Annotated in this window: 51 protein-coding genes and 1 tRNA gene (2 of these 52 cut by a window edge); 30 read left to right on the forward strand and 22 right to left on the reverse strand. The window is 45.6% G+C overall.

The features are described from left to right. On the reverse strand, positions 1-326 hold the 5' portion of the coding sequence (locus tag ACP2WE_RS07480) for a response regulator (RefSeq protein WP_425214930.1). 3628 nt of this gene lie to the left of the window's left edge; 326 of the gene's 3954 nt are visible here — the first part of the coding sequence; it begins with the start codon at positions 324-326; its stop codon lies off the left edge, out of view. A gap of 309 nt (positions 327-635) precedes the next feature. Here ACP2WE_RS07480 and ACP2WE_RS07485 point away from each other — a divergent pair, with 309 nt between their 5' ends. Further along, complete coding sequence (locus ACP2WE_RS07485; RefSeq protein WP_425214931.1) at positions 636-1667, forward strand: ABC transporter substrate-binding protein; 1032 nt, start codon at positions 636-638, stop codon at positions 1665-1667. A 17-nt stretch (positions 1668-1684) separates the two neighbouring features. After that, positions 1685-3961: an ATP-binding protein gene (locus ACP2WE_RS07490; RefSeq protein WP_425214932.1), complete on the forward strand. Its 2277-nt coding sequence runs from the start codon at positions 1685-1687 to the stop codon at positions 3959-3961. A gap of 53 nt (positions 3962-4014) precedes the next feature. Here ACP2WE_RS07490 and ACP2WE_RS07495 read toward each other — a convergent pair whose 3' ends face one another. Next, complete coding sequence (locus ACP2WE_RS07495) at positions 4015-4389, reverse strand: hypothetical protein (RefSeq protein ID WP_425214933.1); 375 nt, start codon at positions 4387-4389, stop codon at positions 4015-4017. Between the two features lie 254 nt (positions 4390-4643). Between ACP2WE_RS07495 and ACP2WE_RS07500 the strand changes: the two genes are divergently transcribed. From ACP2WE_RS07500 to ACP2WE_RS07515, 4 genes are all read left to right on the forward strand, one after another. Then, positions 4644-5366: a hypothetical protein gene (locus ACP2WE_RS07500; protein ID WP_425214934.1), complete on the forward strand. Its 723-nt coding sequence runs from the start codon at positions 4644-4646 to the stop codon at positions 5364-5366. Positions 5367-5533: 167 nt separating this feature from the next. After that, a tRNA-Gly gene (locus ACP2WE_RS07505) sits at positions 5534-5604 on the forward strand. A gap of 151 nt (positions 5605-5755) precedes the next feature. Continuing rightward, entirely contained in the window at positions 5756-6628 is an 873-nt protein-coding gene (locus tag ACP2WE_RS07510) for an MBL fold metallo-hydrolase (protein WP_425214935.1), read from the forward strand. A gap of 68 nt (positions 6629-6696) precedes the next feature. Beyond that, positions 6697-7500 (forward strand): ion transporter, encoded by an 804-nt coding sequence (locus ACP2WE_RS07515; RefSeq protein WP_425214936.1) that lies wholly within the window; start codon positions 6697-6699, stop codon positions 7498-7500. Here ACP2WE_RS07515 and ACP2WE_RS07520 read toward each other — a convergent pair. Beyond that, positions 7497-11195 carry a response regulator gene (locus tag ACP2WE_RS07520; protein ID WP_425214937.1) on the reverse strand — a complete coding sequence of 1233 codons (3699 nt, stop codon included), beginning with the start codon at positions 11193-11195 and terminating at the stop codon, positions 7497-7499. The two genes, ACP2WE_RS07515 and ACP2WE_RS07520, sit on opposite strands and share 4 nt — an antisense overlap. A 215-nt stretch (positions 11196-11410) precedes the next feature. Here ACP2WE_RS07520 and ACP2WE_RS07525 point away from each other — a divergent pair, with 215 nt between their 5' ends. Both ACP2WE_RS07525 and ACP2WE_RS07530 read left to right on the forward strand, forming a co-directional pair. After that, positions 11411-11590: a hypothetical protein gene (locus ACP2WE_RS07525; RefSeq protein WP_425214938.1), complete on the forward strand. Its 180-nt coding sequence runs from the start codon at positions 11411-11413 to the stop codon at positions 11588-11590. A gap of 24 nt (positions 11591-11614) precedes the next feature. Continuing rightward, positions 11615-11809 (forward strand): hypothetical protein, encoded by a 195-nt coding sequence (locus ACP2WE_RS07530; protein WP_425214939.1) that lies wholly within the window; start codon positions 11615-11617, stop codon positions 11807-11809. Between the two features lie 10 nt (positions 11810-11819). Here ACP2WE_RS07530 and ACP2WE_RS07535 read toward each other — a convergent pair whose 3' ends face one another. Continuing rightward, positions 11820-15479, reverse strand: a complete 3660-nt coding sequence (locus ACP2WE_RS07535) for a PAS domain S-box protein (RefSeq protein ID WP_425214940.1) — start codon at positions 15477-15479, stop codon at positions 11820-11822. A gap of 82 nt (positions 15480-15561) precedes the next feature. Next, the gene (locus tag ACP2WE_RS07540; protein WP_425214941.1) at positions 15562-16500 is read right to left on the reverse strand and encodes an NAD(+) kinase; all 939 of its coding nucleotides are present in this window, start codon (positions 16498-16500) and stop codon (positions 15562-15564) included. A 370-nt stretch (positions 16501-16870) separates the two neighbouring features. On the opposite strand from ACP2WE_RS07540, the gene ACP2WE_RS07545 reads away from it, so the two are divergent. The 4 genes from ACP2WE_RS07545 to ACP2WE_RS07560 all read left to right on the forward strand — a co-directional run bounded on the left by ACP2WE_RS07545 (position 16871) and on the right by ACP2WE_RS07560 (position 20228). Next, a complete protein-coding gene (locus ACP2WE_RS07545; protein ID WP_425214942.1) occupies positions 16871-17908 on the forward strand; it encodes a hypothetical protein in 1038 nt (345 codons plus the stop codon). A gap of 7 nt (positions 17909-17915) precedes the next feature. After that, positions 17916-18554 carry a Holliday junction branch migration protein RuvA gene (gene ruvA / locus ACP2WE_RS07550; RefSeq protein ID WP_425214943.1) on the forward strand — a complete coding sequence of 213 codons (639 nt, stop codon included), beginning with the start codon at positions 17916-17918 and terminating at the stop codon, positions 18552-18554. A 106-nt stretch (positions 18555-18660) separates the two neighbouring features. Next, the gene (locus tag ACP2WE_RS07555; RefSeq protein ID WP_425214944.1) at positions 18661-19203 is read left to right on the forward strand and encodes an OmpA family protein; all 543 of its coding nucleotides are present in this window, start codon (positions 18661-18663) and stop codon (positions 19201-19203) included. A gap of 95 nt (positions 19204-19298) precedes the next feature. After that, positions 19299-20228: a ribonuclease Z gene (locus ACP2WE_RS07560; protein ID WP_425214945.1), complete on the forward strand. Its 930-nt coding sequence runs from the start codon at positions 19299-19301 to the stop codon at positions 20226-20228. Between the two features lie 165 nt (positions 20229-20393). Here ACP2WE_RS07560 and ACP2WE_RS07565 read toward each other — a convergent pair whose 3' ends face one another. Both ACP2WE_RS07565 and ACP2WE_RS07570 read right to left on the reverse strand, forming a co-directional pair. Further along, positions 20394-20627 carry a hypothetical protein gene (locus ACP2WE_RS07565; protein ID WP_425214946.1) on the reverse strand — a complete coding sequence of 78 codons (234 nt, stop codon included), beginning with the start codon at positions 20625-20627 and terminating at the stop codon, positions 20394-20396. A 357-nt stretch (positions 20628-20984) separates the two neighbouring features. After that, positions 20985-21926: an alpha/beta hydrolase gene (locus tag ACP2WE_RS07570; RefSeq protein WP_425214947.1), complete on the reverse strand. Its 942-nt coding sequence runs from the start codon at positions 21924-21926 to the stop codon at positions 20985-20987. Positions 21927-21985: 59 nt separating this feature from the next. Between ACP2WE_RS07570 and rppA the strand changes: the two genes are divergently transcribed. Continuing rightward, positions 21986-22654: a two-component system response regulator RppA gene (rppA, locus tag ACP2WE_RS07575; protein WP_425214948.1), complete on the forward strand. Its 669-nt coding sequence runs from the start codon at positions 21986-21988 to the stop codon at positions 22652-22654. A 13-nt stretch (positions 22655-22667) separates the two neighbouring features. Here rppA and ACP2WE_RS07580 read toward each other — a convergent pair whose 3' ends face one another. Together ACP2WE_RS07580 and ACP2WE_RS07585 are read right to left on the reverse strand one after the other, a co-directional pair. Then, positions 22668-23522 carry a cyanophycinase gene (locus ACP2WE_RS07580; protein ID WP_425215067.1) on the reverse strand — a complete coding sequence of 285 codons (855 nt, stop codon included), beginning with the start codon at positions 23520-23522 and terminating at the stop codon, positions 22668-22670. Positions 23523-23819: 297 nt separating this feature from the next. Further along, entirely contained in the window at positions 23820-24044 is a 225-nt protein-coding gene (locus tag ACP2WE_RS07585) for a DUF4327 family protein (RefSeq protein ID WP_425214949.1), read from the reverse strand. A 560-nt stretch (positions 24045-24604) separates the two neighbouring features. Between ACP2WE_RS07585 and ACP2WE_RS07590 the strand changes: the two genes are divergently transcribed. After that, positions 24605-25102 (forward strand): HNH endonuclease, encoded by a 498-nt coding sequence (locus ACP2WE_RS07590; RefSeq protein ID WP_425214950.1) that lies wholly within the window; start codon positions 24605-24607, stop codon positions 25100-25102. A gap of 15 nt (positions 25103-25117) precedes the next feature. Here ACP2WE_RS07590 and ACP2WE_RS07595 read toward each other — a convergent pair whose 3' ends face one another. The 4 genes from ACP2WE_RS07595 to ACP2WE_RS07610 all read right to left on the reverse strand — a co-directional run bounded on the left by ACP2WE_RS07595 (position 25118) and on the right by ACP2WE_RS07610 (position 29263). After that, complete coding sequence (locus ACP2WE_RS07595) at positions 25118-25699, reverse strand: hypothetical protein (RefSeq protein ID WP_425214951.1); 582 nt, start codon at positions 25697-25699, stop codon at positions 25118-25120. A gap of 53 nt (positions 25700-25752) precedes the next feature. Further along, positions 25753-26484 (reverse strand): PP2C family protein-serine/threonine phosphatase, encoded by a 732-nt coding sequence (locus ACP2WE_RS07600; RefSeq protein ID WP_425214952.1) that lies wholly within the window; start codon positions 26482-26484, stop codon positions 25753-25755. A gap of 114 nt (positions 26485-26598) precedes the next feature. Further along, a complete protein-coding gene (locus ACP2WE_RS07605; RefSeq protein WP_425214953.1) occupies positions 26599-28326 on the reverse strand; it encodes an ABC1 kinase family protein in 1728 nt (575 codons plus the stop codon). A gap of 628 nt (positions 28327-28954) precedes the next feature. Beyond that, positions 28955-29263, reverse strand: coding sequence for a DUF6825 family protein (locus tag ACP2WE_RS07610; protein ID WP_425214954.1), 309 nt, complete (start codon positions 29261-29263; stop codon positions 28955-28957). 280 nt (positions 29264-29543) lie between these two features. On the opposite strand from ACP2WE_RS07610, the gene ACP2WE_RS07615 reads away from it, so the two are divergent. The 4 genes from ACP2WE_RS07615 to ACP2WE_RS07630 all read left to right on the forward strand — a co-directional run bounded on the left by ACP2WE_RS07615 (position 29544) and on the right by ACP2WE_RS07630 (position 32088). Further along, complete coding sequence (locus tag ACP2WE_RS07615) at positions 29544-30182, forward strand: ParA family protein (protein ID WP_425214955.1); 639 nt, start codon at positions 29544-29546, stop codon at positions 30180-30182. Between the two features lie 81 nt (positions 30183-30263). Next, positions 30264-31022: a hypothetical protein gene (locus tag ACP2WE_RS07620; protein ID WP_425214956.1), complete on the forward strand. Its 759-nt coding sequence runs from the start codon at positions 30264-30266 to the stop codon at positions 31020-31022. Between the two features lie 192 nt (positions 31023-31214). Continuing rightward, positions 31215-31586: a DUF3110 domain-containing protein gene (locus ACP2WE_RS07625; protein ID WP_425214957.1), complete on the forward strand. Its 372-nt coding sequence runs from the start codon at positions 31215-31217 to the stop codon at positions 31584-31586. Between the two features lie 25 nt (positions 31587-31611). After that, positions 31612-32088: an acyl-CoA thioesterase gene (locus ACP2WE_RS07630; RefSeq protein ID WP_425214958.1), complete on the forward strand. Its 477-nt coding sequence runs from the start codon at positions 31612-31614 to the stop codon at positions 32086-32088. Here the strand turns inward: ACP2WE_RS07630 and rph are convergent. After that, positions 32085-32810, reverse strand: coding sequence for a ribonuclease PH (gene rph / locus ACP2WE_RS07635; RefSeq protein WP_425214959.1), 726 nt, complete (start codon positions 32808-32810; stop codon positions 32085-32087). The two genes, ACP2WE_RS07630 and rph, sit on opposite strands and share 4 nt — an antisense overlap. Positions 32811-33060: 250 nt before the next feature. Here rph and ACP2WE_RS07640 point away from each other — a divergent pair, with 250 nt between their 5' ends. From ACP2WE_RS07640 to ACP2WE_RS07655, 4 genes are read left to right on the forward strand one after another with little or no spacing between them, the layout of a single operon-like run. Further along, positions 33061-33471, forward strand: a complete 411-nt coding sequence (locus ACP2WE_RS07640; RefSeq protein ID WP_425214960.1) for a hypothetical protein — start codon at positions 33061-33063, stop codon at positions 33469-33471. Beyond that, on the forward strand, positions 33455-33700 hold the full coding sequence (locus ACP2WE_RS07645; protein WP_425214961.1) for a hypothetical protein: 246 nt from the start codon (positions 33455-33457) through the stop codon (positions 33698-33700). The genes ACP2WE_RS07640 and ACP2WE_RS07645 overlap by 17 nt, the downstream gene beginning before the upstream one ends. Positions 33701-33703: 3 nt before the next feature. After that, positions 33704-33970: a type II toxin-antitoxin system RelE/ParE family toxin gene (locus ACP2WE_RS07650; RefSeq protein ID WP_425214962.1), complete on the forward strand. Its 267-nt coding sequence runs from the start codon at positions 33704-33706 to the stop codon at positions 33968-33970. Between the two features lie 2 nt (positions 33971-33972). Continuing rightward, positions 33973-37824, forward strand: a complete 3852-nt coding sequence (locus ACP2WE_RS07655) for a tetratricopeptide repeat protein (protein ID WP_425214963.1) — start codon at positions 33973-33975, stop codon at positions 37822-37824. 224 nt (positions 37825-38048) lie between these two features. Here ACP2WE_RS07655 and ACP2WE_RS07660 read toward each other — a convergent pair whose 3' ends face one another. Then, on the reverse strand, positions 38049-38381 hold the full coding sequence (locus ACP2WE_RS07660) for a DUF5615 family PIN-like protein (RefSeq protein ID WP_425214964.1): 333 nt from the start codon (positions 38379-38381) through the stop codon (positions 38049-38051). Next, positions 38378-38602 (reverse strand): DUF433 domain-containing protein, encoded by a 225-nt coding sequence (locus ACP2WE_RS07665; protein ID WP_425214965.1) that lies wholly within the window; start codon positions 38600-38602, stop codon positions 38378-38380. Before ACP2WE_RS07665 ends, ACP2WE_RS07660 begins: the two co-directional genes overlap by 4 nt. 154 nt (positions 38603-38756) lie before the next feature. Between ACP2WE_RS07665 and ACP2WE_RS07670 the strand changes: the two genes are divergently transcribed. Together ACP2WE_RS07670 and cysK are read left to right on the forward strand one after the other, a co-directional pair. Further along, positions 38757-40244, forward strand: coding sequence for a phosphoglucomutase/phosphomannomutase family protein (locus ACP2WE_RS07670; protein ID WP_425214966.1), 1488 nt, complete (start codon positions 38757-38759; stop codon positions 40242-40244). Positions 40245-40565: 321 nt separating this feature from the next. Next, the gene (gene cysK / locus ACP2WE_RS07675; protein ID WP_425214967.1) at positions 40566-41519 is read left to right on the forward strand and encodes a cysteine synthase A; all 954 of its coding nucleotides are present in this window, start codon (positions 40566-40568) and stop codon (positions 41517-41519) included. On the opposite strand, the gene ACP2WE_RS07680 is transcribed toward cysK, so the two are convergent. The 3 genes from ACP2WE_RS07680 to ACP2WE_RS07690 form a co-directional block, all read right to left on the reverse strand. After that, positions 41516-42280, reverse strand: a complete 765-nt coding sequence (locus ACP2WE_RS07680) for an HAD family hydrolase (protein ID WP_425214968.1) — start codon at positions 42278-42280, stop codon at positions 41516-41518. The two genes, cysK and ACP2WE_RS07680, sit on opposite strands and share 4 nt — an antisense overlap. Before the next feature lie 110 nt (positions 42281-42390). After that, positions 42391-45801 (reverse strand): CHAT domain-containing protein, encoded by a 3411-nt coding sequence (locus ACP2WE_RS07685; RefSeq protein ID WP_425214969.1) that lies wholly within the window; start codon positions 45799-45801, stop codon positions 42391-42393. A gap of 41 nt (positions 45802-45842) precedes the next feature. Then, positions 45843-47585 (reverse strand): succinate dehydrogenase/fumarate reductase flavoprotein subunit, encoded by a 1743-nt coding sequence (locus ACP2WE_RS07690; RefSeq protein WP_425214970.1) that lies wholly within the window; start codon positions 47583-47585, stop codon positions 45843-45845. A gap of 289 nt (positions 47586-47874) precedes the next feature. Between ACP2WE_RS07690 and ureE the strand changes: the two genes are divergently transcribed. Continuing rightward, on the forward strand, positions 47875-48390 hold the full coding sequence (ureE, locus tag ACP2WE_RS07695) for an urease accessory protein UreE (protein WP_425215068.1): 516 nt from the start codon (positions 47875-47877) through the stop codon (positions 48388-48390). Next, a complete protein-coding gene (locus tag ACP2WE_RS07700; RefSeq protein WP_425214971.1) occupies positions 48323-49108 on the forward strand; it encodes an urease accessory protein UreF in 786 nt (261 codons plus the stop codon). Before ureE ends, ACP2WE_RS07700 begins: the two co-directional genes overlap by 68 nt. Before the next feature lie 16 nt (positions 49109-49124). Here ACP2WE_RS07700 and ACP2WE_RS07705 read toward each other — a convergent pair whose 3' ends face one another. The 3 genes from ACP2WE_RS07705 to atzF all read right to left on the reverse strand — a co-directional run bounded on the left by ACP2WE_RS07705 (position 49125) and on the right by atzF (position 52128). Then, positions 49125-49559: an allophanate hydrolase-related protein gene (locus ACP2WE_RS07705; protein ID WP_425214972.1), complete on the reverse strand. Its 435-nt coding sequence runs from the start codon at positions 49557-49559 to the stop codon at positions 49125-49127. A gap of 98 nt (positions 49560-49657) precedes the next feature. Then, the gene (locus ACP2WE_RS07710; RefSeq protein ID WP_425214973.1) at positions 49658-50638 is read right to left on the reverse strand and encodes a hypothetical protein; all 981 of its coding nucleotides are present in this window, start codon (positions 50636-50638) and stop codon (positions 49658-49660) included. Between the two features lie 104 nt (positions 50639-50742). Continuing rightward, a complete protein-coding gene (gene atzF, locus ACP2WE_RS07715) occupies positions 50743-52128 on the reverse strand; it encodes an allophanate hydrolase (protein ID WP_425214974.1) in 1386 nt (461 codons plus the stop codon). A gap of 396 nt (positions 52129-52524) precedes the next feature. Between atzF and ACP2WE_RS07720 the strand changes: the two genes are divergently transcribed. From ACP2WE_RS07720 to ACP2WE_RS07735, 4 genes are all read left to right on the forward strand, one after another. Further along, positions 52525-54453: an iron uptake porin gene (locus ACP2WE_RS07720; protein ID WP_425214975.1), complete on the forward strand. Its 1929-nt coding sequence runs from the start codon at positions 52525-52527 to the stop codon at positions 54451-54453. Positions 54454-54591: 138 nt separating this feature from the next. Further along, positions 54592-55806: a BMP family ABC transporter substrate-binding protein gene (locus ACP2WE_RS07725; protein ID WP_425214976.1), complete on the forward strand. Its 1215-nt coding sequence runs from the start codon at positions 54592-54594 to the stop codon at positions 55804-55806. A gap of 79 nt (positions 55807-55885) precedes the next feature. Beyond that, on the forward strand, positions 55886-56992 hold the full coding sequence (locus ACP2WE_RS07730; RefSeq protein ID WP_425214977.1) for an ABC transporter permease: 1107 nt from the start codon (positions 55886-55888) through the stop codon (positions 56990-56992). An 87-nt stretch (positions 56993-57079) separates the two neighbouring features. Beyond that, positions 57080-57671: the 5' portion of an ABC transporter permease gene (locus ACP2WE_RS07735; protein ID WP_425214978.1), read on the forward strand. Its footprint extends 338 nt past the window's final position; 592 of the gene's 930 nt are visible here — the first part of the coding sequence; the start codon lies at positions 57080-57082; its stop codon lies off the right edge, out of view.

Consider the following 57671-nt stretch of genomic DNA (forward strand, 5'->3'; position numbering starts at 1 on the left):
TTCGTGATGTAATCCACAGCACCCAAGTCAAGTCCAGTTAACTTATCCGCAGTATCTGTTAAAGCCGACATAAAGATGACAGGAATATCCTTGGTCTTCTCGTTTCCTTTAAGTCGGCGACACACTTCAAATCCGTCGATACCAGGCAACATGATATCCAGCAAGATCAGATCGGGAGCGTTGAGGTCGATCTGATCGATCGCATTGACTCCATCAACTTCAACCCTGATGCTATATCCTTCATTACTTAAAGCTCCGTAAAGAACTTCAAGATTAGCCGGGTTATCATCAACGATCAGAATGGTACTGGGGTTTGTATTCGTCACGATCAAATATGGGGGTAAATTTATTTTAAAAATCACTTCACAAGCGATCGTACTTGCTTGCTCTCGCGCCTAGTTAATCTTTCTCGATGGGCTATACCCAAGCGAGTTAGATTGGATTTCCCTTTGTTAGAAAATTTTCATATATCTGATTGAATTATGCTACCTTATAATTAATCGTTTGGGGTATACAAAATCTTTAATACTACCAATATAAAAAAGATAAAAGCTAGTTACAGCATTCTATTGCTAAAAACAGCTTGGATAAGCACTTTTTGATTTAATTTAAACTACTTGGTGAAGGGTGAGGGAATGAAGTTCTTACATTTAGAATTAAAAAACTTACATCGTAAAGTTTTAAGGACTTGGCAATTCGCAAAAATCAGACAATTGTTTTGGGGTGTAATGCTTGGCATACTTGCAGTTGTTCTAACAAGTTGCTTTACTCAAACATCCTCCCCACTTCGGATTGGCAGCAATCTCTGGACTGGCTATGAAACTCTTTACCTAGCCCGCAGTTTAGGCTATTACGAGGGTAAACCGATTCGATTGGTAGACTATCCTTCAGGAACAGAAGAGGTGAAAGCCTACCGCAATCGCGAAATTGAAGGAGCTGGTCTGTCAATCGATCAAGCGATCGTGCTGGCAGCAACGCAAGGAGATGTTCGGATTGTCTCGATCATGGACTACTCGAATGGAGGGGATGTGATTTTAGGGAAACCAGAGATTGCAAACATGGCTGCTTTAAAAGGGAAGCGTGTAGGCGTTGAATCTACGGCTTTAGGTGCGTTTTTTGTCGCTCGCGCCCTTGAAAAAAATGGAATGTCACCGAAGGATGTCAAGATTGTTTCTTTGGAACTTAACGAGCACGAACGTGCCTATAAAGATGGGAAGGTCGATGCGGTTGTAACTTTTGGGGCTCCAGTTGCCAAACTTAAAGAAGCAGGTGCGAAACTACTTTTCGATAGCAGTCAAATTCCTGGCGAGATCTTGGACACCTTGGTGGTGCGAGACGAGGCGATCGCGAAATCCTCTGATGCCATTCAAGCCCTAATTGATGGACGCTTTCGCGCTCTGGACTATTTCATGAAGAATCCCCAAGATGCGGCTGCTCGTATTGCCCCTCGTACCAAGGTAACGCCTGCCCAAATTCTTGAGGCATTTAAAGGTCTGCAACAACCCAATTTGCAAGAAAATCAAAAATTGCTCGATAAATCCGATCCTTCACTAATTAATGGAATGCAACGCTTGATTCAGATCATGGTGGAAAATAAATTGATTCCCAAAGCGATCGACCCCAAAGATATCTTAGAAGATCGTTTTGTCAAGAATGCCAAGCTCTGAAGCAAGTTCCTGTTGCTATGAAACGCTTTCCCTATCCCATTAGATTCTCGATTCCTGCCATTTTGGTTTTATGTGGCAGCTTATTTGGTATCGGTTTTTTTAGCCAAGAAACCAATCGAAACTTTCAAAAGACCGAAGAAAATGCGGGACATTACGTGCGGATTACTGGGAGCCAAACAGCAGGAATTTTAGATTATCTCTATCGAAGGGCAGATGTCGAACAGGCTGAGATCGTGATCAGCCAACTGGGTGGTGACCCTAACTTAGATTTAGTTTTGCTACTTGACAATCGCGATCGCGTGCTGATGTCCAATCGCTATGAGTTACGCGATCGCACTGCTAACGAAACCCCAGCCATGACTTACATTCAGCGGTTTGTCGATGTTCGGTCAAAAATGGCAGGGGATGTAGGTGTTTCCCAAGACAAACAAAAACTCATTGCCTCATACCCCGTCCTTTTGCAGGCTTTACCTGGAGAGATTCGTCCCTCAAGGGTTGGCATTCTATTTATCATGTACGATCTCACCCATGCCAAACAAGAAGCTTATAATAATTCGCTGTACGGATCGCTTGTTTTTGGGGGGGCACTGCTGGCATTTTGTTTGGGACTCTGGTATTTCTTTCACCGCACTCTGACCAAGCGAGTTTCTCGTTTAGTGAGTGCAAGTCACAGTTTGGCTGCTGGTCAATTAGATGTTAGAACTGGGTTGACTGGATCTGACGAACTCGCTTTGGTATCTGGTGCCTTCGATCGCATGGCGGCAGAGTTAAAAAGATCCTTTGAGGAACTAGAGCGGAGAGTTGAGGAGCGCACCGCCGAGTTAAAAGAAGCTAAAGAATTAGCAGACTCGGCTAACAATGCCAAAAGCGAGTTTCTCGCTAGTATGAGTCATGAGTTGCGAACGCCGCTTAATGGCATCTTAGGCTATGCCCAAATTTTATTGAGAACAGCTCAAACAGAACAGCAACGCGGACTAGAAGTGATCTATCACTGTGGTTCGCACCTATTAACCCTGATTAATGATGTTTTAGACATTGCCAAGATTGAAGCCCGTAAAATGGAACTCAATCTAAACCCTTGCCATCTTCCATCTTTATTGCAAGGCATCGTCGAAATTTGTAAGATTAGAGCCGATCAAAAAAGTCTCGAATTGATTTATCAACCACCTAAAAATCTCCCCAAAGGAATTGTTGCCGATGAAAAACGCTTGCGCCAAGTTTTGCTCAATCTGCTCGGAAATGCGATTAAATTTACAGATCGAGGGAAAGTGACTTTTTCTGTTGAAGTGGATGATAGCCACGAAGATTCAAGCCACAATCAGTCATCATCTTTTACAAAGATACTCTTTCAGATTAAAGATACAGGTGTTGGCATCAAGCCTAATGAATTAGAGGTGATTTTTCTACCATTTGAGCAGGTCGGATCTTCTCAGCATAAAACTGAAGGCACGGGATTGGGACTTGCGATCAGTCAAAAAATTGTTGAGATGATGGGGGGGAGTATTTATGTTAGCAGCGAATTTGGCAGTGGAAGTGTATTTAAATTTGAACTAGAATGCTCCCTAGCCAATGACTGGGCGAAAGCTAAGACCTTGACAAATTTTGGGAAAATTATTGGTTACTCTGGTCAGCAGCGAAAAATCTTAGTTGTAGATGACAGTTGGGAAAATCGTTCTGTTTTTGTCAGTCTCCTAGAGCCTTTGGGCTTTCAATTGGTTGAAGCAACCAATGGCGCAGAGGGACTAATCAAGGCACATGATGAAAATCCTGATTTAATTATCACCGATCTAAAAATGCCAGTGATGGATGGATGGCAATTTTTGTCAGAATTACGACAGTCAGATCTCCTGCAAGATTCGGTTGTGATTGTGACCTCAGCTAGTGTAATTAGTCACGAGCAAAAGCCAACTTTAGAAGAAGGTAGCAAGGATTTTTTATTAAAACCCATAAACGCAGAAGAGCTTTATCACGCGATCGCAAAGCATCTTGAGATTGACTGGATTTATGAGAAACCAGATGCGAAATCGCCCAAAGTTGAGAGCCAAATTGTTGAAGCGGTAATGGCTATTCCACCTGCTTCCGATCTACAGGTTCTTTTAAATTATGCGATGCAAGGCAAGATCGATAGCGTACAGCAAGAACTGGAGATGCTTGCTCAAAAGAATTTGTCTTATCATTCCTTTGTTGCACACATAAAGCTCTTGGTTGGGAGTTTTAAGATCGGACAGGTGCGTCAAGAGCTGCAAGAGGCAATTCGCCAATCGCAGAGCTTGAACCTCGATCGCGATAAATAGTCTCAGCCTTCTACCACAAGCGTCAAGGAACTCGCCCTTAGCAACGAACCAACCTATTCAACTACTTGAACGTCAATATCAATTGTGCCTGGTGGCGTTAGACGGACAAACTGTTTGTTCTGCTCTTGCAATGGTTCTCCACAATTTAAGCATTGAAACTGGCTGTTCTTGGCTGCCACTGCCGTAGCTCCACAGACAGGGCAATCTGCGGTGACAATACTTCGACGTACCCACCACTGCACGCCCAAAATCACAATTACGGGAGCGATCGTCACAAAACCAATCAAAACAAACACAGAGTTAACCAACCAACCTAGACCGAGCGAACTGAGTAACCAAACGATAAACAGTGTAGTAAGCCAAAACCTCAGACCAGAAAAATTGTTGTTGCCCTGATTTAAATTATTACCAAATGTATAAAATCTCATTGATTTATCGGTGATGAAACTGTTGACCTAATCATACCCTCGTTAATTAAAACTTAAGGTATGGTTTACCGTTACAAGTCTTTACAGTTTCAGGGCTAAGGCATTCAGGCAAATAGGCTTGAAAATCGCAGATTTGGGAACCTAGGGGCTGGGCAAAATCTCGTGCTAGTGGTCTAAGTCATCAAAAATTAGCGATCGCTTGGGCAAATTTTTTATCAAAATCTCAAATCAATGCTAAAGTTGCGTCTAAATTTATGTGGTTTACCTCGCAGCCGTCTATGCAAGCCAATCCTGTTAGCAAATCTCAGTCTTCACAATCTTCTTATCAGGCTTCTGTGCCAATATCTGTGTATCGGGAGCTTGCAGCAGAGTTACAAAGAACCCAAGCACAGCTATCGACCGTGCAGCTTCAAAACGAGCAGCTTAGCAAGCACAATCAGCTATTAATCAAAGAATTTGAGGCAATTACGCAATCAGCCCAAAGAATTCAATTGATTATGGCTCAATCTACGTCCTCCGCAACCAAGCTCTCAGAAGTTGTCGCCAATATCCGCTCGACCTCGCAGGCACAAACGATCGCACAGTCCCAAGCCCAGGCTCAAGCTGTAGCGCAAACCGTCGCCAGAAGTCTTGCTCAACCTCAAACACCGATTCAATCCCAGCCGTCAAATCAAAACTCGCATACAATGCAAGAAGTGGCTAATAGAAATGCTGCCTCTGCAATGCCAATGTTTGAGGTCGATGCTTTTACGCAATCTGAAGCAATTTTTACTTCTAACCTTAAGCCTAAAAAACAACCTAAAACCAGCACCCATCAAGAGATTGTTTCAGGGCTTGACAGACAGGATGCCTCACAAGCAGGCAGTATGAATGGTTGGTGGTTGGCTCTGACAATTGTTTTAATTGTGGGGACTTCTTTTGGGGCAGGCTATTTCCTCATGCGTCCCTTTATCAACAATAATGCTAGCGGTAAGTAGTGCTTGGCGATGAATATAGACCCATCGAAAAAAGCTAAAATGCTTTAGGGGAAACGATTTGATGCAGGAGAGGAGCCTAGGGGTGGAAATCCCTACCTCTCTAACGGCATAAAATAAAAGTGGTTTTTTGCACTGGATTAATCTTGTGCTAAACTCAAATACGCTACGCGGGTGTAGTTTAGTGGTAAAACTCCTGCCTTCCAAGCAGATGTTGAGGGTTCGATTCCCTCCACCCGCTTTATTTCTAGTTAAGAAGATTTTCAAAAAACAAATTACCATATATAGGGGTGGTGGACGGTGTGTGCCTACCCCTAGTATCTAGGACAACCCCAGGGGGATTACCCCTACAGGATTTGGTATAGATTTTTTGAGATATTACCTAAGAAGCCATGGCAAAACTAAGTCAAAAGCGATCGCAAAATGTCGAGGGTGATTTTTATGTAGACAGTACCTGCATCGATTGCGATACCTGCCGATGGATGGCACCAGAGATTTTCCACGCAGTAGATGGACAGTCAGCCGTACATCATCAACCCATCCAACCCGATCGAAGATTATTGGCAATGCAGGCGCTATTGGCTTGCCCCACTGCATCGATTGGAACGGTTGAGAAGCCCACAGACATTAAAGCAGCGCAAGAGAGCTTCCCCATTCCCATTGTTGAAAATATCTATCATTGTGGGTTTCACTCCGAAAAATCTTTTGGGGCAGCAAGTTATTTGATCCAACGATCAGAGGGAAATATCCTGATCGATTCGCCCCGCTTTAACCCACCTTTGGTAAACCAACTAGAAGCAATGGGTGGGATTCGCTATCTTTACCTGACGCATCGCGATGATGTCGCCGATCATCAAAAATTTCACGATCGTTTCGGGTGCGATCGCTTGCTCCATACCGACGAAATCACCTCTGGCACGAGTTCCGTTGAAATTCAGTTCTCTGGCATAGAACCCATACAACTAGCTCCCGATCTACTCATAATTCCGACACCTGGGCATACCAAAGGTCACACGGTTTTGTTGTACCGCGATCGATTTCTCTTTACAGGAGATCACTTGGCTTGGTCAAAAGATCTTAATCAGTTAATCGGATTTCGCAATGCCTGCTGGTACTCATGGGCAGAAACAACAAAATCTATGCGGATGTTAATGGACTATTCCTTTGAATGGATATTGCCAGGACATGGTCGTCGTTTTCATGCGGATCGCGACACCATGAAACGAGAGATGCAAAAATGTGTGACTTGGATGGAAGCTCATTAGAGGGTTCTCTATTGAAGAATTTCTCCATCTATTCAGAAATAATCCATTCAGACATAAGGACTAGATTCTTGCTGCGCGAAAAAATTGCCTACTACCTTGATGATTTAGAAAACCCCATTGGTGAAGCGATTACGATCGCGATCGCTTTGTTAGTACTTTTGTCCTCGGGTATCTTTGTGGCACAGACCTATGAGTTGCCCAATTCCCTCCGTAATGTGCTGGATATCATCGATAACGGCATCCTCGCGACCTTTACCTTGGAATATCTTTTACGATTTTGGTGTGCAGAAAAAAAATTAAAATATTTCTTTAGCCTTTACGCAATTATCGATCTGGTCGCCATTTTGCCCTTCTTTTTAGGCGTATCAGATATCAAATTTATTCGGATCTTGCGTTCGTTTCGGATTTTAAGATTGATTCGTTTACTGAGCAAAAAATCGCTACTGGGGAGATTTGTGAACGAGGATCGGCTAATTTTTACGCGAATTCTGTTCACCCTGTTTGCCATTATTTTTGTCTATTCAGGATTAATTTACCAAATTGAGCATACAAGCAATCCTAAGGGCTTTCATACCTTTTTAGATGCCTTTTATTTCTCTATTGTAACGATGACTACAGTCGGATTTGGGGATGTGATTCCCACTTCTCAGGCAGGAAGATTGTTAACCGTGTTGATGGTGTTGACAGGAATTGCCCTAATTCCCGTCCAACTTGGCGAACTATTTAAAAAGCTAGTCAAGACGAGCAATCAAGTAGAAACACCCTGTTTTGACTGTGGGTTGTCTACCCATGATGTTGATGCTAAATTTTGTAAGGTTTGTGGCGCAAAATTGATCCCCCCGTCTTGCCCGATTGATGCCGTAAAGAGCTAAAGTCTTGATTTGAGCGCCTGAGCGACTCTAGCATATTCCGCTTCGAGATTTTGTAGAATGGCATGCAGCGATTCCAAATTGCTATCAGAACTACTATTTGGCTTGTAGAAAGATTGTAATTCTTTACACAAATCAACAAGTTTTTTGGCGCCAAAAAGTGCGCTCCCCCCCTTTAGAGAGTGGTTTTCAAACCCGAATGTCTTCAGATCGTTTTCACTCAAAGCTACTTTCATTTTTGTCAGCGATTGCGCTGATTCTGTTAAATAAGAGCGAATGATTTCAGCCAGAGATGCCTCTCCAATAAAGCCTTCCAATTTATCCAGGGCATCCGCATCAATGACCGAAGGTAAATATGCGTCTGATGTTTCAGCGATCTCTTTCGCATCATCGGTCGTCGTCTCCATGACATCCATACTTTGATGCGAGCTTCGCGGAGCGCGTTGCAAAGCTGCTAGTAACTCTTGAACTTGCAGTGGCTTTGTCAGATAATCATTCATACCCGCAGATATGGCAGATTCGCGTGATTCTCTAAAAGCATTTGCCGAGAGCCCGATAATCCAAGGATTGCGATCGGTTAATTCACGAATGCGGTAACTAGCTGTCAACCCATCCATAACAGGCATTTGGATGTCCATAAATATGAGATCGTAGGGCTGCCTTTCTAGAGCGACTACTGCTTCCATTCCATTGCCTACCGCATCTCCTGTGTAACCTAATCGCTCTAACATGAGCAAAAGAATTTTCTGATTGACGGGATTGTCTTCAACGATCAAAATTTGGAGGGGATAGCGCTTGGCAAAGCTTGTATCTAAATGCAAAGCTTTCAAAGGGATTGGCAATTTGGAGGTATCCACAGCAAAGATGTTTAAAAAGGTTTGATAGAGTTTAGATTTGGAGATTGGTTTTGTCAAAGATGCCGCAAAACGAAGGGAACTTGGCGCTTCGGACTCCGTTAGAAAAGTCAGTAAAATCAGAGGTAACGAAGGAGAAATCCCCTGGATGTTTTTTGCAAGGTCAAGGCTATTACTTCCTAGCATATGTCTGTCAAGTATGACGGCATCAAAATAAGAAAATTCCATGCATTGCAATGCTTCTAAGGGTGAGGAAGCTATTTGCACGATCGTTCCCCACGATTGCGCGTACAGAGAGAGCGCTTGGCGGAGCGTGGCATTTGCATTAACGATCAGGATGCGTTTGTTCTTTAGCTCTGGCGCGATCGGTTCTGGTTCTGTGGCGATCGCCTGCACGCGAATAAAGAAACTGAATGTCGAGCCTTGTCCCACTTCGCTCATCACGCGAATCTCACCGCCCATAAGTTCGCAAAGCTGCTTGCAGATCGCAAGTCCCAGACCTGTGCCGCCATATCGGCGAGTAATGCTACTATCTGCCTGACTAAATGCTTGGAAAAGCTTACCGATCGCTTCGGGGGTAATACCCACACCCGTATCGCGCACAGAAAAGTGCAATTCGTGAATGTTTGAGTCTGGTGCGATCGCAGTAGATTTCACGATAATCGCAATTTCGCCTTTCTCTGTAAATTTGATCGCATTGCTGACCAAATTGACTAAAATCTGGCGTAGGCGGGTGGAGTCCCCAAGAATGCGTCGGGGCACATCAGAGTTGATTAAAGCCGAGAGTTCTAAAGATTTTTCTGCCGTGCGAGATGCCATGAGGTCGAGAACTTCATCAATACATTCCGATAGATCGAAAGGATGTTCTTCTAATTCAAGTCGTCCAGACTCTATTTGGGAGAAATCGAGAATCTTGTTGATCACCGACAACAACATTTCGCCGCCCTGTCGAATCGTTGCGACAAACTGCTTTTGCTGAGAAGATAGGGGGGTGTCAAGCAAGAGTCCCGTCATGCCAATGACAGCATTCATAGGAGTACGAAGCTCGTGACTCATGACTGCGAGAAATTCACTTTTAGCTCGGTTGGCAGCTTCTGCTAGTCTGGCAGATTCGAGTGCAGCTTCGGCTTGCTTGTGATCGGTGACGTCTTCTATTCCCACAACAAATTGGATGGGATTATCATGGATATCTCTTACAAGTCCAACCCGCACGATCGCATCGACGATCCTGCCATTTTTATGGATGTACTGTTTCTCAAGTTGACCGTTTGTAATTTCACCAGCCATTAACCGATCGAACAAAGTCATAGTTCTTTCGATAAAATCGGGGTGCGTCAGCTCGAACGAAGTCATTTTCAACATTTCTTTGGAAGAATAGCCAAAAATCCTGCAAACATCTTGATTTACAGTTAAATATTTTCCTTTTAGATCGAGGGTAGTAATACCAACAGGAGCATTATGGATGGTCAGGCGTAGCAATTCTTCACTCTGACGCAGCTTTGCTTCGGCTTGCTTGCGATCGCTAATATCACGTCCTTCAGGGATCAGTAAAATCACGTTTCCTGTCTCGTCCTTTAATGGACGTAGCGAGAAATCAATGGTTGCAACGATTCCACCTACCCCCAAAACATCTACTTCATAACGTACAAATTCACCCTGTGCAGCCCTTGCAACTGCTTGTTTGAGTTGGGTTTGCGCTGCTTCCGAAATCTTCCACCAATAGGTATCCCAAAAATTTTTACCGATGACATCGTTGCGGAGGAGCCCCCCAAAGTCTAAAAACGTTTGATTGGCTTCTATCAAAATTCCATCTAACGTTAATAACCCCGTGAACTGAAACGTATTATTAAAAATGGCGCGAAATTTGCGCTCGCTTGTTTCTAATTCGTCAGCTTGTTGAATCGCGATCGCCAATTGCACAGACAACTGCTGTAGCAGGCGCAGGTCAGTATCTTCCCAGACACGCGGAGCATCGCACTGGTGGACGACCAATAGCCCCCATAAATATTGAGAATTTGTCTTGGGAGTAGGTAGCAAGATGGGCACAACCAGATTGGCACGCACCTGAAAGCGTTCGAGCAGTGTTATGTGACACGCCGTCAAGTTTGCTGCATAGATATCTGAGGCAGCAAAGATCTTGCCCTGTCTGTATTCCCCACCTAGATTGCCGCGAAAGCAGTTATCGACGACATGCTCGTAAAGACAAGGCTGCCAAGGAGGGACGATCGCTTCTGCAACAACTTGTCCGCTCATATCGGCGTTAAATTTATAGACGACCGTGCGATCGGCATTTAGAAAGGCGCGAACTTCCTGCACGATCGCCTGATAAACATCATCTAGGTTAAGCGATTGCCGCACATTGAGGGCAATTTGGGCAATTAGAGACTCCTGGTGTTGTGCTTGGACTAGTTTGCGAGAGAGTGCAATCCGATCGAGTAGGCTACCCAGACTCTGAACCAACGAAACCTGCGTGATGTTGGCTTTTGCCAAATAGTCCATTGCACCCAACTTCATCGCGGACACGGCAAGTTGCTCGTCACCATGCCCCGTTATCAAAATTGCAGGGATTTGCAAGTCTGCGTTGTCTTTCCCCATGCACTCTAGAAACTCTAGCCCATCTCCATCGGGTAACTGAACATCAACCAGCACCACATCGGGGTTTTGCGATCGCCATAGGTCTATCCCTTCTTTTAAGGTTTCGGCTTCTAAAATGCTATAACTGCTGTTCTGATTCGATCGGAGATACCGACCGTAAGTCTTGCGATCGCTTTCAGAATCATCCACGATCAAAACCTTTATGGAAGGCAATTCAACCGCGATCGGATTAGAAGGGAGATTAGACATGCTTAGATAGGAAGTTAATAGAGAAAATTACCTAAAATCTTGCACTGTTGCCCAAATGCCAACAGCTTATGTTCTTAATTTTAAAACATCCATAGCTAACAAGTCAGGGTAACTGTATGTAATATCAATAATTATGAAATCAAGTATTTGGGCTGAATATCAAACCCACTCTAGTTAGTAGCCAGTTTCCAATTTATTCAGACAGGAGAAAGATTTTGCCACAAAGAAAACAAACAAAGGGAATTTGTACCTATTGCCATAAAGAATTGACCAAGGGCGTGGTTGGCAAACACTTAACTACTTGTCCACAACTCAAGGAAGCGATCGCGAAAGCCAAGCAAGGGAAGTTAGCAACTGAGACGCTTTACCATCTCAGGGTTCAGGATGCCTACTAAAGTGAGTTTTGGTTAGATTTAGAGATGCGTGGTTCTAAAAGCCTAAAGGATCTAGACAATTGTATAGAATGTCAGCTCGAAGAAGATACATCGGGATTGTTGTGCGATCGGCATACCAAAAATCATCCCCATGACAATTATGGTGAACCATTGCCCCTTGTCAATTCTCCGCGCATGGGTATGTGCGGCTATGATGGCTCTGCCAATCCCCCCGATTAGAATAGCCATATTATAGTGGCAAGGTTACCGTAAACGTACTCCCCACACCAATCTCGCTTTCTATGGAAATCTTGCCATGATGCGCCTCAACATACTGCTTGACAATCGATAGCCCTAAGCCAGTGCCCTCAGACTTTTCAGCGTTTTTAGCCCGATAGAATGGGTCAAAAATATGTTTTCGATCCGTTTCGGAAATACCGATGCCGCGATCGCGAACGCGAAAAATTACATAGGTTTGTTCTTTGGCTTTAGTCCGAGATTTTGCAGCTTTATGATTTGCTTGCGAAGGCGAGAGCGATGCAGGCTGACAATCGAGTTCCAAGATGACCGTGGTATTCTCAGGCGAATACTTTAAGGCATTCGATAAAAGGTTAGAGAGAATGGAATCTAGAATCCGTCTATCTAAATTAGCCTTTTGCAAATGACAGAGGTTATGATATTGAATCCTTTGCTGATTGCCGATACTCAATATCATTTCCGTGACAAGTTGGCGACAATACTTATCTACTTGCAGTGGTTGGGGATTTAATTCCAATTTACCGACTTCAGCACGATTGATCGTTAAGACATCGTTCATGATCGCAATAAGACGCTTTGTACTAGATTCGATATGATTTACATGTCTTTGAATGGACTCGTTTTCTAGGCGATTGTTCGTCAGTTTGAGCAAATGGGCTGCATTCGTAACCACAGCTAATGGAGTGCGAAACTCATGGGACATCATTGAAAAGAAACGAACCCTCAGAGCGCTTATTTCTTTTTCTCGCTCTAACTCTAAGCGCAATGCCTCTGCCTGCTTCCGTTCGGTGATATCTTGCGTAATTCCATAACTTTTTATAGATTTACCATCACTGTCTAAGACATGACGACCTTTCGTGTAAAGCCACTTGGAAGAACCATCTGGAAGAAGAATTTTGAAATCCATCTCAAATGAGGAATTGGTTTTCAAGGATTCCTCAGCTTTTTGAAATAATCGCGCACGATCTTCAGGATCCATTCGTTCTAAAATGAGATCGGAGTGTGGCACGAGATTCTCTGGCGAAAATCCCCAGAGTTGAAATAGTTGGTCTGACCAAGTAATTTCACCAGTAGCCGTATCGCATTCCCAATTACCCATGTGGGCAATGCGTTGAGCCTCAGCCAAAGCAGCTTCACTCTTAAGCAACTTTTCTTCAGCTTGTTTGCGATCGCTAATATTTCTAGCAATTCCCATCACCATGGATTCGCCCTTAAACTCAAATGTCATTCCAGCGACTTCAACGGGAAACTCTGAGCCATCCTTTCTAACATGAATCACCTCAAACACAAAATGTCTTCCATCTGGACTTGTTACAGATTTAGGACAGTTTGTATGGAAGTAGGGTGGAATGATGTCGCGAGGGGACTTTACTAATAATTCTTCTCTAGTATAGCCAAGGCTACGGCAGGCAGAATCATTCACCTCAAGAAACTTGATATCTGACCCTTGCGGATGTACAAAGACGGAATCTTCGATCGCATCGAAGAGTATACGGTATTTTTCTTCGCTTTCCTTAAGAGCTTGCTCTGCTTGCTTGCGAGCGCTAATATCGCGCACGATCACCAGGACTTCATCCTCACCATAGGGTGCAACGCGCACTTCTTCATAGACAAGCCTGCCAAACTTGGGGATCTGATGTTCGTAGATTTGAACTTCTCCTGTAGCGATCGCGCGATCGAAAATCTGTACCTGCTCAACTAGAATCTCTGGCGGTAAAACTTCGGAGATGTGCTTCCGAACGGGTAAATACTCGCATTCGTTGAGCGTAGAAGGGGCAGAAGGCATTATGCATTCTACACAGGTGCCATCACTCTTTAGTAGTAAAAGCAAATCAGGCAGTGTATTGAGAATGGCACGATTGCGAGCTTCGCTCTTGCGGAGCGCTTCTTCGATCTCTTTGCGCTTGCTGATATCATGGGCAAAAGCCATAATGGCAGGCTTGCCATTATAGTCGAATAGATTTGCTCTAATTTCTACAGGAAATTTTCTACCATCTTTACTAACGTGAATCGTTTCAAAAAAGGCTTGTTTTGTGGATAAGAGTCTCTCAATCACTTCGGCTCCAGGAAAGTGAGTCGCTTCTGGCGCCACAATATGCTTGGGTGACATTTGTAAAAGTTCTTCTCGGGTATAGCCTAAACATTCACACGCAGCCTCATTCACTTCAAGAAATACCTCTGCCCTATGTTTGGAGTTTAATCTATGCACAAATACGGCGTCATCTTTGCTATTAAATAGGACCTGATATCTTCTTTCACTTTCTCTTAAAGCTTCTTCGGCTTGTTTGCGGCTAATTGCCATGCCAATATACGAGGCGATCGCCTTAGCTAATTGGATCTCCTCATCAGAAAAGTTATAAGGGCGATCGTAATAAAAAGCGATTTCTCCTAAGGTGCGATCTTGGTGGATCAACGTGAAAACGCCAAGGCTTCTAAATCCCTCTGCTCGAATTGCTTCGCGTAGAGGCGCTAGTTCTGGTTTGAGTTCTATGTCTGGAATGATTCTTGGCGCAGTGTTTCGGGGGCTAAAATGTTTCATGAAAAAGCTTTCAGCAATTTTTTGGTAGCCCTTACTGATCCCATCGGCTAACTGATAACGAACATGACCTTGTTCGTCTTGCATTAAGATAGCAGAGCGATCGGATTGGAAGATCTTTCTGACTGAGGCGATCGCAACAGCGTACACTTGATCGAGCGTGGTAGCTTGGTTTAGATCGAATGCCATTTGATAGGTCATTTCAAGGCGCTCGAGGTGTCTTCTTAATTTTGCTTCTATCCGCCCTCGCTCCTCTAAAGCATTGACAAGTTGAGAATTCACGGTAAGAAAATCTTCTGTGTGTTGTCGAAATCTTGTTTCGATTACCTGATTGAGTCTGTGTAATTCCAGTTCTGTTTGCTTGCGATCGCTGATATCCTTGGCTATCCAAGTGACGGTGTCTTCTGATATAGGCGTAATCGTTGTAGAGAACCAAACCTCCTTACCTTGGATCGATAAAACATATTCGATGGTTTTGACCGTTTGCGCGGCAACGGTTTCACAAATTTCACTCAAAAAGTAGTCAGCAAGATGTTGTGGTAAGACTTCGTGTAGTGTTTTATTCGATTTTTGATGCAGGTGACTGTTCAGTTCAGAGTGAGCCGACAAAACCTCAAGATAACGTCCTTCCGTATTCATAACAAAAACAAAATCTTCCATCCCAGCGAACAGATTATAGATTTCTGCATCTGAGCTTCCGAGAGGCTTATTTTCCCGTTCCAAGGTCTGTTCTAAAACAATCACGAAACCAATCGAGGCTCCTCGATCGCTTTTAATCGGGGTTACATGAAAACAAATAGGAACTTCATTGCCGTTTCGAGCGATCGAAACAAGATCGTCTAAAGCCCAATCAACTCTCTGGCGTGCGGATTTTGCAAGCAGATTGGTTAAGCGTTTTCCTAACTTGCGATCGACAATTTTGAGGGATTCCTCTAAAGGTTTACCGATTCCTTCAGAACCTGATATTCCAGTCAAAATTTCAGCGACAGGATTCATCTGCGTAATCAATCCTTGCATATCGGTACAGATCAAGCCATTTGGAATGCTTGATAGTACGGTCTTGAGCATAAGTTCCTGCTCTTTTAATTGTCGTGTTGCACCTGACGATCTCTGCATCTTTGTCCTCTCCCTTTGCACTGTGTTTGATGTTTTGCGTTCAGTCTTTCCTCAATCTGGTTCGCTTAAATTTCCCTGCTTTTTAAGGTGCTTTCTCTTGGCGATGGTGATTTTGATAGCGTACTCTTGCCCCTGCCCATAGGAGCTTCTCTCGTAAGGCACGATAAAAAGAGTAATCTTCCCCCAGCACTATAAACTGTGCTTCGCAATCAGCCATCCGAATATCAACTTTTTGCCCAGGTAAAACCGAAGTTGCTAACACCCCATCCATCCATAGTTTCATGGTCAGATCGTCATTTCCCAAGGGCCAAACGCTTACCCTCAGCCTTGGCGGTAAAATGATCGTGCGACTCGAAAGACTAAGCGGACAGATTGGCGTGATCGCGATCGCATTCATGCTTGGGTGCAAAATTGGCCCGTTCGCCGCCACAATGTAAGATGTGGAGCCTGTAGGCGTAGCTATAAGTAAACCGTCCCCGTGATATTGATCGACTATCTCTCCATCTATCTCTAATTCTAACGATGCTGTCACCATGCGATCGGGTGATGCTGGCTTAACGCACATTTCATTGAGACATAAAAAAGGTCCGCAATTTTGTCCCGCCACATTTCCTAGGCTCGGCGCTACGGTTGCGACTTGGGCTTGCAGCATCATGCGTTTTTCGATCGCAAAGCGATCGGTCAGCAACCTTTGCCAAATTTCTTTAGTGTCTTGGCAATGCTCGCTAGGTTGGGTGAGAAATCCTAAGTGTCCACCTGTATTGATTGCCAAAATCGGGACTGATAGGGGTGCTAAATATCTTGAAGCTCCTAACGTGGAGCCATCTCCACCTAACACAACCGCCAGATCGATATCGTGCATTGACTCGATAAAAACTGGGTATGGATTATCATTAGCACCACTCGGCCCCATCAAAACTTTGCTACCTAGGCTTTCTAGTTCATCGCTACATCGCTCTGCCCAAGCTTTGCTAATCTCATTCCCTGCTTTATAAGCAACGATCGCTTTGTTAATTTCCACAGTGTTGAATTAAATAAAAATTTGCAATGGCTGATGAAACTTTTGCTTTTGGAGGAGCTTACGTCCACTTTTAATACACTGACTAAATCTTAGAGGTTTGTCTATACAATCCATCACTTACGATTTATGGCATCTTTTTCAGACGAATTGTTTCCCTCAAATGGTTTAAATCGATGATTTCAGTATCAATTGATACAGATCTTTGCTTTGAAACGTCTTTTTTTTATCTCGCTAGCCCAAACCCTTGAGGTGACTGAGATAAATAATTACATTTTGTCTATTTTTTTCAGAAAGTGTTAGCACAAAAATCAGATTTTAAGTTACTATTTGCCCATAGTTCGTTGTGTCGTTTTTAGGTTAAGGGCAAGTCATGAGCCAGTCTGAATTTGGCAATCTATCGGCATCAGAATCAGAATCTAAGCCAGACATTATCACTTCCACCTCTGAGCCAAAAATATTAGAGCAGCAAGCAGCCTTATTGGTTGAAGTTGAGCGATCTCAAGTTTCAGAGTCTTTGGTCGCTCAACATGACAGTTTAGAGCAAGAACTGAAAAGTTGTTATGCCCAAAACGAACAAATTCATGTATTGCTATACCAAGCCCAAGAACAACTCGTGCTATCGCAACAAGTAATTGAGTGTCAAGAGGCTTTGACTCAAACCTTACAAAAACGCATCGAACAACTCGAACACGATCTGGAAATCAAGTCGGCTTTGGTCGAACAAGCAAATTCAAACTGTGATGAATTGAAAGAACGACTAAAACGACAGCAGCATCGAAATTCCCAGTTAAAGGCTGCCTATGAGAAGCGACTAGACATTGAAGCAGAATCGCTCAAAGAAGAAATTCCGCTGATGGAGTCTTGGGCAGTGGCTAAGCTAGCTGAAGAGAAAATAAATCCCATCCCTACATCGCACAGCGACGAATCTCTTCAAAACGTCGTGCAAATCATGCCAGTTGCTCAAGAACCTATCCCCACGATCGCGGCAATTTCATCAAGTTCTCTTAAGCCAGAGCTAGCCAAGCCCGCAGTAACTAGAGCTACCAATCTTTCTACCCCCATTCCCTCCCTCCCTGAATTTGGGCTTTTAGATGAGCCTGTACATAGAAAAGAGCGTGAAAGAGCAGAGGTAAATACAACAGCATCTATCCAAGAAAATTTAGAGAGAGAAAATCAAGAGCGAGAAAACTTGGATCGGGCAAGCCTCAATCAACATGCCTATCAACCCAAACTCTTGTTATCACAGGTGTCTATGCCTAAGTTTATGCAAGTCCTCTCCGATGCGAGTGTAGAGCCACCAGATCAAGACCTTGAACCCACCTCGGCTACGATCGCCAACAAGCGCAATACGATTTCTTCTCTCGCTGCGGTTAAACTGCCTCAGTTTCCTCCCCTGAGACGACCATGAGGCGCTCATGATTGGTTATTTGCGTGGGGCGATCGCTGCATGTAGAGCGGCAGAGTCACCTCGTAAGGCTCCTGTCTGTTTTTGGCTCACCCTTGACGTTCAAGGTGTCGGCTACGATCTACAGGTAACGGCTAGCGCTGCTAGCAACTTGGCTACGGTCGGCGAAATTGTCCAAATCTTTACGCATTTACAGACCCGCGAAGACCAAATGGTTTTGTTTGGTTTTCCCACCTTAGCCGAACGCGATCTGTTTCGCCAGCTAATCGGCGTTACAGGAATCGGCACGCAGGTTGCCATGGCATTACTGAATAGCTTGGGTATTCAAGATTTGGTGAGAGCGATCGTCACAGGCAATACTCGCGTGCTCAGCCTCACACCAGGGGTAGGCAGCAAGACAGCAGAGCGACTGGCGCTTGAGTTAAAATCTAAGCTAGCGGATTGGCGAATTGCCCAAGTCGGTACGATTAGTTCAGCTGTGACCGTCGTCCAAGAAGAACTAGAGATGACATTACTTGCCTTAGGATACACCCCAACCGAGATTGGTGCGGCACTGAGGGCGATTTCTACCTCTTCAACATTGATTCAGTCACAGGACGTCGAACCTTGGCTTAAAGCCGCGATCGCATGGCTAAGCCAGCAGTCATAATTCATGTTTTTTTTGCAAAGAATGAATAGGGTTTACACGGAACAGCCTATGATTGCCTAGTAATTTGGCTGGCATTACAAGGGATTGCAGTACAGAGGTGTGAAAAATGGCAGAAAAAGCAGTTAGACCTATGGCTGAGGACAGCAGATCCATAAGCACTGAACGTCCATTGGTTACCTTTTTGCTACGTTCTCTGTTTTTGGGCATTGGAGGCATGGTTACCGCAGTTCTGGGCATAGCGATCGCCATGTGGCAACCAGCATGGATTTGGCAACCCTCATCCCCCAACTTTGGTTTTAAAAAGCAGCAATTTACCCTCACCGCTGATGCCCTGTTCGATCAGGGTAAAGCCGTAATTCGACCCGAGAGCGCTAAGCTGCTTGATGAAATTGCCGCCCAGTTACCGATGAGCGCAGGTAAAAGTGTGAGAATCATGGGGCATCTGGATGCGGGTAATAATGAAAATGGGGCTTTGGCATTATCGTATTTGCGTGCCGCCGCCGTAGAGTCTTACTTGATGCGCTTACGTGGTGAACAGACCTATCATTGGATTGCGATCGGCTTTGGCTCAAGTCGTCCTCTGACTCCAAATGACAGTAACAATAGCCGTAAAACCAATCGTCGCATTGAAATTGTTGTCGATGATTAATCAAGAATATCCGTTGTCAGTCACTCGTAAAGCGGCTACCAGCGTTCAGCTTTTCTATCCATTACTGACAACTGCCCCATAAACACTGACTATTTATGCAGATCACTTTTCTTGGTACTAGCTCTGGGGTTCCCACACGCAGCCGTAATGTCTCAAGCATTGCCCTGAGATTGCCCCAACGAGCAGAAGTATGGTTGTTTGACTGTGGCGAAGGTACACAGCATCAACTTTTGCGTAGTGATGTCAAAATTAGCCAGATCAGTAAAATTTTTATCACCCACATGCATGGGGATCATATTTTTGGCTTAAGCGGACTGCTAGCAAGCTGCGGCATGGCAGGCAATGTCAGTCGCATGGATATTTATGGGCCAACAGGACTTGCAGACTACCTTGATGCTTGCCTGCGCTACAGCGAGACGCGCCTAGCTTACACGCTCAAAGTCCATAAAATTAAGCCCGGTCTGGTATTTGCGGATGATGAATTTTCCGTGAGTTGCGCGCCGCTCAAACATCGCGTCACAGCCCACGGTTACAGAATTGAAGAAAAGGATCGCCCAGGTAAGTTTGATGTGCAAAAAGCGATCGCTTTAGGAATTCCCTCAGGCCCAATCTTTGGACAGCTTAAGCAGGGCAAGACGGTGACATTACCCGATGGTCGTCAGTTTGATGGCAAGGACTTTTGTGGAGAGCTACAGGCAGGGCGAAAGGTAGTTTATTGCACGGATACAATTTATTGTGACAGTGCCGTAGAACTCGCCAAGGGAGCCAATGTTCTGATCCATGAGGCTACGTTTGCTCATCAAGACTCCGATATGGCTTATCAGAGACTCCACTCCACAAGCACAATGGCAGCACAGGTCGCACTCAATGCTGGGGTAAATGACTTAATCATGACCCACTTTAGCCCCCGCTATGCCCCAGGCAATGCTTTACAGCTTGACGACTTACTTAAAGAAGCTCGCTCAATCTTTGCGAATACCCACTTAGCCCATGATTTTATGAGCTTTGAGGTCGATGCAAAATAATCCTTATAATCCTTGCATTTCTAGTCAGGAATCGGTAATTCTTTCAAGGCAATGCAATTCCCCTTTGGATTACGAACTGTCGAGGGGTAGGCATTGGGGCACTACCCCTACCAAAGTCGATCGCCCCTACAGATAAAGAATTAGGGCGAAGTTTTAGATGGGTAATTAGACTTTTTCTAAGACTTTGGTTTCGAGGTTTACAAACTGGCGATCGTACTCAAACTCATGTTCTGCTTCGATCGGCTCAGAATCAGATTGAGCTGAAACTCGAACATTTTGGGTCGATAATAATTTCCCCTTCATGGCAAGAACGATCGCGGTCGCAAAACAACTCAAACTAATTCCAGCAGAAATTAGAATGTAAAGATTCAAATTTGGATGATTTGAAAGCTCTAACATTGATAAATAAACTGGTTGGTAGATTTCTTGCATAGAAAAAAATTTGTAGAGCAATGATTATTGGTTTAGCACGATCCCCATTTTTCTACTACCCCCAAATGATAAAAGTTAAGCCTAATATGTTCGTTTGTTGCGATATACCATCAAATAATTAAGCAAATAAATAATAAAAATTCGCTGTTTACTAAGCTCAGAGTCACTTTCTTAGTCCTAAAGACTCTTGATAGTAAATACTCATATTTTTATTGAGAAAATGAATGCGATCCCCAATATAAATTAGGCATTTGAAATATTTTGGGTGAAATTATTTATATCATCATGCTGGAATTGTGACAAATTCCCATCGTTTTGCCTGACTTAACTACTGAAAAATTGCTGAATAGCCTGTAAATAGGAATGTTCTGGTTGATAAATTCTGGCATGTTCGGCATTCGGCACTAAGAATAGTTGTTTTCGAGTTGGGGCGAGTTCGTAGAGCTTCTGACTCATATTCGCTGGGATGCCACTATCTTTGAGTCCGTGAATTAGGAGAACGGGTAGTTTTAGCGATCGCATTTTCTCCACCGAATCAAAGCGCTGGTCGAGCAATAGATCGATTGGGATGACCTTCGCCCAAGTTGGTTGCTTAACCACATCTGCCATTGATGTGAAGGTACTCTGCAAAATTAGACCGCCCGCATCTGGTTTCTTAATCGCCAAATCCAAGGCGATCGCGCCACCCAACGACTCGCCATACATGATGATTTGCTGTGGGGGAACCGCACGAACCTGCGTCAAGTAATCCCATGCCACCTGACTATCTTGATAAAGCTGAAACTCACTGGGAAAATTGCCCTGACTCTGACCATAACCCCGATAGTCGATCGCAAGCACAGAAAAACCAAGTTGTCGCAGCCCCTCAATTCTTGCTAAGTTATGGCTAATATTGCCACCCGTACCGTGCAAATACAGGATCGTTTTGGGAGATTTGAGCGCAAGGGTCGGCTCTTTGGGCAAGGAAGGCGGTTCGCTCAAAGCTGGCGCAGGAAACCACCAGCCATGAATTTTTTCGTTAGAGCCTGCGATCGCAATCCAAACATCTTCATAGGGCAACCGATAATCGCGATCGCTTGGAAATCTAGCAATTTCAGGACTTGGGTTGTAAATAAGCTGGCGCTGTTGCATATACAGGAACGCACATGTGCCCGTGTAGGCAAGCGTTGCGACACCCAAGAGCGATGGGAGAATATTTTTCTTGCGTGCAAACCTCAGTAACATTTCTCGTTTCGGGGATTTTGTTATATTTTTGACACTACCCATAGGTTTTAACATGGTCAATGGCTGATGAATTAAGACGTATTTAAAACGGTAGAGATCCCATGCGCGTACTTTTGGTTGATGATGAAGTGGAGCTAGCCGAGCCATTGCAACGACTGCTAACCAACCAAGGCTATATTGTCGATATTGCCCACGAGGGGACTAGAGGACTAGAGCTAGCCCAAACAGGGGGATATGACCTATTGATTTTAGATTGGCTAATGCCAAAGTTATCGGGGGTTGAGATTTGCCGCCAGTTGCGCCAACAGGGAGACAGTACGCCAGTCTTATTTCTTACTGCCAAAGATACCCTAGACGATCGCGTTGAAGGGCTAGATAGTGGTGCAGATGATTATTTAGTGAAACCTTTTGAATTACGGGAGTTATTGGCAAGAGTCAGAGCATTGCTGCGGCGATCGCCCATCGTGGAAACCCGTCGCTTGATTTTTGCCGATCTAGAGCTAGATCGCGACAGCCAAGTTGTTTACCGTAAGGGTGAAGCGATCGCCCTGTCTGAAAAAGAATATCAATTGCTCGAATACTTTATGCGCCATGCCAATCAATTACTCAGCCACGATCAGATCTATCGACATCTTTGGCAAGATAGCTCAGATGCCCCAGTCAGTAATGCCCTCGTTGCACAAATTCGGCTATTGCGCCGCAAGATCGACACAGACGCTGCTTCTTCCCTGATTCATACCGTTTACGGCAAGGGCTATCGCTTCGGATAAAGCCAACTTAAAGTTAAATAACTGAATTCATCGCTGTGCGTTTGAGTAGGTGATATCTGCCACCTGCCCCAAGAATATGCACGCGCAAATTATGAATGGTTAAGGGTGCGGTATCGCTAACCCAAAGCTGGTTGCTATAGGACACTTCACCAGGATCGACCACCGTAACTGTGCCACGACCGATCACTTTCATGACATTATCCAGCTCAAAGATGGCGGCTGTGTCTTCGTCAATCCCTACACCCAACTTATCGGGATGGGCAGCGATCGCAGTCATCAGACGTGCCATGCGATTGCGATTGTGAAAATGCTGATCGACAATAATTTCGGGCAAAATCCCCAAGCCCGTGCTCATGTTGACCATTTCTTTATGGGGAGACTCACCACTGCCACCACCAGAGATCATGTGGTAGCCCATTGCGGCAGCACCAGCACTGGTTCCAGCTAAAACAATTGTGCCTTTGCGAAGTCTTTCTTGGATAGCAAATGCCATTGGGGTTTCAGCAATTAACCCGCATAGACGCAATTGATCGCCACCCGTCATAAAAAAGCCAGTAAAGCGATCGACTAACTCTTCGGCTTCTTCGGCAGTCTGCTTTGGACGTTCGCGAATATCTAGAACCTCGACAAATTCGGCACGGAGTTCAGTAAAGATCTGATGATAAATGCGACCGATAATGTCAGGCTCGCGCGAAGCACATGGGATGATCGCGATACGTGCTGACGATCCGCCAGAGTTTTCTACAAAGGCTTTTAGTATTTTGCGATCTTGGACTTTATCCTCACCACCACCAATCACCATTACCGCAGATTTGATTGCTTGAGACATGCCCCTTTCCAATGCCACTTCTTGCTCTAAGTTCAGCATACTAGCAGATTCATCGACAAACTGTTTCAAGCGTTCTATTTGCTTGAAGTCTTGTGTCGATTTTTGCTCTGGCTTACTCCTCAAGGCGGTGCGCTCCCTTCGATGCTGACAAAATTTGGTGAAAACTGCTTGGGGATTCCATTAAATCATTCTATCGATTTGATGACAATCCAAGTACTAGTTATACGTGATGACGACAACTAGAATCTGCAATGAGAAATACTTTCTCTATTAAAGTTTAAATCTTAAAAGCCCTAATCTCGCATTCTAAATCTGAAAATCAGATCGAAATCTAGTTTAGTCGCAGGACCAATCTTCTTGACTGACTAGATCGCAGATGCGATCGCGTAGTAAAAACTGGTTCATCTCTAGCTCTTGCTCGATCTGACACCATTCTCGATCTGGGTAAAATCGGCACAGTGCATGGATCGGTTGATGACGGTTGAGACTGCCACTCTCAACAAGGTGTCTAGCTTCATCACGGATAGCACCAATAGAATACTGAAGAGTCTGTACTATCATAAAAGGCCTCTACTTCTGTTTGAAGTTTAGTTGTCTGTTACTAAATATACAAATATTGCTTATTCTCGCACAAATTCCTCAGATCTGTTGGTGATATAACGGAGCTTCATAGAAATGTAAGCTTTTGACTGAAGTTCCCTATGAATTCTGTTAGAAAACTTGCCAAGTGGTCGATCAGTTAGTGTAGAATATCAAAGCTTTGGGGGTGTGGCGGAATGGTAGACGCTACGGACTTAAGCAAATTGAGCCTTAGCAAAGAAATTTGTTAAGTGGACGCTCTCAAACTCAGGGAAACCTAAATTTGCTTAGAATACAAGTAGACAAGGCAATCCTGAGCCAAGCCTAAAAGCCTTTAGCGATGCGCTAATAGCATAAGGAAGGTGCAGAGACTCGACGGGAGCTACCCTAACGTAAAGACGAGGGTAAAGAGAGAGTCCAATTCTTAAAGCCTCTGGCAGTGATGAAAGTCACAGAAGAATGAAAATCCGTTGACCGCAAGGTCGTGTGGGTTCAAGTCCCTCCACCCCCATTAAACCAATGCCAGCTTAATCAATTCTGAGATGGCGAAGCCAAGAAAGTACACTGAAGCTGATTTTATTGAGGCTGTCGCTGCATCAACTTCGATTTCTCAAGTTTTAGGTAAGTTGAGTTTACGCCCCACTGGTGGGAATTACCAAGTTACAAAAGATCGAATCAAGCACCTTAGTCTTGATACACAGCATTTTAAAGGACAAGGTTGGCTTAAAGGTTGTACCAATCATGCACATAAACAATGCTCTTTAACTGAAATTCTTGTTAAAGATTCTACATACCGCAATACCTATTCGCTGAAGTCCAGACTAATCAAAGAAGGAATTTTTAGTAGGAAATGTTCAAATTGCATGAACGATCAGTGGCTTAGTCTACCTATCCCTCTTGAGCTAGATCACATCAATGGAGATAGGACAGATAACCGAGTAGAAAATCTCAGATTACTTTGCCCAAACTGTCATGCCTTAACGGATACCTATAGAGGAAAGAATAAATCCTTAAAGCCTCCGATGAAGGAGAGGATATGATTTAGACCGCGAAAGTTAAAGAGTTTTAGCAAAGCGCTTTTGTAAGTCGTAAGCCTCTTTTTCCATTTTGTTACGCACGTAGATCTGTCCTGCTCGGCGAAATTCGATAAAGTAGCGATAGCCAAACCGATCGAAGCCGCCTAACTGCTCGCACTGGCGTGCGTGAACCATTTCATGCGCCAAGATTGTTAACTGAATTGGGTCGTCGGGCTTATAGGCATCGCGTAAATAGATCCGATCGCAGTAGGTTTGTGCGGCTGACTCTACGGAGCCAAAGCGCACGGCTCTACCACCCACCACCCACTGATCCATCATTGTGGCGTTGTAAACCACAGATACGCGATCGAGCAGATCGATAAAATAGCGGCGCAGATAGCGCTTTTGAGAATTACTTAAAGGATAGCTTTGACCGTTGCGCGATCGCATCGTTTTTGCCGCAGCTTGATAAGCGATTGAACCAGCCTGTCCCCAAGCTTCCTCGACAAAGGTATCTTTTGCCTCGAGGGACATAAAAATACTGCCATCGGAAAAGAACAAGGCGGCAATTAAGGTTGTCAAAATTATTAGCAAAAAGCCAATTCGGCGGAGGCGATTCATTGTTAATCAGATCCTCAACGAAAAAGCTACTCAGAATGTAGCAAAGATGAGATTTAATCGGATAGCTCGTTGGATATTATAACAACCGTAATATTGTCTCTGCCCCCTCTTAGTTTAGCCGCTTCAACCAAGGCTTTGGCTGCCTGCTGACAAGAGCGAATGGATTTAAGATGGTAGGCAATTCGATCGTCACTCAGCTCTTCGGTTAAGCCATCACTACAGATCAATAAGCGATCGCCTGGGTGAATATCGATTTGTGCGGCTTCGATCGGCTTCAGATCTTCTCTGCCCAAACATTGCAGTAACATATGCCGCCAAGGATGCGATCGGGCGTCATTTGGGTTTACAGCCCCAGTCTGAACCGCTCTGGCAATCCAAGTATGATCGTCGGTAATTTGCTCTAGCTTTGCGCCTCTGAGGCGATAAAGTCTCGAATCACCAATATGGCAGTACCAAGGTTGTGCCTCTTTAAAAATAACAATCACAACCGTAGTGCCCATATCACCGCGAATTGGGTGGGCATTTTGATCGGCAACGATCGCTAAATTTGCTTTAGAGATTGCCTGCTGTAATAACTGTTGGGGTGTCTCACCTTGATCCCAAGCAATTTCTAGATAAGCGCGAATTTCTTGGGTAGCAATGCGACTAGCTTCTTCACCGCCAGCGTGTCCTCCCATACCATCAGCCACTACGAAGAATCGTCCTTCAGGATCGATGTAGTACGAGTCTTGATTAGCGGATCGGACACAACCTGTGTCAGTTTCTCCTGCAAAAAGTCGCTTCATGTTGAGCAGTTGACTTGACTTAACTATTTGGTGATCTGAAATAGCTTATAGAAACATAGATCGAAAATAGGTATTTCAAAATATAAGCTTAAGAAATCAATGCAAAAAATATACCTAAAACATGCGTTCGACCCGATCCATGCGAATTAAGAGTCTGAAGAGGGCAATGATAAAAAATCCTGCGATCGCGGCGGCAAATCCAGCAACCCAACCCCAGCCATTTACCAACAGAATCGTAGCAGACAAAATCAATGTTGCGCTCAAAATCGCGTAAATTGCTCCAACTCCGACCGTACTGAGTCGCCGCAACATGCGATCGGTTTCTTGCGATCGCACCCTCAGCCGAATATCGCCCCGTTCTAATTTGGCAATTGTATCTTCGATTTTGCGAGGCAAGCTAATGGCAGAGTTACCCACTTGAGCAGCCTGTCGGCTCAACTCCCCTAAAAAAGTTGCCGACAAACTACCAGGATCTTTTGAACTTCCGTTTTCCATGAGATCTGTAGCAAAAGGTTTTGCTACCTCCATAAAGTTAAAATTGGGGTCGAGTCCTTTTCCCAAGCCTTCTAACGTGGAAAGCGCGCGCATGACAAAGGTAAATGTGGCTGGAAATCGAAATGGTTGATCGTAGGCGATTTCATAGAGATCGTCACTAATGGCAGCGATCGACTGAGTTTCAAAGGGTTTCCCCATGAAATTGTCGAGCATATACTGCACCGATCGCCTGACGGGACCAAGATCGCCAGATACTTCCAGTGCGCCCAACTCGACCAATGAGGCAATTACCTCGTCGGCATTTTTTTGAGCAATGCCAAAAAACGTCCGCAGTAATTTCGCTTTGGTAATCGGCTGAATTTGCCCCATCATACCAAAGTCGTAAAAAATTAAGTCTCCGCTGCTGGTAACTGCTAAGTTCCCAGGATGGGGATCGGCATGAAAGAACCCGTGATTGAGTAATTGTTGAAGATAGGACTCTGCGCCGATTTTGGCGATCGCTTTGCGCTCTATCCCTGCCGCTTCTAGGGCTTCATAGTTGCTGACTTTAATTCCTGGGGCATATTCTAAGGTAAGTACCCGTCGTGAGGTATAACGCCAGTAAACCCTAGGGACAATAATGCGACGATCGCTCTTGAAATTTCGCCGAAAGGTGTCCGCATTTCGCCCTTCATTCAGATAGTCAGCCTCTTCATAGAGAATGCGCCGACATTCTTCGTAAATGCCTACCCAGTCTCGCCCGCGCCCGTAACGCGGATGGGCTTGAAAATATTGAGCGATGCGGCGCAAAATGGCTAGATCGATCGCAAATAATTTGAGCAACCCAGGGCGTTGTACCTTGACCACTACTTCCTCGCCTGAGTGAAGTTGGGCTTTATGTACCTGTCCGAGGCTGGCGGCGGCGAGGGGAACCGTATCAAAAAAGTGATACATGTCCGCGATCGGTTTGCCAAGCTCTAGCTCTATGATGCGCCTAGCTTTTTCGTAGCTAAATGCGGGGACTTTATCTTGTAACTTTGATAGCTCCTCCACGGACTCAGTCGGCAAGATATCAGCGCGTGTAGACAAGAGCTGTCCCACCTTAATAAAGGTGGGACCTAGTTGTAACAGAGATTCCCGCAACCAAATTGCCCGACTGCGCGTTCGATGCTTAACTTTTCGCTCGGTCTTGCCGCCGATATAGCTCCACTTTTTATTATCCAGCCAGATCATCCACAAAAAAGTTAGAACGGTGCGCCAGATATCAATTGTGCGCGCTAATTGCGAGTAGTTATCTCGACTCCACCGATAGTTGGGCTCACGATGATTGGATACCCGATGTTTGGATTCTGAGGACAAAACAGGCACAGTTCCTACAAAGATGATGAAGCACCTACTAAAATTTGAAGTGCAACAAACCTTTACATTCTAACTTGATTCTTAGCGGTTCGTTGCAGATTCATTGCACTGAAGAGAATGCCAAGATTGGGAATGGTTGCAAACATCGGGATAATAGATAGCTAAGTCGATCCAAAAATCAGATTTTCAATTTCACCCGATCGCTAGCCAATTCACCTTACCAATTTACAAAGAGGATAGTCTTGAATATGCTCCTCGACAAAATAAATAACATTCCTAAAAAAAAGCTTGCCTTTTTAATTGTTTTATCCTTAGTCGGGGCAGGTTCCTTTGCAACTTTTTCGGAGCTAGATACAAACTTTTTTCTAAAGGGATATGGGCTCTTGCTCTCTCTGCAAGCAGGTTTTGCGCTAACGTACTTTGCTTATTCTCGCTCAAATCATCACAAAAAACCGCAGTAGCCCTACTGAAATAGCTAAGGAACTGCGGTGCTATGAAAACGAAGATTTGAAATGGACAAATCGTGGATCTCGCAATCCCAAATGAGTTGTAATTAATTTGTAGCGCAGGCATCTTGCCTGCAAGAACTAAAACCCGACCTACATTCATTCACAAACGATAAAGAATAGTGATAGAACTAAATTCTATTTTCTTCCCGATGTTGCTGTAGTTCTGATTTTAGCTGAGCGATTTCAGCCCGAAGATTATCAATGGTTTCCTGAAGATCCACTGGATCGCTACCGCCACTTTCACTGACAACATTGCCTTCCTGTTGTGCGGCTTTTTCGAGGACAGTCTCTGCAAAGTTTCGCATTTTTTCTCTTTGTTCGGCATCAAATTTGCCTAAAGCGCTGAGTGCGTCTGTCAGAGTATCTTCCACTTGATCGATTAAGGCTTCTGCCGTAGCTCTACCAATAAAAAATGCGCGCGTTAATGGGTTACTCATACGGGGTGTTTCTATGGTATTAGTTTCTGGATCGAGACTCTAGACCTATAAACTATAACAAGTTTGTTAAAGATCTTAGCCTAGAGCCAGCTATCTGGTCGGGGCAATGCCAAGATCTTGAAAGGATTGTCATACCATGTTCAAAAAAAGATGCAACGCATCTTTTTGAAAAGACCGCGCTCTGCGCGGAACCCAAAATCCGATCTGTCGCAAATTCAAGAGAAATTGGTATCACTATTTAGGGAGGATTAAGCCTCCTAAAGTTAGGAGAAACATCGAAATGGCATCTTCCCCCAAAATTGTTGTTGTCACAAATGGTAAAGGTGGTGTGGGAAAAACCACAACCGCGATCGCACTGTCAGGTATTTTTGCGGAGAAATATAAAGTTTTAGCTGTAGATGCCGATACCCAAGGCAGCCTGTCATGGTGGGTAAAGCGCAGCAGCAAAGGGGTTGGCTTCGATCTCACCCAAGAGTCAAATCCTGCCTTGTTGGGGAATTTAACAAAACTGAGTAGTTACGACTTAGTATTAGTAGATACCCCGCCTGCGCTCCACTCGGAAGCACTTGCCGCTGTAATTGCGATCGCTGACTATTTGGTCTTGCCAACGCCACCTGCTCCGATGGATTTAGCTGCGTTAATTGACACGGTTAAAACCACCGTAAAACCCGTGGGTGTTGCCCATCGTGTTTTGCTCACAAGGGTCGATCCGCGTAGCCTAAATGAAGCCCTCGAAGCGCAAAATACATTAATGGAAGTGGGCATTCCAGCTTGTCATGCTTTTGTGCGCTCTTATAAAGCTCACGAACGCGCTGCTTTAGACGGCTCCCTCGTGACGCAGTGGCGAGGCAAAAATGCCCGAGAAGCAGAGGCAGACTATCGACGTGTCGCTGATGAATTGCAGCGGGATTGGTTATGAGCAAAGCGATCGCCAACGCAATCCAGAAAATTTAATCAACCATAGGATCGCCTCAAGCGATCTGGCAGTAAAAGGAATAGCATGACTAAGAAACGTCTAACAGATTTATTACGCGAGGAAGCACAAAAATCTTCTGAGAATTCTGAGAATAATATTGAGTCGGATCTAGAACTAAACGCAAAATCAGGTGGAGCCTCTGATGCAAAGCCTGTAACTCAGAATGCTGAGGCATCAACTAAACCTATGTCTGCTCCCGCCAATGAAGCTGCTAAAGCTCCTCAAACAAAAGCGAACGAAGTAAAAGTTGCCGAAAAAGCAAACAACAGCGCAGAGCTAAAACAAATTGCTGAGTTGCAAGCCCAGTTAGAAAAAGCCAAAACGCAGGAAGCATCCCTCCAGCAGCAGGTGGCAGATCTCAAACAAGAATTGGCTGCGAGTCAGGCGAATGCTGAGAAGTTGCAAACCGCGATCGCACAGGCAACACAGGCGAAAACCGAAGCGGATCATGCTTTGAATGAAGTCAAAAAGGATAACCTCAGATTGGCTGAGGCAAATATTCAACTGACGGCTGAGGTCGATCTGCTCAAAGCGGGTAAACAAACCTCCTCAGCGCGATCGCACAGCCATAGTACGCAGGCTGCCTACTATTCCAGTGTAAAACCAGTACCTGAAAAGACGGCAACCGAAAAAGCTGCCAGTGAAAAGGCGGCAACCGAAAAAGCCAATCTTAGAACCCAAGACAACGATCGGGACAAAATTCGTCTGAGCAAATTGCTGCGCCGTCCAGTGGGCTCAAACGATATGAGCAAAGTAAATCAAAATATTGGCTGGTTTGATTGATTCCTCCCTAATTCTGTCGTAATTCTGTTCCAAACTGTCCAAAATATAGATAGGATACTTTGCTAGTCATTCTTAAGGATCGGCGTAATACCATTTTCAAAAAAGATGCAACGCATCTTTTTTGAAAAGACCGCGCTCGGCGCGGAACTCAAAAAACGATCTGTCGCAAATATTTAGGAAATTGTTACAACTATGCGATTGTGGGTGTTGATATTTAACACTGGCTCAGACACCGAGGGTATTTATACCTTACTGGTTGGTGGCAAAAATACTGTGGTGGCTTTTGCAGACGAAGATGATGCCATTCGTTATTCAGGTCTGCTGGAAGCCCAAGATTTTCTTTGCCCCACCGTAGAGCAAATTGACGAGCAAGAAATTGTGGAATTTTGCGAAGGGGCTGGCTACGAGCTGAGCGTTGTGCAATCAGGAGAATTAGCGATTCCCCCCGAGCAGAACGTTGAGAAAACTGACTGGAGTCCTGATGGTGACGAGGAAGAAAATGTCCCAGCAATCGAGGACTCCGCGATCGAGATGATGCGCCGCCGACTAGAAGGCTTACTTTAGAGGAAAAATAAGCAGAAAAACTTCTATGACTGATTTACCTCCCATATCCCCACTTCCCCAACTCGGAGCTGTCTATGATGGCTGGTTTAATTTCCCTGTCAGAGTTTATCCGCATCATACCGACTATGCTGGCGTGGTCTGGCATGGCAGCTATATCAATTGGATGGAATCGGCACGGGTTGAGTGCTTGCGTTCAGTTGGCATTCGTTTTGAAGACTTGGTGGCAGCGGGCGTTAATCTTCCCGTTGTGAATTTGTCCATTCGCTATCATCTCCCCGCCAAAATGGGAGACGATGTGATCGTGATGACCAAACTACAAAACCCTGAGAAATTGCGCCTAAATTGGGCCTATCAAATCCGCACAGAGAAGGATCTATGCGTTACTGCCCTTGTGACCTTAGTGGCAGTAGATATGGAAAAAAACAAGATTTTACGAACATTGCCGAGTTCGCTAGAAGGTGCGATCGCGCGTTTAGTAGGGAACGACATCACGCCCACCTAGGCTTTCTGAGCCACGAATAGTTCCTGAATTCCTTTCTGAGCCAGATCGAGCATCTGGTTGAGTTGATTGCGGCTGTAACTGCCAGATTCGGCTGTGCCTTGCACTTCGATTAACTGCATTTCGCCATTCATCACGACATTGAGATCGACACTCGCAGCCACATCTTCTTCGTAGTTGAGATCGAGAAAAGGTTTGTCGCCAATTAAGCCTACGGATACTGCCGCGATCGCTGTTTTGATCGGGGATTTCTCAATCGCGCCTTCTGCCAGTAAGCGATCGATTGCCGATTGTAATGCCACAAACCCTGCGGTAATCCCCCCCGTGCGCGTGCCTGCATCCGCTTGCAACACATCAACATCCACCGTAATCGTGTAGTTGGGAATTAAGTGAAAATCAATGCCAGCTCTCAGACTGCGCCCAATTAATCGTTGGATTTCTTGCGTCCGTCCTGATAGTTTGGTCAATTCCCTTGGTTGACGCGGTTTGGTAGAACCTGGCATTAAACGATATTCTGCGGTCAGCCAGCCTTGACCGCTATCTTGTAAAAATCTGGGCACTCCTGGTTCGATTGAAACTGTACAGATGAGTTGGGTATTGCCAAATTTGCCCAATACTGAGCCAGTTGGTAGCTGCGTAAAGCCTCGCTGAAAACTCACAGGACGAAGTCGATCTGCCTCGCGTCCATCGGGGCGCTGCCATACAGGGGTATCAGTATTCGTCATTAAAATCTATTTTGAAACAATCCACTGCATTCTACCGAATGGGCGGCTCATTATGGTGCGATTAATGCCAAGCAGTCAGTATCTCTATCTGGCGTTGTCTAGCAGTTTTAAGTGGCAGCGCCAAAATAGCACTATGGATAGGCATAGATCGCCGATCGCATATGTAATGATTATTTAACGAAAATTGGTCGGTAGGGGACAAGAAACTGGCTATGATAAGTGCAATACTTCCAGTTTTGGAGAAATATCAATGTTTTCTGATGAGGAGATTTCTAAACTTGCGGCGGAAATTGATGCAGAGTTACTTGAGTTACGATCGCAGCCCAATGACGCGACCTTAAAATTGGAGGATAAGCGATCGCAATTGGCTAAACAAAATCAGGCGATCGAACGTGCTACGGGTGAGCCAGCCGATAGTTTCTTGAAAAAGTTTTGGCGGGTAGCAAAAGCGGATCTTTGTGAGGAGGGAGGAAAGTTAAATGCCCAGTGGAAAAAGTGGGGCGATTTGGACAATAAAGACTTACTAACGACGTTTGGTTTGTTGTTTCCGTCGTTGGGGCTGGAAGGCAGTATTGCAGGGACAGTGGCGATCTCTGTTGCGGTAATTATCCTCAATATTGGGGTCAAGACATTTTGCGAGGAGTATGGCGATCGTGAATGAATTAACGATTACACTTGCGGAAGCCATCGAGATTGTCGAGCAACTACCTGTCGAGCAGCAAGATATGCTCGTCCAAATTGTTCTTAGTCGTCAAATTGAGCGGCGGCGTGATGAAATTGCTCAAAGCGGTCGTGAGGCGATCGCAGCATATCAGGCAGGAGAATTGAAAGCTTATACGGCGGCTGAGGCGATCGCGGAATTAAGTAATATCCTCGACTCCCCAGAATGATTTATGAGAAAGATTGTTTTCTCACCAAAATTTGGGCGTGCTTTACGGCGATATGTCAAACGCAATCCTGAGCTAAGAAATCGCATAGAAAATGTGATTCAGCAAATGGAATTAGATGTATTTGCAGCAAGTTTGGGGACTCATCCCCTTAAAGGAAAACTTGATGGATTTCAGGCTTGTTCTTGCGGTTATGACTGTCGGATTGTCTTTAGCGTTGACTCAGAGGCGATCGTTCTGATTGATATTGGCACTCATGATGAGGTGTATTGACTATGATTGAGTTAAATGTGCGGTTCGCGAGCCCCGATCGCAAAGCGATCAAGTTCGACGATCGCGAGACGGATGCTCTGGAGTTTGTAGCACCTGTGAACGATCGCGATCGCGCTGAGATGCGGTGGTATTTGGAGAGCTACGCGGCACATTACATGATGGATGTGGACGATCGCAGGGCGGAGAGGATTGAGGCGCAGTTGCCTGTGTGGGGTGCGGCGTTGTTTGAGGCGATTTTTGGCGATCGCGCTGCGGCGAGGATGTTTAATGATTTTCAGGATAGTGATGGGCGGGGCAAGATTTTAACGATTGGGGCAAGTCATCCGCTTATTTTGTCTTTGCCTTGGGAATTGTTGCGCGATCCGAGGGGGACATATTTGCTGCATGAAAATCCACGAATTGCGATTCGGCGTAAGTTTGCGGGTGTGGGTGGTGGACGCAGTGCAGCGCGGGTAAATCCTAAAGAACAATTGCGGGTGTTGATGGTGGTCAGTCGTCCTAGTGATGCGGGGTTTCTCGATCCGAGGGCAGAGGGGCTGGCATTGTTGGAGGCGATCGGTGATGTGAGCGATCGCGTAACCGTAGAATTTTTACGTCCTGCGACTTTGGATAAGTTAATCGAGCGTTTAGAGGACGATCGCTTGCCTGCGGTGGATATTGTGCATTTTGATGGACATGGGGCGTTCGATCCTGATGGCAGGTTGCATGAACGGGCGAAGATGAGCGATCCAGTGGCAGCGACTAAGGCGGATGCAACGGCGGCGGCGAATACGGGCTATTTGTTGTTTGAGGATGGTGAGGGCAAATCGGCGCTGATTACGGCGGAAACTTTGGGGGATATGCTGAATCGGCAAAGGGTGAGTGCAATTATTTTGTCGGCTTGTCAGTCAGCGGCGGTCGGTGGTGAGGATGCCTTGGGCAGTGTGGCGGCGCGATTGACACAGGCGGGGATGCCGTCGGTGTTGGCGATGCAATATTCGGTGTTGGCGGTGACGGCGCGGCAGTTGTTTGGGAAGTTTTATGGCTTTTTGCTGCGGGGTCAGGGTGTGGGTGAGGCGTTGGAAAATGCACGGCGGGATCTGTATCTAAATAAAGAACGGGGCGATCGCCCAAGGGGTAAGGATCGGGTGGTTTTGAAGGTGCAGGATTGGTTTTTACCTGCTTTGTATCAGGTGGGGAATGATGGGGCGTTGTTTATTGTGACCCCTCCCCAACCCCTCCCCGAAGCGGAGAGGGGCTTTTCAGACTCTTCTTCTTCTCCTTCTCCCCCTTCCCTGCGAGGGAAGGGGGCTGGGGGGTTAGGTCATAACCTCCGCGAAGTTCAAGAGGCGGGTTTTTGGGGTAGGTCGCGGGAGTTGTGGGCGATCGAGAGGGCGTATGTGCGGGGGACGCGGCGGATTACGATTTCGGGTTTTGGGGGGATGGGGAAAACCTATCTGGCTGAAGAGGCGGGGCGGTGGCTGTTGCGGACGGGGATGTTTGCGCGGGTGTGTTTTATCAGTTTTGCCGATTTTCAGGGTGTCGATCCTGTGAGTTATGCGGTGAGTGTGTTGGCGACGGTATTGGATACCAATCTGATCGATGGGGCGGCAGCGACTAGGGCGCTGATGGAAAAGCCTGTATTGGTGATTTTGGATAATTTGGAGACAATTAGATCCCCCCTACCCCTGCTCGACATCGCAAAGGAATGGTCGGAGGCGGGAAATAGTCGGGTATTGCTGACGACGAGGGCGGCGGATTTGCAGCATCCTGATTATAAGAATGTGGGGACTTTGAAGCATATTGCTTTGCCTCCATTGGGTGGTTTATCGGAGGGTGATGCGTTGGACTACTTCCAAAGTTTGATTAAGTTGCCACCAGCACCAGCACCACAGTCTGGGTTGCCTCCCCGTGAGGGTTTGTTGGAGTTGTTTAAATTGCTGGACTGTCATCCTTTGTCGTTGGGGTTGTTGGCGGGGCAACTGAAGCAAAGAAAAGCGCTAGATGTGTATCGGGAGTTAGCGCAGTTAGTGGCGGATACTCCCAATAATCCTTTGCTGGCTTCGCTGAATCTGTCGGTGAGTCGGCTCGATCCTCAAGCACAGGAATGGATTAAGCGGTTGGGAGTGTTTCAGGGTGGAGCAATGGAACTTTACCTACTTGCAATTACGGAAATTGCGGAAACGGAATGGAATGAACTCAGAACGCAGCTAGAGACAACAGGACTGATACGGGCAGAATCTTTGAGTCATGTGGGTGTGGGTGTTCCTTTTCTCAAGTTTCATCCGACCCTTGCCCCTGCGATGTGGTCACGGCTGACTGAACCCGAACAACAGCAAATTCTCAGCCGCCATCGGCAACGCTATTACGAATTGTCGAGTTATTTGTATGTTGAGGATTCAAAAAATAATCCCAAAGCAATAAGAGGCATAGCCCAATGGGAACTGCCGAACTTGCTGTATGCGGTGCGCGGCAGCATCAAAGCAGGTGAAGACTTTGCGGTGGAATTTGTGGAGAAAGTTAATAAGTTTCTGGGCAACTTCGGGTTGAATCAAGATCGAGAAAATTTAACGGAAATGGCGCAACACATGGGCGATGAGGTTGGCTCCCAATATTGGGTTCTGACGCGCAGTAATACAGGCGAACAGTTACGGAATGCAGGACGTTATGCCGAAGCAGAAGCGGTGTTTCAGGAGATTTTGGCAGGTATGGGCGCGACTCCTAGCTATGAGCGCTGTCTCACACTGAACAGACTCGGACGGTGCTACCACAGGTCAACGGGACAGCTAGAAAGGGCTGCGGCAACCTATCAACTTGCGTTAGAGATCGCGGAACTGCTAGAGCAAACTAACGAGGTGAAGCGACAGATAGGCAATTTACAGACAGACTTAGCGGATGTGTTGACAGATATGGGGCACTACGATCGCGCCCGTGAGTCCTACGAGGCATCGTTAGCGATTGATAAAGAAATCGGAGGCGATCGCCGAGGGGAAGCCGCTACAAAATTCCAACTGGGAACTTTGGCACTAGTTCAGAAAAACCTCACCGAAGCCGCTCAACGCTATCAAGAAGCACTGCAAATCTTTCAGCAACTCAAAGAACCCGTATCAGAAGCAGCCGTATGGCATCAGTTGGGCATGACCTTTGAAAAATCGCGCCAATGGGAAGCCGCAGAGCAATCCTATCGCCAGTCCGCCCAGATTAAGGAAGCGCAGGACAATTTGGCAGGGGCAGCAAGGACTTGGAATCAGTTAGCGATCGTGAGTGAATGTACAGGGAAACTGACGGAGGCAGAGGCATGGTATCGGAAGGCGATTTATGAGGGATTTATACCAACAGGCGATCGCATATCTGCTTCTAAAGTCCTCAGTAACCTTGCCGAACTACTCCGACAATTTCCGAATCGCCTCAACGAAGCCCAACAGTTCGCCGAAAAATCCCTAGCCATTGAGCAAACCCTCGATCCTGCGGCGGCTCGGATTTGGACGACTTACAACACTTTGGCACAGATTAGCGATCGACAAGGCAATCCAGCCAAAGCCAAGGAATATCGCCGCCTTTCTCGCACCGCCCGCGCCAACTTTGCAGGCACTGAGTACGAGCTACGCCAACACGCCCCGCTTATCGACGGTGTTGTGAGAGCAGTTCACGATGCCGAGATCAGACAGCAATTAGAACCAATTTTGGAAAACATGATCTCGAATGGCTGGCAAAATCTCATCGCCGCGATTCGGCAAATCCTCAACGGACAACGCGATGAAGATATTCTCTGCGAAAAATTGGACATGGAGGATTCTCAAATTGTCCTTGCCATCCTACGTGGCATCGCTGACCCTGAGACGTTAAGAGCATTTATGCCAAACATAGACGAGTAAACTCACAGATCCCCGACTTTTTGTATGACTGACACAATCGATCTGCGATCTCAAAGAAAAAGTCGGGGATCTCAATCCCTACATCTTCGTTTTCTGACAACCATCATTGCAGGGGTTAATTTTTCATGGCGATCGCAGAACCTGAGAGCAAAACCTAGCCAAGTCTGAGGATTATGGCTTAATGTCACAACTTTGACAAACCTTTACCAGAGGAAATCCAACAACTAACCTAAAACCAAAATACTCTCTGATTCACTATCAACAAACTCAGTAATAATCTCGAAATTATTCCTCAGAATATCAACGATTTTAGAAGTTGGACTGTTCCCAATGCGAAGATAGATAAACTTGGGAGGATGCCCATAAAGCAAACTGCGTTGATGAAAGTCTGAATCTTTGGAAACAATCACAAAGTTGTTTTCCTTAGCATATTTCCAGATCAAAGCATCATCAGTGTGTATCAACTCTAAAGTTTTAACATGTTCAGACTCAGGATACAAATTGCCAATCCTATAAACTATCCGATCTGACAAATTCTCATCCAGAAGCAGTTTCATAACGCCACGACAAACAACCTTTTTTCACGTTCAGCCGCAAAACTCAGACAAGCCTTAATATCCTGTGAAGTAAGCTCAGAAAAATCTTCCAAAACTTCAGCTTCTGTCATCCCCCCAGCTAGATACTCTAAAATATCGTAAACAGTGATCCGCATTCCTCTGATGCAAGGCTTACCGCTACGCTTTCCAGCTTCAATCGTGATGATGTTGTGGTAGTCCATATAGCAACATTTACCCTAAAAATTTGCCTACCATCATTGTAATGGTTAATTTTTCAGGGCGATCGCAGAACCTGAGAGCAAAACCTAGCCAAGTCTTAGGATTATGGCTTAATGTTTTAGTTAACGACAAATTCCCTATAAATGTGATTTAACCATGAGCGTGAAACCCCTTTTACAGCCACCGATTAAATTTGGTACAGATGGATGGCGGGGCATTATAGCGGATGATTTTACCTTCGATCGCCTGGCAACGGTTGCGCCGATCGCAGCGCAGGTACTAGCAGAAACCTTTGGGCAATCTGGTAGCAATACAATTGTTGTGGGTTACGATCGCCGATTTCTTTCGGAGCAATTTGCCAAACGCACAGCCGAAGTGGTTGCTGCCGCAGGTTTTGATGTAATGCTGGCGGACAGCTTTGCCCCCACCCCTGCATTTAGTTGGGCAGCCTACGACCAGAAAGCTCTGGGGGCTTTGGTGATTACGGCAAGTCATAACCCTGCTAGTTACTCGGGGTTAAAGATCAAGGGAGCATTTGGGGGATCAGTATCGCCTGAGTTTACGAGTTTGGTCGAGGCAAAGTTAGCTGTATTGGATAGTACTCACGAAGCTGACCCTAAACCGCAAGGAAAGATAACCCTATTTGATGCATGGCAGAGCTATTGCAAGGTATTGCGCTCTAAAGTCGATTTAGTTGCCATTAAACAAGCGATTTTATCAGGAGATCTTGCCGTATTTGTTGATGTCATGCATGGGGCTGCCGCAGGTGGCTTGACCAAAATTTTAGAAATTAAGACGAATTTTCTTGAAGAACTGAATGCGAATGCCGATCCGCTGTTTGGTGGTGGTGCGCCCGAACCCTTACCTCGCTATATTCCAGCTTTATTTAAACAAATTCGCGCCTATCATAAGGCAAACCCTGAGAAGCTCTCAGTGGGTTTTGTATTTGATGGCGATGCCGATCGCATTGCCGCCGTCGATCGCGAAGGAAATTTTCTCAGCTCTCAAGTCTTAATTCCTGTTTTGATCGATCATTTGGCGAAAAGTCGAGGTTGGCGCGGTGAGGTGATTAAAACCATTAGCGGCATGGACTTAATGCCCAAAGTCGCTGCTTTGCATGACTTACCTGTATTTGAAACTGCTGTGGGCTACAAATATATCGGCGAACGCATGATGTCTGGTGATGGCGGCGATACACCTGCGCTTTTAGGCGGCGAGGAATCAGGCGGAATCGGTTACGGCACGCATATTCCCGAACGCGATGCTTTGCTGTCGGCATTGTATTTGCTGGAAGCGATCGCGCAGTCCAAGCAAGACCTCAGCCAAATTTATCAACGCTTGCAACAGCAAACCAATTATTTTTCACATTACGATCGCATTGATAAGCATCTTGCCAGCCTCGCCGTAAAAGATCGGGTGGTAAAATCCTTAACCCAAGAGCCTCTCACCCTAGTGGACGGTCGTAAAGTGGTGGATGTTTTAGCGATCGATGGATTTAAGCTGCGCCTAGAGGATGGCAGTTGGCTGCTGATCCGTTTTAGCGGCACGGAGCCAGTGCTGCGACTCTATTGTGAAGCCGCTACCCCTGAGTTGGTAAGACAAACCTTGGCTTGGATTTCAGTCTGGGCAGATCGGTTTTCGTGATCCTCGATCGACTAATAGAGTTTAGAGCCTGTTTGAGAAGTCAGAATTCCGCCCCCTAGCCCCCAATTCTGGGTACGAGAGTTTTCGACCTTTTTTCTCGCCACAAAGCGACTTTTTAAAGTTTAGCGGGAGCAAATTTTTGAACTCTAAGAAATTAGCTGGCTTTATTCCAAAATTTTTGCCCAGAACTCACTTTATCGATCGCTTTTTTACCTTACTTACTGCAAATGCAAATTAAGCATTAACAACATCGGGACTGGGGCTAGCACTGCGATAGAATGAATAACCAATTCCCGTAAAAGTCAGCAACAAACTTAGTTTATGAAAATCGCCCACAACATTACAGAACTGATAGGTCATACTCCCCTTGTAGAGCTACAACGTATTCCTCAAGCTGAAGGTTGTGTGGCGCGGATTATTGTCAAACTAGAAGGAATGAATCCTGCCGCATCGGTCAAAGATCGGATCGGGGTAAATATGGTGAATGAAGCCGAAGAAAAGGGCTTGATTTTACCAGGGAAAACCACCTTGGTCGAACCGACTTCCGGGAATACAGGTATCGCTCTCGCCATGGTCGCTGCGGCCAAAGGCTATCGTCTCATTCTCACGATGCCAGAAACCATGAGTTTAGAACGCCGAGCTATGCTGCGAGCCTATGGTGCAGAGCTAGAACTCACGCCAGGTACTGAAGGGATGGGTGGTGCGATTCGGCGTGCCAACGAAATTGTTGCTTCTGAGCCGAATGCCTATATGTTGCAACAGTTTCGCAATCCTGCGAATCCTTCCATTCACCGTACGACGACTGCTGAGGAAATTTGGGCAGATACCGATGGACAAATAGACTTTTTGATTTCAGGCGTAGGAACGGGGGGCACGATTACAGGTGTTGCCGAACTGCTTAAAGAACGCAAGCCTAGTTTTAAAGCGATCGCCGTTGAACCCGCTAACAGCCAAGTACTTGCAGGCGGACGCCCAGGCCCTCATAAAATCCAAGGCATCGGCGCAGGCTTCGTTCCAGAAGTTCTCAAAAAAGAATTGATTGATGAGATTATCCCCGTTACCGACGAGCAAGCGATCTCCTTTGGTCGCAGACTCGCCAGAGAAGAAGGGCTACTATCGGGAATCTCCAGCGGAGCAGCACTCTATGCTTCCATCCAAATCGCCAAACGCCCAGAAAACAAGGGCAAAATGGTGGTGATGATTCAACCCAGCTTTGGCGAACGCTATCTCAGCACACCCATGTTCCAAGATCCCGAACTCGTGGCACTCAGCTAGATCGCTTCCACAACTAGTTCCGCAAATTCATAAAATCCTTCTACCTCTGCCTGTGTCATGACATGGGTGGGTAGGTATTGCATTTGGGGAGCGTAGTCGAGAACATTGGCTACGCCAATCGATCGCGGGAAAAATTTAGGATTAAACATCGACTCGTCATTGGGGCTATCGCCAAGGGTAACAACCTGCGATCGCGTGAGTTCTGGAAAATGTTTCTCCAATACTTGGATAATTCCCCCTGCCTTATCCTGTCCAATCGGTTTGATATGGCATTGAATCGTGCTGTAGGTGAAGCTCCATCCATTTTCTTCGCAGAAAGCAGCAATCGCTTGCAAATCCTGAGATGATAACCCATCGAGATCGAACGTCCAATCGGATAGTCGAAAGCGATTATCAGAGGATGGATTCAAATTTGGGAATTGTTGTTTGAGATTCTCGAAAATATTGGCGAGTTGTTGGCGATGGATCGTCAGATCGGGAATTGGCACGAGGGGTTCTGTTTTGCCGTCAGCAGTAAGATAGATACCACCATTCTCAGCGATCGCGCCCACCACGGGCAAATAGTTGACCAAGGCACTCACCCAACCCGCAGAACGACCTGTTACGAGTAAAACCTTAACTTGTTTTTCTGCAAGCTTTTGGAAGGCATCAAATAGAGATGACGTAAATTTGTGATGTCGTGTCAGCGTACCATCCACATCTGTGGCGATCAGGCGCACATCCGTAAAAGCTTGATAATCAATGGCTTGAATTTGTAACAATAACTTAGACCACCTCTATTTAGGCTTATGCCTCAAAGGAACACCACTTAAAAATATAATATCATTGTCCAGATTCTCACCCATTTTTTGGAAGTAAAGAACTTCATAAGCTATAAACCATTCCCAATTAAAATAAAGGCAGACCAATAGTAGGGATGCGAAAAATTAAGTGACTTGTTTCGCAATAGACTGAGTTGAGCTTGATGTAAGGCTTCCACCTTTGAGAACTTGCTTTGACGCAAATTCCCATAAAACAGATCCATGAGAGCCTGCGTCCCTCCATCAGAAACAGTCCAAAGCGAAGCGATCGCTGCTTTTGCTCCAGCCCTTTGCATTTGATAGCCAAAACCAAGGATTTCTTCTCCATTACCCAACTTGCCGCCGACGGCTGTCTGACAAGCACTCAGTACGACAAGATCGATATTCTCTAGTTTCCAGTTTTGCACTTCTCGCAGGCTAAAGCGATCGCCATTGCCCAGCAAAATAAAAGAATCCTCTGGTGTGCCCTGTACAAAGGCAGCATGGGTTGCCAGATGCATGATATTATGGCTTTTGAGCCGACTGAGAATGCTGTTGCGATCGAAGTCTTGATTCACAACACTAGTAACCTCGGAAAGACTAGAGGAAATCCCCTCAACCTCCCTTCCTGCAAAAGGTAATCCGCTAAAAGCAAATTTCCGTTCAGAGACTTCGAGCTTGACCTCCCCTCGGGTAAATGCTCCAGCAATCACACGCGGTATCGCAAAAGGTCGTGGCGCTAAATCGGTAAGGCTGGCAGATGTAACTTGATTGATGGCATAACGCTCGATCAGCCATTGGTTTCCATCATATAATGCAGCTAATGGAATGTAACGCATCTGACCATCAGGGGCATAGAGAATCGTTTGTGTTTGCTGAAGGTCTTGTGCTATAGGGGCAATCAGCCATTTGTAAAGCTTTTGCCCAGAGTCTTTTGCATCCAATGAAGTGGCATCTTGCAGATCGGAGCGAAACGCCGCGATCGCTTGTTCCATTTCCGTTTGTGTAACTTTCACAGAACGGTGGATTGGAGGAGTGTTGGGTAAAAACACGATCAACTCTAATCGATCTTCAAGTAGTAAGGGATAATAGAGCGCTACCTTTTGACTCGTTTGCTTTAGGCGATCTTGCAAATCTTGGTATACTTGCATTTGCAGGTTAAATGCAGGAGCATTCTGCTTGATTTGAGCAATTAACGTTGCTCGGTTGGCAGTTTTGTAATCACTCAAAAGTTGTCGTTCTTGGGGCAAAAGTTCAATGCCCTTTGCCGTTCGCTCGTTCCCTTTCACATCTTGCAGATAGTCTTGCAGTTCTTGAACCTTAAGCAGATCGAGTACTTGCAATGCTTCCATAACCCGCCCTTGTTGCAACAGTAAATTTGCAAGAGTGCGGTAGTCTTTGGCAATAATTTGTTTGTAAGCACCTCGATCTTCTCTAGTAAGTCCACGCAGGTTATTGCGAATACTTTCGCGCAGATTCACTGATTGCTTAAAAAAGGCGATCGCGAGTTCTTTTTCTCCAATTTGATCCCAAGTCGTCGCTACGCTTGCAATCATCATACTTTCTCTTTGTCGATCGCCAATGGAACGAGTGATATCCAATGCCTGTTCGTACAATGATAAGGCTCGATCGTATTGTTTTTGGAGTCGATAGGTACGCCCCAAATTATGCAGAGATATGCTCTCACTGGCGCGATCGCCCAAAGTCCGATTGATTTGTAAGGCTTGCTCTAAGGAATTCTGTGCTTGCGCGTAATTGCCTTTGTTACTGTAGGTTAGTCCGATATTGCTCAGACCGATTGATTCGTTACGGCGATCGCCTAGGGTTTGAGAAATTTTCAGCGCCTGCTGATAAAACTCTAGGGCTTTGTCGTATTGCTCTTCATTATCGTAGCTAGAGCCAATATTGTTGAGTGCGATCGCTTCTCCCGTTCGATCTCCTAGTTTTCTGAGGGTGGGTAAAATCTGCTGAAAAAACTCAATCGCTTTACTGTAGCGTCCGATCGCTGAATATAGGGAGCCAAGATTATTAAGGACAGTGCTGCGCGTGCTTTCTATGCGAATCTCATCGGTAATGCGGAGTGCTTGCTGATAGGCAGCGATCGCTTCGCTATATTGTCCGACTTCGCTATAAACCAAACCAATATTATTGAGCGTTCTGCTAATTTTGAGCGGATCGCCAATCGCTTGACTCAGTGCTAGAGATTGCTGAAAAGCCTCTAATGACTTGCTATAGTTTCCCAAGTTGAAATAGGCATTCCCAATTTGGTTGATCGTGCTAGATTGCGCAGAACGATCGCCTGTATTTTTGTGAATTGTCAGACTTTGCTCAAAAAATTCTAGCGCTTTAGCATATTCGCCTTTGCGGCTATACACTGTGCCAATGTTAGACAGCACCACCGCTTCGCCATTTAGATCGCTCGTCTTTTTTTTGAGTGCCAACGCCTGCTGAAAGATCTCAAAAGCTTTGGCATACTCACTCTTAGCAAGATAGATCCCTCCAATGTTGTTCAGGGTATTGGACTGCTCTTGATCTCGCCCTAATACTTGCTGAATCGCCAGCGCCTGCTGGTAAGATGCCAGTGCTAGATCGGGCTTGCCCTGATCGTCATAGACACTGCCTATATTGTTGAACGTAATCGCTAAACTGACGCGATCGCCTAGGGCTTCAAATTGTTTTGCCGTTTGTTGAAAAGTCTCTAAAGCTTTTTCATATAGCCCCTGATGATTGTAAATCGAGCCAATATTATTGAGCGTAATCGCGATACCTAAAGAATCATTGAGCTGGCGGCGCAGTTTTAGAGCCTGTTCGTAAACCCCAAGCGCTTTATCGTATTCTCCTAAGTTGCGATAGATTTCACCCATGCTAGTGAGCGCGGTCGCTTGGCTTGCAGGGTCTCCTAGTTCTTTTGCCAGTGTCAAGGATTGCTTAATTGCCTCGATTGCTTTAGGAAACTGCCCCGTGAGGCGATAGGCATTGGCAAGGCTAGCGACGATTTGTTGAAGGCTTTTCTTATCTGTTGCCAAGCTAGGAATTAACTTTTCATAAAGAGCGATCGCTTGAGGATGGTTGCCTAATGCTGAATGCACTCGCCCAATAGACATCGTAAGGGTGGGCACAGCAGCGGCAAACCCTAACTCTTGGACTAACTTAAGTGCTTGCTCGTAAGCAGGTAATGCATCGCGATATTGACCTATCTTCTCATGGGTTATGGCTACGCCCATCAGTGTGAGTGCGGTGTTGCTGCGATCTCCGATCTGTTGATAAATCCTCAAAGCAGCTTGGTATTTGGTCAGTGCGGCAGCATAGTCCTGTCGTTCGAAGAGTTGGGAACCCTGCTGATAGAGCTTTTTCGCCTCATTTTTAGATTCCGTTTGTCCTTGCGTTTGGGCGATCGCGGCGGGGGATATTGCGATCGCTTGGGGCGCTAATGTGGCAAGCACATAAAACGGTAGAAATGCGATCGGAAGTAAACTTTGAGGTACTTTTAAGCGCATAGCCATCTTTTTTCATCCATAAACTTCGGACTTGATATAACCCAAAATCAATACTTACGCTCTTGCGGGGTGAAGCGATCGCGATCCATAGCCTGTAAGCTCAAATTCACGGGACGAAAAGCTGTCTTCACCGTATTCTCTTCCAGATAACCAAGAGAATGTCTGAGGTAATTGCTATCATCGCGATTGGGATAATCGCTTCGTGAATGTGCGCCTCGGCTCTCTTGCCTTGACAAAGCGCTGGTCATGATAATTTCACCCACAGTCAGCAGGCTGCCTAGTTCCAAAGCTGCGGTGAGTTCCATATTAAAGACTTCGCCGCGATCGTCAAGATATAAATTTTGGGCATAGCAATGCTTGAGTTCTTGTAATTTCTCTAAACCTTCGGTGAGGCTGGTGCGATCGCGAAAGATACCACAATGCTCGGTAGTTAAATCCTGTAAGGCTTGACGCAGTTCGGCAATGCGCGTATTTCCTTGATGGGCAAGTAGATTTTTAGTTTTTACTTCAGCCTCATTGTGATAGAGTGCGGAGTCAAATTTGGGCATGGCGCGATCGCGCACATATTCAGCTACCTTTTCTCCCGAACGTTTCCCAAATACGACGCATTCCAACAGAGAATTCGCCCCGAGGCGGTTGGCACCATGCACAGACAGACAAGCACATTCCCCTGAAGCGAAAAAGCCTGCGATCGGCTGACTATCCAGTCCAATTACTTGACAATCAATATTGGTAGGAATGCCACCCATAGAGTAATGAACGGTGGGTCTGATCGGTAGCGGGCGATCGATGCAGTCAATGCCTAACATCCGCATTCCTTCTTCTCTAGCAAAGGGAATCCGACTAATAATCTTTTCTCTGCCTAGATGCCGCACATCTAAATGCACGTAGGCTCCACCATTGATACCGCGTCCTTCACGAATCTCTTGGGCAATATTGCGCGAGGTGATATCGCGGGGCGATAGTTCCATTTTATTTTTGCTGATCGCATAATTTCCCATAAAGCGTTCGCCGCGATCGTTAATCAAATAGGCTCCCTCTCCCCGCACGGCTTCAGAAATCAATACGCCAACAGGATATAGACCAGTGGGATGGAACTGTACAAATTCCATGTCTTGCAGTGGCAATCCCGCGATCGCGGTAAGACACAGGCCATCCCCGGTCGAAGAGAAGTCATTGGAAGTCGTGTTAAATACGCGCCCATAGCCACCTGTAGCAAATAGAACGGCTTTCGCTTTAAAGACTTCGATCGCTCCCGTTTCGAGGCAATAGGCAACCAGACCCTTGACCTCACCCTCTTCGTAAATCAGCCGCATCACGTACCATTCCTGATAGACCGTGGTACCAAGACGCAACAGGTTCATTACCAATTCGTGTAAAATCGCATGCCCCGTTTTATCCGCAGCGTAGCAGGCGCGACGATTTGTATGTCCGCCAAAAGCCCTTTGAGCGATGCGACCATCTTCAGCCCGCGAGAATAAAACCCCCAAATGCTCTAGGTCGATAATGACTTCTGCCGCTGATTTGGTGAGAATTTCGACGGCATCTTGATCCGCTAAATAATCAGATCCCTTCACCGTATCGAAGGCATGGGTGAGCCAGTCATCATGGGCATCAACATTTTTGAGTGCTGCGGCAATTCCTCCCTGTGCTGCCACAGAATGCGATCGAATGGGATGCACCTTGGAAACCAAGCCCACACTGAGACTGGGATTGGTCTGCGCGATCGCAACGGCTGCTCTCGATCCTGCCAGCCCACCACCAACAATAATTACGTCATGTTCTATCATGAGCATAATTATAGATGGCAGCGATCGAGAAACTAGAGCTACATTTATAATAACTTAATCTATGGTGATAGGCTGGCGTTTATCTGGCAAGAAATGGCTAGCTTTAGGGATTTGCAGGATTGACTGAGGGAAATAACAGAACCTATACTCGCACGCATATTTCAAGGGCTTTTAAGCAATGACCCATCAGGATCGCGATCGATCGGTTAATAGCTCAGTTACGAACTATCGCCATCCTAAGCCAATTAGCAGTAGGATCGATCTCAAGCAAACCGATACAGACCTTCCTATGCTAGTTTTGACCCAACGACTCTCAACTCAAAATGTAAATTTAGCAAAGCAGGAAGTCCTTCATACCCTGACTTTAGCGCTTGATGCGGAAGAACGCACGCGCAGCCGACATCGCTTCACAACCGTGGAAGGTGAAGAAGTCAACCTACAACTGCCCAGAGGTACGGTACTCCTTGATGGTGATTTGCTGCGTGGAGAAAACCATGAATCTATTGTTGTGAAAGTGATTGCTAAACCAGAGCCTGTAATCACAGCGACAGCCCATAACACCTTAGAGTTGCTGCGAGCTGCCTATCATTTGGGCAATCGTCACGTTCCCTTAGAGGTCACCACGGAATATCTCCGATTGTCACCTGATTCGGTTTTGCAAAACATGTTGGAACAGCTAGGACTGCATCTCAAAGAAGAGATTCTACCTTTCCAGCCTGAATCAGGAGCCTATGGAAATGGCTCTCATTCTAGCCACAGCCATTCACATCACGGGCATTCTCACGCGCACAATCATGATCGCTAAGAACTTTCAGCTTTTACGACTGTTACAGTTGGCAAGTCCCGCTCTCCCTATTGGTGCATACAGCTATTCTGAGGGTTTAGAAACCCTCTGCGATCGCGGCGCAATTCAAAATCAAGAGGATTTAAAACACTGGTTAGGACAAGAGCTACAGTATGGGGCAATTCGGATTGAAGCTGCGGTGATGCTAAGAGCCTATCGGGCAACCCAGAAAAAAGATGGAAATTCCCTCAAATATTGGAATAATTGGTTATCAGCCACCAGAGAAACTGAGGAATTACGCCTGCAAAGCTGGCAAATGGGACAATCTCTGCTCAAACTTGTTAGCGACATGAATGGAAATTCTGTTGAAGTTGCAGATTCTGACCTTACAAATCTAGTGGCTTCGCTTCCCAGTTTTAGAGGGAATTCTGAGGGACAGGGATGTAACCTCGCGATCGCTTATGGACTCACAGCAGCAATATGGCTAATTGATGAAAAGTTAGCGCTAATCGCGTATCTACATAGTTGGTTGGCAAATTTGGTGAGTGCGGGGGTAAAGCTGATTCCATTGGGACAAACCGTAGGACAACAAATCCTGTTTGATTTTAACGCCCAAATCGAGCGATCGCAGGATTCGTTGCTGATGCTTGCTGACGATGAAATGGAAAGCTGTAGCTGGGGACTTGCGATCTCTAGCATGACCCATGAAACCCAGTACAGTCGCTTATTCCGCAGTTAAATTCCAGAGCTGACTCCTAAGTCAGATCGGCGAGATAGGCACGCCATCCCCCATAACTAGAAATATCTCTGGCATTGGTGAGTCCATAAGGCTCGCAGATAAATCCTTTCACCGTTTCGTTGTCTTCCAAAAGCAATGTACCAATACCTAAAGGGGAGGGGATTTCAGCTACAAACGAACCAAAATCTGCCGCAGTCATTGCCCAAACTTCTATCTCAATTCTGCTACCCCGATCGATACGGGGATCGATGCGAACCAGTCCGGGTTTGGCTGGAACAGTTCCCGCCAAGGCAAACAGCTTGTAGATTGGTGCTGTATGTGTAGCTTTAACCAGTGTGGCATTACGACTCGTGAGTTGGTGATTGAGTGGTTGCCCTGTCAGATGTGCTCCCACTACGGCGACTTGGATTGCAACTGACCAATCTGGCGTACTGTTTGGAGAGTTTGTCATAAGAGAAAGAGGTAAAAGATAAAAATAAAGTTAAGGTTGAGCGTGAAGTTTGACTTCACTATATAGAAATCCGATATGAGATATAGGGCTCGAAGGCACTATAAATTTTGCATCTCGATTCGTACAGTCCCATTGTCGCTGATGATTTGAAGGTGATTAATGCCTCCAATTGGTTCATCTAAATTTCCACTCCTCACCATATCAAGCAATGTATGATTTGAAGAATTACCTATCGCCTCTGGAACTGGAAGTCCAAGTGCGGTCCAAGAACAGGCAATGATTGACTCACCACAAAGCATTTGATCTGTGCGTGATTCGACCGTTGAGCAATCTGCACTTACAACACCACATGCTGCCACCGTTGCATCAGCTATTGGGAGATAGACAAAGCCTCCACTCATTCCAGGTTCAGCTGGAATAGATGTGGTGAAGCAAGGCCATTTAAAGCGGCGATATCCTTGTGGATATACGCCTGTCACTGTCCCAACTCTGATGCTAAGACGACGGAAAATCTTAAGAATCTGACCTCGACCACCAGCATCTTCTGGCTGTGCGAGTTCACTTACATCCATCTTGTCAATTGAGACCATCTGAACGATATCTCCGACGCGAGGAATAACTGTGTGAAATGGCACGGACATGGGCTCAAATGGGGGAGGATCGATCTCCTGTGGAGCGACGATGCAAGCTGCTATATCCGTACTACTGTTGAAGGATGCAAATAATACATTGAGCAGTCCTACCGAGTTATCTCCCATCCATACCACTTTGAGATGTTCTGGGCTTAAGGATGGAGTTATAGTTCGCTGTGGTATGAATATTGCAGATGTGGCATGAGTCGGTGGTCGTTGAATTGGCGCGATGCCTTCTGTGAGAACATGGCGAGCTGTAATCACTATGGCTAGGTTTGAGTTCCCAGCGAGAACAAATCCAGTTCCTTGCAGACTAGCATTGAGATCGCGATCAAAAGCCAAGAAAGCCACCAATGTTGGTCGATACTGGTCAACTAACATCGGATTAGTGCCAGATAATTCTATCCAAGCTCGACCAAGGGGATCATCGGGTAATGGGTAGGACATTGCGATGCCTGATAATTATTTATTCGAGAATAGTTCTGGGTAATACCCCTTGATAGAATACCTTTGGGTAACACAATGTATATTTTATTTCGGATTGCTACACATCATAACAACGCATCACTAAATACCTGCTCGTAAACTGTTCCTATTTCACATAGACCTACATCTTTAAAGGGTGGGGCAATCAGCGTGATACCAAAGGGCAATCCATGATTAAATTCCTGCTTGCGAAATCCAGCGGGTAAAGCGATCGCGCATAAATCCAATAAATTCACGAAGTTCGTATAATATCCTAAATTACTGTTGAGTTGAATGGGCTCGGCTTCAACTTCGGCGATCTTGTAAATGGTTCCTGTGGTGGGAAGAAGAAGGATATCCATCTTTTCCCATTCTTTATGAGTCCTTTGTTTGAGGGCTTGGAGATTTTGCAACGTATCAAACACATCAACTGCGGAGAACTTCTCTGCGAGAGAGAGAATTTGCTTAATTACTGGAAGAACATCATCGGGATGACTGGCAACAAATTCTTTTAAGCCACTATATCGCTCTACAATCCATGCACCAGAATAGAGGGATTGAGCGACCTCTCGAAAAGGCGCAAAGTCAATTTCTACAGGCTGACCAGACAAAGATTCCAAGTTGCGAATACTTTGCTCAAACAACTGACTGGCTTCGCGATCGCCAAAAAATTCCAGTTGCTCTAACTTGGGCACACCAAAGCGAAATTCCTTCTTGGATAATGCCTTAGGGGATTCAATAGGAAAAGGACGAGAATAACTATCCTGTGAATCGAAGCCCTGTGTAATCTCAAAAATGCGTCGAGCATCTTCACAATTGAGCGAAAAAACAGAGACGCAATCCAGCGAACGACTGGCTGGAACCACGCCAAAAGTACTGAGCAATCCTTTGGTGGGCTTCAGTCCGACAATATTATTAAATGCCGCAGGAACCCGTCCCGAACCCGCCGTATCTGTTCCTAAGGCAAAGCTGACGAATCCCTTAGCCACTGCCACCGCCGAACCAGAACTAGACCCACCGCTGATATATTCCGAATTAAAGGCATTGCGACAGGCTCCCCAAGGCGATCGCGTTCCCACTAAACCAGTGGCAAACTGATCGAGACTTGTCTTCCCAATTAAGATTGCCCCAGCATCCAGCAACTTCTCAACAACCGTGGCATGTTGTGACGCCTGATAGGCATAAGCGGGACATCCTGCCGTAGTGGGTAAATTCGCCACATCAATATTGTCTTTAACCGCAAAAGGAATTCCATACAAGGGGAAAGCTTCCAATCCTCGAATCCGAACTCTTTCTTCAAGTTCTTCTAGCGATCGCAGAACGATCAAGCGATCGAGCAGTGTTATCCAAATTGGATTATCAGTACATTCTTCAATTCGTTGATAAATTTGGTGGATGACTTTAGTCGGTGTTAAGCTGCCGACTCGATAAGCATGGATGAGGTTCTCAATATTCAGACAAAGTTCAGTCATTAGGATTTTTGAGAGTTTATAACTCATTCTGGTTTATCACCCTTTATTAGAATTTCGCAATAAATCTTAGGAAATAACTAGAAATGCGATCGTAATTGGGTTCGATCTGTTTTGGAAATGGTTCCCCTCACTCGAATTTGAACATATAAAAGATGTAATCGGCTATACATTTACATGTGTATATCCTTGCTAAGGTTTGGTTAAGCTTTAACATCTCGCCTTCCTCCAAGCTGGTTATCTACTTACAAGTTAAGGTGTCCATCTAAATTAAGAGATTCTCTTTCATTTGGTTCTCGTCTTGCGTAAGTTCTCCTAACTTGGAGGTTGTTTTTGAGAAAAGAGAATGTAAAAAGTAAAAATAAAGTTGTAGAAACGTAGGAATTTGGTGTGTAGGAAATGAATAGAATCAATTCTAGCTATCGGTTAATCCAGAATGTTTCAGGTCTGGCATGTTTGAGCTTTTTAGCGTTTGCAGCTAGTGCTACTGCAGAGGTGAAGCCATCAGATTTGTCGCTCAACACGACATCTAAAGTTACAGTTCAGCCTGACGTAAGTCCTACCAACAAGGATTCTGTTATTGTTCAACCTACTACCGATGTGGTTAGCAACCCTAGTTCTAGTGCAAACTACCGTCGTGATTTGACTGCGCAAACCGTAACTACTCAGACAACAACAACTCAGACAACAGACGTATCGCAACTTCTACCTCAAGTCTCCACATTAGGCAAAGAAGGAGATGGCTCCAGAGCATCAGGCAAAATGGCACAGGTAACCTCTGTGTCGCAGCTTAGTGATGTCAAACCAACTGACTGGGCATTTACAGCACTTCAGTCCTTAGTAGAGCGCTATGGTTGCATTGCAGGTTATCCCGATCGCACCTATCGCGGTCAGAGGGCAATGTCTCGCTATGAGTTTGCTGCTGGTTTGAATGCTTGTCTAGACAAAATTAACGAAATTATCTCTGCTGGTCTTGCCGACAAAGTTAGTAAGGAAGACCTTGCCGCCCTTCAGAAACTCCAAGAAGAGTTTGCAGCTGAGTTAGCTACCCTTCGCGGTCGGGTTGATGCGCTTGAAGCCAAAACCGCTAAACTAGAAGCACAACAATTTTCTACCACCACAAAACTCAGTGGGTTGGTATTCTTTAACCTCACGGGTGCCTCAGGTGGCGATAACGTTAAAGTTGAGACGGGTACTCGAGTTGGTGGTGTTCCTGTTGTTGCAACAGCGACAAGACCTAATCTCACGTTTAGTGGTCTGGCTTGGCTCACCCTCAAGACGTCATTCACAGGAAATGATGTTCTAACTACACAACTTGCCATGGGTAATGGCAGTTCACCCTATAACAGCTACAACCAAAATAATTCTTTTGGTTTCTTTAATACCACTGGTGTACCATTTACCGACCAAACAGCTGGAGCTAACGCCAACCAAGTGGTTTTGCGCGAACTTTCTTATCAGTTCCCAGTGTTTGAGAAAGCCAGCCTAGTGGTTGGTGCAAGAGTCAATTTCTACAAGTATTTTGATAACAACCGCTTTACCCTTTTCTTGGATGGCGCTAGCAGTTTTAACTCGATTAATAGCCCTTTACTTACCAATGCCAAGCGTGGTGCGGGTGTTGTATTCATGACTCCCTTGGGGCAAAATTTTGACTTCAAAGTTGCTTACCTAGCTGAGGATAATGAATTCTTGCCAGCTCCTCGTTCAGCAGCAGATCCTAACCAAGGTCTGTTCGGTGGCAATAATGCTTTAACTGCTGAGATTGGTTTTAAACCCAGTGAAAACTTTACGCTCAGACTATTGTATAGCCGTACTAACTTGCAAGCTGTTTTTGGCTTAGTGGGTGGTTCTGGTGCTACACCATCTTTAGTAGGTATCGCTGATGATGGCTTGGGTGGCGCACTGAGTAATGGTCAATCTGATGTCTTTGTTGCTAACTTTGATTGGCTGGTAACGAAAGGATTTGGTCTATTTGGGCGCTATGGCATTAGTTCTACTAACCTCAATAAGGTAGCTAATGGTGGTTCAGCAGGAAGTGTAACCACGCAATCATTTCAGTTTGGTCTAGCTTTTCCCGATCTATTTAAAGAGGGTGCATTGGGAACCCTTTCTTTGGTAATGCCCTTTAACTTTACGAGTGGTAGAAATCTTTTGGTCGCTGGTGCTGGTGATGGTGGCGTACAGTACGATCTAGAAGCTGCCTACTCTTTACCGATTACTAAAAATATAACCCTCGTGCCTGCTGCTTACCTAATTCTCAACCCGAATAACTTCAGTAGTAATCCTTCAGTTTTTGTGGGTAACCTACGCATGCAGTTCAGTTTCTAATTCTGTTTGGATAGTGGTAGTGTTCTAAATATGTTGTTCTTACCTTTTGGCGAGAGTTGTATCTAAACTTAGGTAACAATATCTTGACAACACTACCTTCCTCTCGAGCTCATTAAAGAATAAATTTTGGAGGGCAACTTGGATAGAGATTCTTTATACATACACCGTCGTCAGCTAATTCGCGGGCTTCTAGCTACTTCTGCCTTTGGTTTGACATCTCAACTTTGGACAGGATGCGCACCAACTGAGCAAGCACCTGCTCCTGGGAAAGCAAGTCCAGGAACTACTCCAACTAGTGGTTCACCTAGTGCAACAAGTGCTTTGACGATTGGGTTTATTTATGTTGGTCCCAAGGATGACTTTGGCTATAACCAATCTCACTTTGATGGGAAAGAGGCAATTTCCAAGTTGCCCAGCGTCAAAACTGTAGATGAAGCAAGTGTACCTGAAACAGCCCAAGTTCAGGAAACGATGTTGAGTATGATTAACCAAAACGGGGTAAACGTACTCTTCCCTACTTCCTTTGGGTATTTCGATCCGCATATTCTTAAGGTGGCTGCCGATAATCCTAAAGTACAATTCTTCCATTGTGGCGGACAATATCAAGACGGTAAACATCCTAAGAATATTGGTAGTTACTATGGCTACATTGATGAAGCTGAGTACCTCGCGGGTATTGTGGCTGCGCTGACCTCTAAGTCAGGAAAATTGGGCTTTGTTGCTGCCAAACCAATTCCTCAGGTGTTGCGCAATATCAATAGTTATACTCTGGGCGCTCGTAGCGTGAATCCCAAGATCACCACACAGGTTATCTTTACGGGTGACTGGTCTTTACCTGTCAAAGAAGCTGAAGCTGCTAGTAGTATGATCGATCAGGGTATTGATGTTCTCACCTGTCACGTTGATAGTCCTAAGGTAGTGATCGAAACCGCAGAAAAACGCAAGATCTTTTGTACTGGATACCACGTCAATCAAGCAAAACTGGCTCCAAACGGCTATCTCACAGGCGCTGAATGGGATTGGGGTAACGTCTATGCCAAGTATGTCGAACAGTTCCAAGCTGGCAAGTCTGTGGCAGATGGTGGCATTCCCCACCTAGTTCGTGGTGGGTTGAAGGAGAAGTTCTGTAAGGTGTCAGCCTATGGTAGCGCTGTTAGTGCTGCTACCAAGAAAGAAGCCGATACTGCTTTGGCAAAATTTATGGATGGCAGTATGGTGATCTATGCTGGCGAAATTAAAGACAATACAGGGAAGGTGGTGATTTCTAAAGAGAAGCAGTTGAAACAAATCGATCCAGAACTAGAAAAGATGGATTGGCTAGTGGAAGGTGTAATTGGCAGTACTAAGGGCTAAGGCTTTGTTCGGTCAACTTATTCACGCAACTAACGTTATTTGAAAATCGCTATAGGGGCTTAATTCTAAGGGTTAAATCATGAGCAGTCTCCTTACTAACTGGCGGTCTTGGGCTGAGAAAATAGTGATTCCGATCGCGGCATTACTATTTTCTCTCTTCCTGTTTGGGTTATTTTGTCTAGCAAAAGGCTCGAATCCCTTTGCAGTTTATGGTGAAATTTACAAATCAGCCTTTGGTAGTTCCTTTTCATGGCAAGGCACTTTGGTGCGGGCAGCGCCACTGATGCTAACGGCTTTATGTACGGCATTGCCTGCCCGACTGGGTATGGTAATCATCGGCAATGAAGGCGCTCTGGTTATGGGTGGTATTGGTGCCATAATTGCAGGGCTTGCCCTAGGAACTTCTGTTCCTCCGATCGCTGTCCAAATTGGTATGGCGATGGGCGGAATTATCTTTGGTGGTTTGTGGATCATGGCTGTAGGGGCATTGCGGTACTATCGCGGTGTGAATGAAACGATCAGCAGTTTGTTGATGAACTACATTGCGATCGCCATTCTCAATACCTTGGTTGAGGGACCGATGCGCGATCCTGCTAGCTTGAATAAGCCTTCTACATTTCCGATTGCTGAAGCAAACTGGTTACTTTCTATCCCTGGTTCGAGGGTACATTACGGGCTAATTTATGGTCTAATTGCTTGCGTGCTTGCTTACTTCTTGATTCAGCGAACCACGTTTGGATTTGCCGTGCGCATGACAGGGGGTAACATTCGCGCCGCCAAGATTGCGGGACTGCCCGTCGGCAAGTTAACGCTGATTATTTGTTTTCTGGCAGGTTCCTGTGCTGGTCTTGCTGGGATGGTTGAGATTGCCGCGATTCACCATGCTGCAAATGCTTCCCTAAATGCCAACTATGGTTACAACGGCATTGCGGTTGCCTTTATTGCTCAGCAAAATCCTCTAGCAGCGTTTCTCGTATCGATTCTGATCGGAGGGATTTTGGCTAGTGGTAGCGGTCTGCAAAGATCGTTCAACCTACCCGATGCAACCGTATTGGTATTTCAGGGCATCGTATTTTTGGTGATTTTGTTTAGCGAGTCGCTCTATGGCAAGTTCGACATTTTTAAACAAAGAGAAGAGCCACCTGCTCCTGCTCCTCAGCCTCCACAGGCTGCTCCTGTTACTTGAGATCTAGTTGCAAGTTCCATTTAACATTTCTATCTAACATTTCTATCTAACATTAACCCTAATTAATTTATCTGGAGAAAGGAGTCAATGGCAGCAGAAGCAACAGCAGATTGGTTAGGCGTCCCTCTGGCAATTATCGGAGGAACCTTAAGAGGCAGTGCTCCATTTTTGTTTGTGAGCTTGGGTGAGTGTCTGACCGAAAAATCAGGAAAAATTAATCTAGGCTTAGAAGGAACGTTATTACTTGGTGCAATGACCGCCTATGCCGTTTCTTTCCTCACAGGAAATCCTTGGTTGGGAGTTTTGGCAGCAGGTCTTTCTGGCATTGGTTTGGGATTGATTCATGCTTGGCTGTCGCAGTTGCCAAGGGTAAATGACGTTGCTGTGGGCGTTGCCATGTTTATCTTTGGTAGTGGCATCGCTTCATTCTATGGCAAGCCCTTCATTAAACCCCAAGCACCTAAACTTCCTTTATTTGATTTTAGTGGCGGCAGCACTTATGCGCCGCTTCAGTCAGCGCTTCAAGTCAGTCCACTGTTGTTGATTGGCATTGCGATCGCACCGTTAATGTATTGGTTCTTTAAGTCCACCCGTTGGGGCATGTACGTGCGTGCGGTGGGGGATAGTCCCAGTGCTGCCCGTGCCATGGGAATTTCCGTAATCTGGACGAGAACCTGTG

Source organism: Tumidithrix helvetica PCC 7403 (genome assembly GCF_965232925.1).
GTDB lineage: Bacteria > Cyanobacteriota > Cyanobacteriia > Pseudanabaenales > Pseudanabaenaceae > Tumidithrix > Tumidithrix helvetica.

Coding starts and splice junctions, on each gene's coding strand:
- ACP2WE_RS07485 (WP_425214931.1), top strand. CDS start 636: ATGAAGTTCTTACATTTAGAATTAAAAAACTTACATCGTAAAGTTTTA.
- ACP2WE_RS07490 (WP_425214932.1), top strand. CDS start 1,685: ATGAAACGCTTTCCCTATCCCATTAGATTCTCGATTCCTGCCATTTTG.
- ACP2WE_RS07495 (WP_425214933.1), bottom strand. CDS start 4,389: ATGAGATTTTATACATTTGGTAATAATTTAAATCAGGGCAACAACAAT.
- ACP2WE_RS07500 (WP_425214934.1), top strand. CDS start 4,644: ATGTGGTTTACCTCGCAGCCGTCTATGCAAGCCAATCCTGTTAGCAAA.
- ACP2WE_RS07510 (WP_425214935.1), top strand. CDS start 5,756: ATGGCAAAACTAAGTCAAAAGCGATCGCAAAATGTCGAGGGTGATTTT.
- ACP2WE_RS07520 (WP_425214937.1), bottom strand. CDS start 11,195: ATGTCTAATCTCCCTTCTAATCCGATCGCGGTTGAATTGCCTTCCATA.
- ACP2WE_RS07530 (WP_425214939.1), top strand. CDS start 11,615: ATGCGTGGTTCTAAAAGCCTAAAGGATCTAGACAATTGTATAGAATGT.
- ACP2WE_RS07535 (WP_425214940.1), bottom strand. CDS start 15,479: ATGCAGAGATCGTCAGGTGCAACACGACAATTAAAAGAGCAGGAACTT.
- ACP2WE_RS07545 (WP_425214942.1), top strand. CDS start 16,871: ATGAGCCAGTCTGAATTTGGCAATCTATCGGCATCAGAATCAGAATCT.
- ruvA (WP_425214943.1), top strand. CDS start 17,916: ATGATTGGTTATTTGCGTGGGGCGATCGCTGCATGTAGAGCGGCAGAG.
- ACP2WE_RS07555 (WP_425214944.1), top strand. CDS start 18,661: ATGGCAGAAAAAGCAGTTAGACCTATGGCTGAGGACAGCAGATCCATA.
- ACP2WE_RS07560 (WP_425214945.1), top strand. CDS start 19,299: ATGCAGATCACTTTTCTTGGTACTAGCTCTGGGGTTCCCACACGCAGC.
- ACP2WE_RS07565 (WP_425214946.1), bottom strand. CDS start 20,627: ATGTTAGAGCTTTCAAATCATCCAAATTTGAATCTTTACATTCTAATT.
- ACP2WE_RS07570 (WP_425214947.1), bottom strand. CDS start 21,926: ATGGGTAGTGTCAAAAATATAACAAAATCCCCGAAACGAGAAATGTTA.
- rppA (WP_425214948.1), top strand. CDS start 21,986: ATGCGCGTACTTTTGGTTGATGATGAAGTGGAGCTAGCCGAGCCATTG.
- ACP2WE_RS07580 (WP_425215067.1), bottom strand. CDS start 23,522: ATGCTGAACTTAGAGCAAGAAGTGGCATTGGAAAGGGGCATGTCTCAA.
- ACP2WE_RS07585 (WP_425214949.1), bottom strand. CDS start 24,044: ATGATAGTACAGACTCTTCAGTATTCTATTGGTGCTATCCGTGATGAA.
- ACP2WE_RS07590 (WP_425214950.1), top strand. CDS start 24,605: ATGGCGAAGCCAAGAAAGTACACTGAAGCTGATTTTATTGAGGCTGTC.
- ACP2WE_RS07595 (WP_425214951.1), bottom strand. CDS start 25,699: ATGAATCGCCTCCGCCGAATTGGCTTTTTGCTAATAATTTTGACAACC.
- ACP2WE_RS07600 (WP_425214952.1), bottom strand. CDS start 26,484: ATGAAGCGACTTTTTGCAGGAGAAACTGACACAGGTTGTGTCCGATCC.
- ACP2WE_RS07610 (WP_425214954.1), bottom strand. CDS start 29,263: ATGAGTAACCCATTAACGCGCGCATTTTTTATTGGTAGAGCTACGGCA.
- ACP2WE_RS07615 (WP_425214955.1), top strand. CDS start 29,544: ATGGCATCTTCCCCCAAAATTGTTGTTGTCACAAATGGTAAAGGTGGT.
- ACP2WE_RS07620 (WP_425214956.1), top strand. CDS start 30,264: ATGACTAAGAAACGTCTAACAGATTTATTACGCGAGGAAGCACAAAAA.
- ACP2WE_RS07625 (WP_425214957.1), top strand. CDS start 31,215: ATGCGATTGTGGGTGTTGATATTTAACACTGGCTCAGACACCGAGGGT.
- ACP2WE_RS07630 (WP_425214958.1), top strand. CDS start 31,612: ATGACTGATTTACCTCCCATATCCCCACTTCCCCAACTCGGAGCTGTC.
- rph (WP_425214959.1), bottom strand. CDS start 32,810: ATGACGAATACTGATACCCCTGTATGGCAGCGCCCCGATGGACGCGAG.
- ACP2WE_RS07640 (WP_425214960.1), top strand. CDS start 33,061: ATGTTTTCTGATGAGGAGATTTCTAAACTTGCGGCGGAAATTGATGCA.
- ACP2WE_RS07645 (WP_425214961.1), top strand. CDS start 33,455: ATGGCGATCGTGAATGAATTAACGATTACACTTGCGGAAGCCATCGAG.
- ACP2WE_RS07650 (WP_425214962.1), top strand. CDS start 33,704: ATGAGAAAGATTGTTTTCTCACCAAAATTTGGGCGTGCTTTACGGCGA.
- ACP2WE_RS07655 (WP_425214963.1), top strand. CDS start 33,973: ATGATTGAGTTAAATGTGCGGTTCGCGAGCCCCGATCGCAAAGCGATC.
- ACP2WE_RS07660 (WP_425214964.1), bottom strand. CDS start 38,381: ATGAAACTGCTTCTGGATGAGAATTTGTCAGATCGGATAGTTTATAGG.
- ACP2WE_RS07665 (WP_425214965.1), bottom strand. CDS start 38,602: ATGGACTACCACAACATCATCACGATTGAAGCTGGAAAGCGTAGCGGT.
- ACP2WE_RS07670 (WP_425214966.1), top strand. CDS start 38,757: ATGAGCGTGAAACCCCTTTTACAGCCACCGATTAAATTTGGTACAGAT.
- cysK (WP_425214967.1), top strand. CDS start 40,566: ATGAAAATCGCCCACAACATTACAGAACTGATAGGTCATACTCCCCTT.
- ACP2WE_RS07685 (WP_425214969.1), bottom strand. CDS start 45,801: ATGGCTATGCGCTTAAAAGTACCTCAAAGTTTACTTCCGATCGCATTT.
- ACP2WE_RS07690 (WP_425214970.1), bottom strand. CDS start 47,585: ATGATAGAACATGACGTAATTATTGTTGGTGGTGGGCTGGCAGGATCG.
- ureE (WP_425215068.1), top strand. CDS start 47,875: ATGCTAGTTTTGACCCAACGACTCTCAACTCAAAATGTAAATTTAGCA.
- ACP2WE_RS07700 (WP_425214971.1), top strand. CDS start 48,323: ATGGCTCTCATTCTAGCCACAGCCATTCACATCACGGGCATTCTCACG.
- ACP2WE_RS07705 (WP_425214972.1), bottom strand. CDS start 49,559: ATGACAAACTCTCCAAACAGTACGCCAGATTGGTCAGTTGCAATCCAA.
- ACP2WE_RS07710 (WP_425214973.1), bottom strand. CDS start 50,638: ATGTCCTACCCATTACCCGATGATCCCCTTGGTCGAGCTTGGATAGAA.
- atzF (WP_425214974.1), bottom strand. CDS start 52,128: ATGACTGAACTTTGTCTGAATATTGAGAACCTCATCCATGCTTATCGA.
- ACP2WE_RS07720 (WP_425214975.1), top strand. CDS start 52,525: ATGAATAGAATCAATTCTAGCTATCGGTTAATCCAGAATGTTTCAGGT.
- ACP2WE_RS07730 (WP_425214977.1), top strand. CDS start 55,886: ATGAGCAGTCTCCTTACTAACTGGCGGTCTTGGGCTGAGAAAATAGTG.